The sequence below is a fragment of the Erwinia sp. PPS120 genome, assembly GCF_047918655.1.
In the GTDB taxonomy this organism is placed as follows: domain Bacteria; phylum Pseudomonadota; class Gammaproteobacteria; order Enterobacterales; family Enterobacteriaceae; genus Erwinia; species Erwinia tasmaniensis_A.
Genome location: NZ_JBLREF010000008.1, coordinates 115,343 through 170,908 on the forward strand (window position 1 = coordinate 115,343; position 55,566 = coordinate 170,908).

Annotated in this window: 56 protein-coding genes and 1 pseudogene (1 of these 57 running past the window's edge); 26 read left to right on the plus strand and 31 right to left on the minus strand. The window is 55.1% G+C overall.

The genetic code is table 11. The annotated features are described in order from the left end of the window. Positions 1-43: the start of a substrate-binding domain-containing protein gene (locus ACLRGG_RS05360; protein ID WP_416248759.1), read on the minus strand. It extends 923 nt beyond the left edge of the window; 43 of the gene's 966 nt are visible here — the first part of the coding sequence; its start codon is at positions 41-43; its stop codon lies beyond the left edge, outside the window. 131 nt (positions 44-174) lie between these two features. Here ACLRGG_RS05360 and ACLRGG_RS05365 point away from each other — a divergent pair, with 131 nt between their 5' ends. Beyond that, the gene (locus ACLRGG_RS05365) at positions 175-1,533 is read left to right on the plus strand and encodes an aminotransferase-like domain-containing protein (protein WP_416248760.1); all 1,359 of its coding nucleotides are present in this window, start codon (positions 175-177) and stop codon (positions 1,531-1,533) included. A gap of 11 nt (positions 1,534-1,544) precedes the next feature. On the opposite strand, the gene ACLRGG_RS05370 is transcribed toward ACLRGG_RS05365, so the two are convergent. Both ACLRGG_RS05370 and cspE read right to left on the minus strand, forming a co-directional pair. Then, positions 1,545-1,979, minus strand: a complete 435-nt coding sequence (locus ACLRGG_RS05370; protein WP_416248761.1) for a GNAT family N-acetyltransferase — start codon at positions 1,977-1,979, stop codon at positions 1,545-1,547. A gap of 309 nt (positions 1,980-2,288) precedes the next feature. Then, positions 2,289-2,498 (minus strand): transcription antiterminator/RNA stability regulator CspE, encoded by a 210-nt coding sequence (gene cspE, locus ACLRGG_RS05375; RefSeq protein WP_004156612.1) that lies wholly within the window; start codon positions 2,496-2,498, stop codon positions 2,289-2,291. A gap of 1,005 nt (positions 2,499-3,503) precedes the next feature. On the opposite strand from cspE, the gene ACLRGG_RS05380 reads away from it, so the two are divergent. Next, the gene (locus ACLRGG_RS05380) at positions 3,504-4,805 is read left to right on the plus strand and encodes a hypothetical protein (protein ID WP_416248762.1); all 1,302 of its coding nucleotides are present in this window, start codon (positions 3,504-3,506) and stop codon (positions 4,803-4,805) included. Between the two features lie 85 nt (positions 4,806-4,890). On the opposite strand, the gene ACLRGG_RS05385 is transcribed toward ACLRGG_RS05380, so the two are convergent. After that, entirely contained in the window at positions 4,891-5,550 is a 660-nt protein-coding gene (locus ACLRGG_RS05385) for a hypothetical protein (protein ID WP_416248763.1), read from the minus strand. 453 nt (positions 5,551-6,003) lie between these two features. Here ACLRGG_RS05385 and ACLRGG_RS05390 point away from each other — a divergent pair, with 453 nt between their 5' ends. The 11 genes from ACLRGG_RS05390 (at position 6,004) to ACLRGG_RS05440 (ending at position 13,306) form a co-directional block, all read left to right on the plus strand. Then, positions 6,004-7,008, plus strand: coding sequence for a sigma 54-interacting transcriptional regulator (locus tag ACLRGG_RS05390; protein ID WP_416248764.1), 1,005 nt, complete (start codon positions 6,004-6,006; stop codon positions 7,006-7,008). 146 nt (positions 7,009-7,154) lie between these two features. Then, positions 7,155-7,448 (plus strand): hypothetical protein, encoded by a 294-nt coding sequence (locus ACLRGG_RS05395; RefSeq protein WP_416248765.1) that lies wholly within the window; start codon positions 7,155-7,157, stop codon positions 7,446-7,448. 82 nt (positions 7,449-7,530) lie between these two features. Then, entirely contained in the window at positions 7,531-7,902 is a 372-nt protein-coding gene (locus ACLRGG_RS05400; RefSeq protein WP_416248766.1) for an EscF/YscF/HrpA family type III secretion system needle major subunit, read from the plus strand. 7 nt (positions 7,903-7,909) lie between these two features. Further along, a complete protein-coding gene (gene sctJ / locus ACLRGG_RS05405; RefSeq protein ID WP_416248767.1) occupies positions 7,910-8,692 on the plus strand; it encodes a type III secretion system inner membrane ring lipoprotein SctJ in 783 nt (260 codons plus the stop codon). A gap of 3 nt (positions 8,693-8,695) precedes the next feature. Then, positions 8,696-9,304, plus strand: a complete 609-nt coding sequence (locus tag ACLRGG_RS05410) for a serine kinase (RefSeq protein ID WP_416248768.1) — start codon at positions 8,696-8,698, stop codon at positions 9,302-9,304. Next, positions 9,270-9,887, plus strand: coding sequence for a type III secretion system stator protein SctL (sctL, locus tag ACLRGG_RS05415; RefSeq protein WP_416248769.1), 618 nt, complete (start codon positions 9,270-9,272; stop codon positions 9,885-9,887). The genes ACLRGG_RS05410 and sctL overlap by 35 nt, the downstream gene beginning before the upstream one ends. Before the next feature lie 162 nt (positions 9,888-10,049). Beyond that, complete coding sequence (locus ACLRGG_RS05420) at positions 10,050-10,277, plus strand: HrpF protein (RefSeq protein WP_416248770.1); 228 nt, start codon at positions 10,050-10,052, stop codon at positions 10,275-10,277. Next, positions 10,264-10,659, plus strand: a complete 396-nt coding sequence (locus ACLRGG_RS05425) for a type III secretion system chaperone family protein (protein ID WP_416248771.1) — start codon at positions 10,264-10,266, stop codon at positions 10,657-10,659. Before ACLRGG_RS05420 ends, ACLRGG_RS05425 begins: the two co-directional genes overlap by 14 nt. Positions 10,660-10,672: 13 nt before the next feature. Next, positions 10,673-12,781 carry a type III secretion system outer membrane ring subunit SctC gene (sctC, locus tag ACLRGG_RS05430; protein WP_416248772.1) on the plus strand — a complete coding sequence of 703 codons (2,109 nt, stop codon included), beginning with the start codon at positions 10,673-10,675 and terminating at the stop codon, positions 12,779-12,781. Positions 12,782-12,800: 19 nt separating this feature from the next. Beyond that, on the plus strand, positions 12,801-12,986 hold the full coding sequence (gene hrpT / locus ACLRGG_RS05435; protein ID WP_416248773.1) for an HrpT family type III secretion system protein: 186 nt from the start codon (positions 12,801-12,803) through the stop codon (positions 12,984-12,986). Next, a complete protein-coding gene (locus ACLRGG_RS05440; RefSeq protein WP_416248774.1) occupies positions 12,983-13,306 on the plus strand; it encodes a hypothetical protein in 324 nt (107 codons plus the stop codon). The genes hrpT and ACLRGG_RS05440 overlap by 4 nt, the downstream gene beginning before the upstream one ends. A gap of 78 nt (positions 13,307-13,384) precedes the next feature. Here the strand turns inward: ACLRGG_RS05440 and sctU are convergent, their stop codons facing one another. The 11 genes from sctU to sctW are packed head-to-tail and all read right to left on the minus strand — an operon-like array spanning position 13,385 to position 23,956. Further along, positions 13,385-14,476, minus strand: coding sequence for a type III secretion system export apparatus subunit SctU (sctU, locus tag ACLRGG_RS05445; protein WP_416248775.1), 1,092 nt, complete (start codon positions 14,474-14,476; stop codon positions 13,385-13,387). Continuing rightward, positions 14,476-15,279: a type III secretion system export apparatus subunit SctT gene (gene sctT / locus ACLRGG_RS05450; protein WP_416248776.1), complete on the minus strand. Its 804-nt coding sequence runs from the start codon at positions 15,277-15,279 to the stop codon at positions 14,476-14,478. The genes sctU and sctT overlap by 1 nt, the downstream gene beginning before the upstream one ends. Position 15,280: 1 nt before the next feature. After that, a complete protein-coding gene (gene sctS / locus ACLRGG_RS05455) occupies positions 15,281-15,541 on the minus strand; it encodes a type III secretion system export apparatus subunit SctS (protein ID WP_067705464.1) in 261 nt (86 codons plus the stop codon). Between the two features lie 7 nt (positions 15,542-15,548). Next, positions 15,549-16,202 carry a type III secretion system export apparatus subunit SctR gene (gene sctR, locus ACLRGG_RS05460; protein ID WP_416248777.1) on the minus strand — a complete coding sequence of 218 codons (654 nt, stop codon included), beginning with the start codon at positions 16,200-16,202 and terminating at the stop codon, positions 15,549-15,551. 6 nt (positions 16,203-16,208) lie between these two features. Then, entirely contained in the window at positions 16,209-17,255 is a 1,047-nt protein-coding gene (locus ACLRGG_RS05465; protein ID WP_416248778.1) for a FliM/FliN family flagellar motor switch protein, read from the minus strand. Continuing rightward, positions 17,252-17,959 (minus strand): type III secretion system HrpP C-terminal domain-containing protein, encoded by a 708-nt coding sequence (locus tag ACLRGG_RS05470; protein WP_416248779.1) that lies wholly within the window; start codon positions 17,957-17,959, stop codon positions 17,252-17,254. The genes ACLRGG_RS05465 and ACLRGG_RS05470 overlap by 4 nt, the downstream gene beginning before the upstream one ends. Next, positions 17,956-18,417 carry a type III secretion protein gene (locus ACLRGG_RS05475; RefSeq protein WP_416248780.1) on the minus strand — a complete coding sequence of 154 codons (462 nt, stop codon included), beginning with the start codon at positions 18,415-18,417 and terminating at the stop codon, positions 17,956-17,958. Before ACLRGG_RS05475 ends, ACLRGG_RS05470 begins: the two co-directional genes overlap by 4 nt. Beyond that, positions 18,401-19,747, minus strand: coding sequence for a type III secretion system ATPase SctN (sctN, locus tag ACLRGG_RS05480; RefSeq protein WP_416248811.1), 1,347 nt, complete (start codon positions 19,745-19,747; stop codon positions 18,401-18,403). Before sctN ends, ACLRGG_RS05475 begins: the two co-directional genes overlap by 17 nt. A 20-nt stretch (positions 19,748-19,767) precedes the next feature. Next, positions 19,768-20,664 (minus strand): FHA domain-containing protein, encoded by an 897-nt coding sequence (locus tag ACLRGG_RS05485; protein ID WP_416248781.1) that lies wholly within the window; start codon positions 20,662-20,664, stop codon positions 19,768-19,770. A 10-nt stretch (positions 20,665-20,674) separates the two neighbouring features. After that, positions 20,675-22,783 carry a type III secretion system export apparatus subunit SctV gene (sctV, locus tag ACLRGG_RS05490; protein WP_416248782.1) on the minus strand — a complete coding sequence of 703 codons (2,109 nt, stop codon included), beginning with the start codon at positions 22,781-22,783 and terminating at the stop codon, positions 20,675-20,677. 12 nt (positions 22,784-22,795) lie between these two features. After that, positions 22,796-23,956 carry a type III secretion system gatekeeper subunit SctW gene (gene sctW / locus ACLRGG_RS05495; protein WP_416248783.1) on the minus strand — a complete coding sequence of 387 codons (1,161 nt, stop codon included), beginning with the start codon at positions 23,954-23,956 and terminating at the stop codon, positions 22,796-22,798. Positions 23,957-24,253: 297 nt separating this feature from the next. On the opposite strand from sctW, the gene ACLRGG_RS05500 reads away from it, so the two are divergent. The 3 genes from ACLRGG_RS05500 to ACLRGG_RS05510 all read left to right on the plus strand — a co-directional run bounded on the left by ACLRGG_RS05500 (position 24,254) and on the right by ACLRGG_RS05510 (position 27,149). Beyond that, positions 24,254-24,796 carry an RNA polymerase sigma factor gene (locus ACLRGG_RS05500; protein WP_416248784.1) on the plus strand — a complete coding sequence of 181 codons (543 nt, stop codon included), beginning with the start codon at positions 24,254-24,256 and terminating at the stop codon, positions 24,794-24,796. 198 nt (positions 24,797-24,994) lie between these two features. Further along, the gene (locus ACLRGG_RS05505; protein ID WP_416248785.1) at positions 24,995-26,458 is read left to right on the plus strand and encodes a PAS domain-containing sensor histidine kinase; all 1,464 of its coding nucleotides are present in this window, start codon (positions 24,995-24,997) and stop codon (positions 26,456-26,458) included. A 49-nt stretch (positions 26,459-26,507) separates the two neighbouring features. Next, a complete protein-coding gene (locus ACLRGG_RS05510; RefSeq protein WP_416248786.1) occupies positions 26,508-27,149 on the plus strand; it encodes a response regulator in 642 nt (213 codons plus the stop codon). Between the two features lie 57 nt (positions 27,150-27,206). On the opposite strand, the gene ACLRGG_RS05515 is transcribed toward ACLRGG_RS05510, so the two are convergent. Next, positions 27,207-28,316, minus strand: a complete 1,110-nt coding sequence (locus tag ACLRGG_RS05515) for a hypothetical protein (RefSeq protein ID WP_416248787.1) — start codon at positions 28,314-28,316, stop codon at positions 27,207-27,209. Between the two features lie 1,099 nt (positions 28,317-29,415). Here ACLRGG_RS05515 and ACLRGG_RS05520 point away from each other — a divergent pair. The 6 genes and pseudogenes from ACLRGG_RS05520 (at position 29,416) to ACLRGG_RS05545 (ending at position 35,026) form a co-directional block, all read left to right on the plus strand. Next, positions 29,416-30,840, plus strand: a complete 1,425-nt coding sequence (locus tag ACLRGG_RS05520; protein WP_416248788.1) for a cytochrome ubiquinol oxidase subunit I — start codon at positions 29,416-29,418, stop codon at positions 30,838-30,840. A gap of 1 nt (position 30,841) precedes the next feature. After that, complete coding sequence (cydB, locus tag ACLRGG_RS05525) at positions 30,842-31,849, plus strand: cytochrome d ubiquinol oxidase subunit II (protein ID WP_416248789.1); 1,008 nt, start codon at positions 30,842-30,844, stop codon at positions 31,847-31,849. 21 nt (positions 31,850-31,870) lie between these two features. Further along, positions 31,871-32,020, plus strand: coding sequence for a DUF2474 domain-containing protein (locus ACLRGG_RS05530; RefSeq protein ID WP_416248790.1), 150 nt, complete (start codon positions 31,871-31,873; stop codon positions 32,018-32,020). A gap of 472 nt (positions 32,021-32,492) precedes the next feature. Continuing rightward, positions 32,493-32,615: pseudogene (locus tag ACLRGG_RS05535) on the plus strand (fimbria/pilus outer membrane usher protein); the annotation flags it as partial. Positions 32,616-32,911: 296 nt separating this feature from the next. Beyond that, entirely contained in the window at positions 32,912-33,166 is a 255-nt protein-coding gene (locus ACLRGG_RS05540; protein ID WP_416248791.1) for a CsbD family protein, read from the plus strand. Positions 33,167-33,685: 519 nt separating this feature from the next. Then, entirely contained in the window at positions 33,686-35,026 is a 1,341-nt protein-coding gene (locus ACLRGG_RS05545) for a carbohydrate porin (protein ID WP_416248792.1), read from the plus strand. A 35-nt stretch (positions 35,027-35,061) separates the two neighbouring features. Here the strand turns inward: ACLRGG_RS05545 and fetB are convergent, their stop codons facing one another. The 12 genes from fetB to ACLRGG_RS05605 all read right to left on the minus strand — a co-directional run bounded on the left by fetB (position 35,062) and on the right by ACLRGG_RS05605 (position 46,791). After that, a complete protein-coding gene (fetB, locus tag ACLRGG_RS05550) occupies positions 35,062-35,829 on the minus strand; it encodes an iron efflux ABC transporter permease subunit FetB (protein ID WP_416248793.1) in 768 nt (255 codons plus the stop codon). Continuing rightward, entirely contained in the window at positions 35,816-36,484 is a 669-nt protein-coding gene (gene fetA, locus ACLRGG_RS05555; protein ID WP_416248794.1) for an iron efflux ABC transporter ATP-binding subunit FetA, read from the minus strand. The genes fetB and fetA overlap by 14 nt, the downstream gene beginning before the upstream one ends. Positions 36,485-36,583: 99 nt before the next feature. Further along, entirely contained in the window at positions 36,584-37,663 is a 1,080-nt protein-coding gene (locus tag ACLRGG_RS05560; RefSeq protein WP_416248812.1) for an ABC transporter substrate-binding protein, read from the minus strand. A gap of 73 nt (positions 37,664-37,736) precedes the next feature. After that, entirely contained in the window at positions 37,737-38,396 is a 660-nt protein-coding gene (locus ACLRGG_RS05565) for a winged helix-turn-helix domain-containing protein (protein ID WP_416248795.1), read from the minus strand. Positions 38,397-38,597: 201 nt separating this feature from the next. After that, positions 38,598-38,981: a 4-amino-4-deoxy-L-arabinose-phosphoundecaprenol flippase subunit ArnF gene (arnF, locus tag ACLRGG_RS05570; protein ID WP_416248796.1), complete on the minus strand. Its 384-nt coding sequence runs from the start codon at positions 38,979-38,981 to the stop codon at positions 38,598-38,600. Between the two features lie 78 nt (positions 38,982-39,059). Then, positions 39,060-39,392 (minus strand): 4-amino-4-deoxy-L-arabinose-phosphoundecaprenol flippase subunit ArnE, encoded by a 333-nt coding sequence (arnE, locus tag ACLRGG_RS05575; RefSeq protein WP_416248797.1) that lies wholly within the window; start codon positions 39,390-39,392, stop codon positions 39,060-39,062. After that, complete coding sequence (gene arnT / locus ACLRGG_RS05580; RefSeq protein ID WP_416248798.1) at positions 39,389-41,050, minus strand: lipid IV(A) 4-amino-4-deoxy-L-arabinosyltransferase; 1,662 nt, start codon at positions 41,048-41,050, stop codon at positions 39,389-39,391. The genes arnE and arnT overlap by 4 nt, the downstream gene beginning before the upstream one ends. A 6-nt stretch (positions 41,051-41,056) precedes the next feature. Then, positions 41,057-41,950 (minus strand): 4-deoxy-4-formamido-L-arabinose-phosphoundecaprenol deformylase, encoded by an 894-nt coding sequence (gene arnD / locus ACLRGG_RS05585; protein ID WP_416248799.1) that lies wholly within the window; start codon positions 41,948-41,950, stop codon positions 41,057-41,059. Beyond that, the gene (gene arnA, locus ACLRGG_RS05590) at positions 41,947-43,929 is read right to left on the minus strand and encodes a bifunctional UDP-4-amino-4-deoxy-L-arabinose formyltransferase/UDP-glucuronic acid oxidase ArnA (RefSeq protein WP_416248800.1); all 1,983 of its coding nucleotides are present in this window, start codon (positions 43,927-43,929) and stop codon (positions 41,947-41,949) included. The genes arnD and arnA overlap by 4 nt, the downstream gene beginning before the upstream one ends. Then, positions 43,926-44,915: an undecaprenyl-phosphate 4-deoxy-4-formamido-L-arabinose transferase gene (gene arnC, locus ACLRGG_RS05595; RefSeq protein ID WP_416248801.1), complete on the minus strand. Its 990-nt coding sequence runs from the start codon at positions 44,913-44,915 to the stop codon at positions 43,926-43,928. Before arnC ends, arnA begins: the two co-directional genes overlap by 4 nt. A gap of 1 nt (position 44,916) precedes the next feature. Then, positions 44,917-46,056: a UDP-4-amino-4-deoxy-L-arabinose aminotransferase gene (arnB, locus tag ACLRGG_RS05600; RefSeq protein ID WP_416248802.1), complete on the minus strand. Its 1,140-nt coding sequence runs from the start codon at positions 46,054-46,056 to the stop codon at positions 44,917-44,919. A 513-nt stretch (positions 46,057-46,569) separates the two neighbouring features. Continuing rightward, positions 46,570-46,791, minus strand: coding sequence for a YdgH/BhsA/McbA-like domain containing protein (locus tag ACLRGG_RS05605; RefSeq protein ID WP_067705417.1), 222 nt, complete (start codon positions 46,789-46,791; stop codon positions 46,570-46,572). A gap of 207 nt (positions 46,792-46,998) precedes the next feature. On the opposite strand from ACLRGG_RS05605, the gene ACLRGG_RS05610 reads away from it, so the two are divergent. Next, positions 46,999-47,529, plus strand: coding sequence for a P-loop NTPase family protein (locus ACLRGG_RS05610; RefSeq protein WP_416248803.1), 531 nt, complete (start codon positions 46,999-47,001; stop codon positions 47,527-47,529). Positions 47,530-47,598: 69 nt separating this feature from the next. On the opposite strand, the gene ACLRGG_RS05615 is transcribed toward ACLRGG_RS05610, so the two are convergent. Continuing rightward, positions 47,599-49,992, minus strand: coding sequence for a glucose/quinate/shikimate family membrane-bound PQQ-dependent dehydrogenase (locus tag ACLRGG_RS05615; RefSeq protein WP_416248804.1), 2,394 nt, complete (start codon positions 49,990-49,992; stop codon positions 47,599-47,601). Between the two features lie 149 nt (positions 49,993-50,141). After that, positions 50,142-52,289 (minus strand): TonB-dependent receptor PqqU, encoded by a 2,148-nt coding sequence (pqqU, locus tag ACLRGG_RS05620; RefSeq protein WP_416248805.1) that lies wholly within the window; start codon positions 52,287-52,289, stop codon positions 50,142-50,144. A 524-nt stretch (positions 52,290-52,813) separates the two neighbouring features. Here pqqU and ACLRGG_RS05625 point away from each other — a divergent pair. The 3 genes from ACLRGG_RS05625 (at position 52,814) to ACLRGG_RS05635 (ending at position 55,075) form a co-directional block, all read left to right on the plus strand. Next, the gene (locus ACLRGG_RS05625; RefSeq protein ID WP_416248806.1) at positions 52,814-53,191 is read left to right on the plus strand and encodes a hypothetical protein; all 378 of its coding nucleotides are present in this window, start codon (positions 52,814-52,816) and stop codon (positions 53,189-53,191) included. Positions 53,192-53,229: 38 nt separating this feature from the next. Beyond that, complete coding sequence (locus ACLRGG_RS05630; protein ID WP_416248807.1) at positions 53,230-54,369, plus strand: iron-containing alcohol dehydrogenase; 1,140 nt, start codon at positions 53,230-53,232, stop codon at positions 54,367-54,369. Positions 54,370-54,541: 172 nt separating this feature from the next. Beyond that, a complete protein-coding gene (locus ACLRGG_RS05635; RefSeq protein ID WP_416248808.1) occupies positions 54,542-55,075 on the plus strand; it encodes an RcnB family protein in 534 nt (177 codons plus the stop codon). A gap of 84 nt (positions 55,076-55,159) precedes the next feature. Here ACLRGG_RS05635 and ACLRGG_RS05640 read toward each other — a convergent pair whose 3' ends face one another. Next, positions 55,160-55,369, minus strand: coding sequence for a hemolysin XhlA (locus ACLRGG_RS05640; RefSeq protein WP_416248809.1), 210 nt, complete (start codon positions 55,367-55,369; stop codon positions 55,160-55,162). Positions 55,370-55,566: the final 197 nt, after the last annotated feature.

Sequence of the window (55,566 nt, forward strand, 5' to 3'; positions counted from 1 at the left end):
TAAAGTAGTCCCAGTCGCGTACTGCCAGTCTGATGGTCGTCATGACATTCTCTCTTTATCGGGATTCGGCGGCGAAAGCGTGTAAAAAGCATTTACTTTTTGCTTAAATTCGATACTAGATCGGGAACAATAGCTGTACAATATCTACTTTGTTACTGAACAAATGGAATTCTTATGACCGGCTCGCCTGACATTAACTGGCTGGCAGAACGTATTACCGACGCCAGCGTAAAGGGTGTTGCAGGTATGACGTCAGCCCTGATCCGGGATGGTGTAATCCCGATTGGAACCCACCTGCCTTCGGTGCGCGGGCTGGCGGAAGCCCTGGGAGTCAGCCCGGCCACCGTTTCTGCCGCCTGGACTCTGCTCAGGAAGCAAAAGTTGATTGCAGGGAGGGGACGGCGCGGCGTCTGGGTATGTGGCGACAACATCTCGCCGCGCCCGGTGCGCTTCGAGAAGATCGGCAACTACGGCGATGCCATTCGCGCCGATCTCGCCATGGCCTCGCCCGATCCCGCCCTGCTGCCCAATCTGCAGGAAGCGATGATGCAGGGTATTGCATGTCCGCAGCTCAACAGCTATCAGCGCGAACCTATTGCGCCTGCGCTTCTGGCTGCTGTAAAACCCCGCTGGCCCTTCTCTGCGGAGGCATGGCTGGCGACGGACGGCGGTTTCGATGCCATGAACGGCATTCTGCAGACGCTTATCGCTCCCGGAGAGAAAGTGATCATAGAAGATCCCAGCGCGGCCCGGCTGCTGGATATGCTGGACAATATCGGTGCCGATATTTTACCGCTTGCCTGCGACGATCAGGGACCGCTGCCGGGAGCCCTGGCAAAGCTGCTCGCTAAGGGTGCGACGGCGATGATTTATCAGCCGGGAACGCATTCCGCTACCGGCATCAGGGTAAGCGAAGCCCGAAACGAGGCGCTGGCAAAAGTGCTGCTGGGCACGCGGACGCTGATTATTGAAGATGATGGGATCGGGGAACTCTCTGCCTATCCCGTCTGTAGTCTGGGGCGCTACTTTCCGGAGAGGACGCTGTATGTCCGCTCATTTTCAAAAGCCTATGGCCCGGATCTGAGGCTTGCGGTGCTATCCGGGCCTGAAACTATGATTAAACGCATCCACTCATGGCGTAATTTTGGCGCCAGCTGGACCAGCAGGATCCTCCAGCATGCCGTTGCATGGATGATGGAGGACAGCAATACTCAGCAGCTGATCCAGCAGGCAAAAACGGTCTATGCCACGCGGCGGCGTCTGTTGCTGAACGCGCTGGAGAAGCGCGGAGTGTCACTGCCGGACAGGGATGGCTTAAGCCTTTTTGTGCCGGTGCAGTCAGAGCAGTTTGCAATGATTACCCTCGCGGCACGGGGGATTGCCGTCCTGCCAGGCGAACGCTGTCGCAGCGGGGGGGTACAGTTTATTCGCGTCACCACGTCCCGGCTGGCCGATAATGATATTGCTCCCATTGCTGATGCCCTGATCCTGGCCAGGGGGACGGAGCCCGGCCCGGTGTCAGCAGAGGTGTAATCCCTGGGATCTCAGCCCGTTATCAGCAGAGGTTTAATCAGATAACGGGGTGATTCGGTATAACCCTCGCGGGCATAAAACGTATTGGCTTTGGTACGGTGTTCATGACAGTGCACTTCCATCCGATCGCAGCCGCGCACCCGGGCCAGATTTTCAGCATATTGCAGCAGCTGCTGACCGGCTCCTTTACTGCGCTCGCCCTCGGCGATGCAAAAGTAGCTGACCCGGGCAAAATCACCCTCCAGTGCCAGCTGAGGAATAAAGTGTAGCGAAAGGAAACCCAGCGCGCTGCCATCCTGTTCAGCCACCAGCAGGCGCTCGGTATCATCGTTAATTAACTGCGCCAGCCGCCGCTCAATAAAGCGATGGGCACCTTCATAACCTAATTCGGTTAACAGGGCGCTGAGGGCAAAACTGTCTGTTTCTGCGGCCAGTCGAATTATCATACTTTTACTCCACCTTAAGTCTGCAATACTGGATGGGATATCACTTGGGGCGTTTTAATGTTTCCTTCATAATCCTTCGTCACACTCTTCCTTAAGAATAAAGACAGAAGGAAGCAGAATGCGCGTATTACCTAAATCTGTAAGTGAAGCCGTGGCTGTGACGATAAGCATCCTGATTGCCGTAGTATGGCTTCAGCAGTTCTTTGCCCGATAAGCCCTGTCGGTAATACCTTGACGCTTCTTAATAAGTGTAAATAGCACAAAAAAAAACCCGCCGATCGGCGGGTTTTAAAAATTCTGTCTGATAACTTAAATAGCGGCAACGTTAGCAGCAGATGGGCCTTTGGCACCGTTGGTGATTTCGAACTCTACGCGCTGACCTTCAGCGAGAGTTTTGAAACCATTGCTCTGGATGGCAGAGAAGTGAACGAACACGTCTTTGCTACCATCTTCAGGAGTAATGAAACCGAATCCTTTGGACTCATTAAACCACTTAACGCTACCTTTGATCTTAGACATCTATATTACCTTTACATGAAAAATGGACACAAAACTGTGTCGACGGTTAGTACAGCAATTGCCGAGCCTTTTGTCCAGTAGCGAAATGCGAAAAAGTGATAAATATCGCCTTTTTTGCGGATACATTATTATTCACGCCGCTGTTTTCGATCCGGGCACCCCGCTGAAACTTACCCTCGTGACTCTCTCCGGGGGAGTCAGAAAAATGATAAGCGTTACACACGGATATTGACCTCCTTTTCCGCGCCTTAACTAAAATCTGATCTGGATCATTTTAAAATTATTTTACGTCTTCCAGACTCTATTGGCGCATTTTCAGTAACCTGGCTCTTAAGTTTCCTGAAAATTAATTTCATTAAAAAACAATGCTCAACAAGAATCAATTAATATACCTTATGGATATCCTGGCAATCTTTGATAATATCATCTCAGGTAAATAGGATGAGTCCTGAAATTCGAGAGAAGCAAGATGGTATTAAAATGCGCGAAATGTGGCTGCGGTAAGTTTATCTTTACCAGTGGGCAGAAGCGTTACGGCGGGCATTATGGTGCGGTTTGCGCTGGCTGCGTCCGGCCTCTTACGCTGTCTGATACCCCTTACTACAAGACTTTAGCAGGCGGAGACGAGTCGCGTGAGAAACGCTTAACCTCACTTCATCAGGTAAATAATGAGTGCTGGACGTTATCCGGGGAGGGATTTATTGAGTCGAAGCGAAAAGGATGACAGCCGCGTATACGCAGCCATCATCCCTTTACCATCAGAACAATATTTTAAACACGCCAGTAAGCGTTAGCAGACCCACGATAAAAATGATGGCAATAATCCAGAGAATAATCTTCATTCCATTTCCCTCAAACAATATTAAAAAGTGACTACGATGTAGTGGCTTGAGTATAGATGAAGATTTCAGGATGTGCTTTTGCCGTCTCGCTTCATTGCCTGAGGGAACCCTGGCCTGCTCTTTACCACTTACCCTTATTCGTCTGTATCGATAAGGTAAACCCATGGTCACACCTGCTCTCCCTTCATCCGGCAACAGCATGACACCTGACACTCATGATGCCCTTCCGGAAAATTCCCTCGCATCCTCATCATCAATACACAGTGATGCCAGCCAGACCCACGCCGCAACCCAGCGAGGCGTTTATCATATTCAGGGCACTGAGTATCACTCTGCTAACGAAGCGGCTATTCATCACAAGCTGGCTGCGCTGTTTGAGCATCATACAGATGGCGATAATCAGGTCGATTTTCATCAGCTCATTGAGGATCGCACCCGCCAGCTTCATGCAATGAATGAAACGCCCGAATCAATTGAAGCAGTACTCACAAAAGGTAGCCGCCTGGACCGCGTGGCACAGGTTACCCGAGGCGCCGTTCGCGCCATCCCCTTTGCAGTGGCATCGGTCGCCTTTGACCGCATCCCTCAGCTTAGCGCCTTTGCCCAGGGGGCAGCCCAGCTCGGAATGCATGCGGGATTACAGTCGGGGATTGCCGACACCTTCGGCTGCGCCTTACTTGATAAAGCCACGGCGGATACGCAGTGGCTGTCCGCTGATCACGACGAGCTTGAGCCGGTAATGCAGCAGGCGGCTGAGGCCAAAAAACCGACAACCGGGCGTCTGGCAGCGGAATATGCCGCCGCTATCCAGACCTACAGCGTGCGAAATGTGGTGCGCCTGGGGACCGCTGCCGCCGTCACGGCAACCGCTGGTGCTAAAACGGCAGCAGCGGTTGACAGCTGGCTGACTGCGGGCGGTGGCCTGGCGGCGGGCGGAGCGATGTCCGCCGTGACCCATGCGGTAAAGGGCAAATATAATCGTGAGGGCGCGGAATACCTTTTTGGTCGGGTGGACTGGAAGCAACGCTACGGCGCACTGAAAAATAGCCACGGCCTGGCTGCGCCATTACAGGGCGCGGGTAAACGTCTGGCTAAATTCCCTGTTGATGTGGCAACGGACTCGCTTCGCGCGGGTCGTGAAGTATTAACGGCCAGCGGGATGACCAAAAATGCCCTGCTGGCGGGTGGATTCGCGGCTACGCTTTCGGCGCGTACGGCCGTCAGTCAGGCAATGTCGAGCAAAGGATTCAATGCAGCTTCTACGGCCGCGATAAATCATCTGACCAATCTGGCGCTCTCGATGCCCGTTTTTGCCTCCGTACCGGCCGCTGAAATTCTTGCCCCTCTCGCGGCAGAACGCGCCAGTAATGCGCTGCAGAAAGCACTGCCCAAAGCCGTTGACTGGGGTGCCAGACAAATTGAGGCGCGGTTAACGTCGCGCCTGTCCGATACATCAGGTAGCTGACTCAGCTGGGGAATAAGCACTATGCGGTTTATTCCCCCATCTGAAATAAGGGCGCGGCCCCCTTTTTCTCAGTTAAAGCACAGATTCACTTGCTAACATCACCACTGCCCTGCGCGCTGGCTCCGCTGCCCTGAAGAGCCGAAAGGATAGCCCCCAGCCCCAACATCTGCAGAGCGGCACCCAGTTTTCCGGCAATACCGTTACTCTCCGAGCCGCTATCCTCAGTGCCATTGCTGCTCTGTGCCGACGCAGGTGCGGCAGCGCTGTCGCCATTCGCTGACTGGCCTGCGCTATCGCTGCCTTCAGAGGACTGGCCCAGCATCTTCTTAATCATGTCCATTAGCTGAGTCAGCATGTCGCTACTGCCCTGCTCATTCTGGGTAGCCGTTGGTCCGTTAGCGCTGGCGTTACTGCCATCGCTGGCCTCACTGGCGCTTTTACCGCTATCACCCGTTTTCCCCTGCCCCTGTAGCAGTTGAATAAGCGCATTTAGCAGCTGAGTAATCGCGTTGGTGCTATCCTGATCCCCACTCACTTGCGGACCGCTCTGGCTATTTTTTAGCGGTACGGCCAGCGCGCTGTTCGCCGTGCCGCTACTCCCCTGTGCGCCAAAATTAACGCCCTGCCCTGCGGGCTCAGATTTAGCCTGATTAATCATCTCCATCTGACTTAAAAAATCGCTGTTATTTGCTGTACTGCTACCGGCTAATTGACTACCAATATTTACGCTATTCATGGGATTCATGAGTACCTCCAGTGAATGAGATAAGTGCCACTGTCAAACAGCGCACCATAAAAGCCTGGATAATTTTCCAGCTTCTTTGCGTTTTTTTGGTGGGAAACTAACCAGAAAGGTTCCAGCGAAAGAAATTTAAGACACAAATCTCGCAATTATAATTACGAAATCCTAACGATTAATAACAATAATAATGTAATTACTTACATGAACTTATCATCAGACATGCCCCGTCAGGTAGGGATTTCCTTACTTTACGGCACGGAGATCCCCACAACAAGTTCAGAGGAAACTGATAGCCGCCCGCAACGGGGTGGTAAATAGTGAACGAAAGTTAAGGATCATTACGGAACAATCCGAAGCCAATATTCTGCTTCGGAGCGGACGCAGTTCCATCTCTTATTTCGTATCAGGGTGCTAACAGAATTTTTCAAATTCGTCTGAGGGAATCCAGGAGAAATTATGATTACAGATAGTGATAAGCAGCCAACTAAAAGGATTATCTGTCACGATGTTGCCGGAAGGCGTAAAGAGATATTTCCCTTAGCGGGTGATGTCACAACATCAACCGGTTTTATCGAGCCTGCGATGGCGGATATTCATGCCAATTTGTATCCCATGGTGAACACGCTCGCTCCGCTAAAGGTCGATCTGCTACTGGAGGGCGAGACCGGCACAGGCAAAGACACGCTAACCCGCCGCATCTATCAGCTTTCTGGCCTAACGGGGCCACTGGTGCCGGTTAACTGTGCGGCGATCCCTGAAAATCTGGCGGAAAGCGAGCTGTTCGGCGTGATGGCAGGTGCCTATACCGGAGCCAGCCATTCGCGCGCAGGTTATATTGAAGCGTCGGATAAGGGCATCCTGTTTCTGGATGAAATAGACAGTATGCCGCTAATCCTACAGGCTAAGCTGCTGAGGGTACTGGAAACCCGTTCAATTCAGCGGCTGGGGTCGACCCAGCCCGTGCCCCTCGATCTGCGGGTGATCGCCGCTTCGCAGACGCCGCTGGCGGAGCTGGTTGAGCAGGGGCGTTTTCGACGGGATCTTTACTTTCGCCTTTCGACCATCAAAATTGAGACGCCAGCGGTGCGTTCTCACGCCGAGCTGATTATTCCGCTGTTTCGCCGCTTTACGCTGGAGGCGGCCATGCGATTGAAGCAGTCCGTGCCTCCCTCATCGTTAACGCTGGACGAAGCGCTGCTTCTGCATAGCTGGCCCGGAAACATCCGTGAACTGAAAGCGGCCGCCGAGCGTCACGTATTGCGTCTGCCGCCGCTGTGCAATATTTCAGCGGGCGATGGCGAGGCGACCCTGTTAAAAGATCGCCTGCGCCGCATCGAACGCAGCCTGATTAAAGACTGTCTGAACCGGCACGGCCATAAAATTGATGATGTAGTACATGAACTGGGTATTCCCCGTCGTACGCTTTATCATCGCATCAAGTCCCTGAATATTGTTGCGTGAGAAAATTCTTCATTGATGTAATCTGAGGTTAACTCTTTGCAGAAAAAATTAAAATTAATTTGGAACCCATCACGTCGCACGCCCACTTAACAAGTGAAGACGCTGATGTTAATTATCCCTATCCATTTTAAATCAGGAGTTAAATTATGGCAGGTCTCAAAGTTGGTGGTGGCGCTACTAGCCTGATCTCAGACTTATTAGGCAAAGGTTCAAGTGATGGCAGCCAGTTGAATACTGAACTGGGCTCATCCGCAACCAAACTCCAAAGCTCAACGGATGGCAACGGTTTTATGTCCCAGATGCAGGCGATCCAGGGACAGATGCAGCAGGACTCCGTTGATAAAGCCAGGCTTGATGCACAGAATAGTAAGATCAAAGGTATTGCGGACAGCGCAGCCCAGGCCGGTTCTGCGGCTTCCCAGGTTAAAATCCAGTATTAGTCATACCCTCTGGCATGGGCATCTTTGATGCCTGTGCCACCTTCACCGGACTGTTTTACCCTTCAACGACGAGCCATTCGCCATGAAAATATCACAATTGCCATCAGGGCCAGGCCATACTGAACTTAATGACAAGTCCCTTCTGCCGCAGCCTGAACAAACTGACGTTGATTTTTTTTCCGCTCAGCTGAAAGAAGAACCTCAGGTTGAAAAAGTTTCCGCGCCCAGCGGCGTGACGCATTTTATGAATGGCCTTGCCAGCTCCTTTAGTAATAGCGAGCGACAAAGAAAAGAGACCTTTCAGGATTTACAGAAAGCATCACGCTCATCCAATTTAATGGAATTTAGCCAGGCAAATTCCGCTCTGTCGAATTATTATATTGAAAATTTAATGAACGCGAAAATTGTCGCCAAAGGCGTACAAAGCATCGATAAACTGACCAACCTACAGTAGCGACGTAATGAAAACACTTTTGCTGAAATGGCTGGCGTGCCTGGCGCTGGTGCTGCTGCTTGCGGGCTGCGGCGATAAAACCGTGCTGTTTAGCGGGCTGGCAGAAAATGACGCAAATGACATTATTGCCGAGCTGAATCAGCATCAGATTGCCGCGCAAAAGCTGATTGAAAAATCGGGCATCTCCGTCGCGGTAGATGCAGAGAATATTGAACGCAGCGTAAAGATCCTGGACTCTGCCGGGCTGCCGCGCAAGGCGCGAACCAACCTGGGTGAGGTGTTTCAGAAAAGCGGGGTGATTTCCAGCCCGATGGAAGAACGCGCCCGCTATATCTATGCGCTTTCTCAGGAAGTGGAATCCACCCTGGCACAGATTGATGGCGTTGTTGTTGCCCGCGTACACGTCGTTCTGCCTGAGCGCCTGGCACCCGGCGAGCCTGTCCAGCCGGCTTCCGCCTCGGTATTTATCAAGTATCACAACAATCTCGATCCCGACAGCATTGAGCCGCGAATTCGTCAGATGGTCGCCACCAGTATTCCGGGGCTGGCCGGAAAAAGCGATAAAGACCTCGCGATTGTCTTTGTCCCGGCACAAACCTATGAAGATCGCATTGAGGTGGTGCAGATGGGGCCTTTCCAGCTCTCACCGGCAAGCTATTCGACCGTCAAGTGGATCTTTTCACTGCTGGCCATTGTAGTGCTGGCAGCCGTCGGCCTGACGCTGTTCAGACCTGGCAGAAAGCTCAGGCTCGGTAAAGCGAAAAATGCTGCCGCCGCAGGGGAGAAATAGCAGATGGAGGCGAGCGAACAGCAGGCAGAGCGCTGGCTGCAGTGGTGGCATCAGGGATACTGGCAGCAGGCGGATGAGAGCTGGCATATTAACGGCTTCTTTGCGCTGCCTGCCGAGCAGCAGCAGGCACTGGCATGGCAGCATCCCCTGGCGGTCGCCGCCGGATTTGATATCCGCCCTGCCCTGCCTCCGGCCCCTCAGGCGCGGCTACTCACGCTGGTAAGCCTGCCCGATGCCTGCTGGGGGCGTCTCCTGACGCTGCTGGCGGGCGTTTGCGCACCGCACCGCGCCCCTGATGAACTCAGCGCCGCTAACCGTATCTGGTGCAGACGCCTGACTAAGGCACTCCGCTGTGAGAGCTGGCTGGATGAGGCGTGTTTTTATCCTTATACCACCGGTAGCCTGCTGTTACTGCATACGCTGTCGCCCGCCTGCTGGCCCCGGCTGCGACTGCGGTTTCCGCGGGAATGGGTCAAACAGGTCAGCGAGTATCCTGTGCCTGACCTGCCTGAGTCCCGGCTGGCCGCCCTGTGGGATGCCGTCATCTGGCAAAGCCAGCAACCGGAGAAGATGATACATGTGGATCCGCAAGAAAATCCCCTTACTGAGTGACCCACGGCTGTTATCGGGTGGCATCCTCACCCGGGAGGCTATTGCTGAGCATCAGCAGGCGCTGTCGATCCTTGCGGCCGCTGAGCAACAGGCGCAGCAGCGGCTTAACGACGCCAGTCATCAGGCGGATCGGCTCAAGAGACAGATGCGTGAGCAGCACGAACAAGTGCTGGCTGAACAACTCGCTCAGCAGCAGCAGGATTTTCTGCATCAGGCTGAACAATTTTTCGCTGAATGGCAGCAGCAGCAGGCGCAGTGGCAGGCAAACCTGTTGCCCAATGCGGAAGCCCTGCTCAGTCAGGCGCTGGCGCAGCTGATCGCCGAACTTCCCCCATCAGAGCACGTCCAGGCCCTGTTGCAACAGCTACTGAAAGCACAGGGACGTCCCGCTCCCGCCACCCTGCTGTGCGCCAGTGAACAACACCCGGCGGTTGAACGCTGGCTGGCGGCCCGTCCCCAGCTTGAATGGCAGGTTAGCAGCGACGGCTCGCTGGCAGCGGACAGCATGATCCTCACCACGCCGCAGGGCGAACTTCACCTGAGCTGGGCGCAAATCTGCTCGGCCCTGATATCTGATACCTGATACCTGATACCTGATACCTGTTACCTGTTACCTGTTACCTGTTACCTGTTACCCAGGCATCCTCTCCTGCCCCTGGTAGCCTGCCACTATTTTTTCGCCTCAGCGGAACCCTGAGCCGTAACGCGCCACATAATCCAGGCACCCTTACAGGAGACCTCGATCATGAGCAGTAATGACCCGATCCAGCGCCGCTTAACCAGTCAGGTGGTTCACGCGCAAAAGGATATGTACCAGTATGCCCAGGAGAGTCAGGACCAGCCCTTTAATGCCGCCGACATGTATGCCTTTCAGAATGAAATGCAGGATCTCTCCAATGCTAACTGGGCCAGTTCACAGTATACCCAGTACAAGCACGGCATCCGTAAGGCAATTATTGATGCCATCAACTGATGTTGCGGCACTGATTGAACACCGTTTTGAACAGACGAACGGTGAACTGGCGCTGTGGATTGATGATATGTCGGTCAGGCTACAGCGCCGTTCCGGTGGCTGGTTTTATCTTGCAGAGATCCCCCTGGCTCTTGAGGTTAATCAGCAGGTCCTTGACATGGCACTTCGGCTTACCCGCCCCGCGCTCGAACATTTTGGCGAACGCACGGCAGCCTTGTGCCTTAACCCACAGAATGCGTCACTGAATTTACTTGTCCGTCTTAAAAACGATCGTACCGAAGATGCCGTCATCCTGCTGGAAAGCCTTTGTAACCAGTGTGAAGTCTGGCAGGAAACCCTGCTGAGTCTGTTAACGCGGCAGCGCACTGCAATGCCCGTATAATAAGGAGAGAAGCGTGCCCCGACCGCTGACGACTTTTTTGCCGTTTCGCCCGTTACTGTTAACGCTGGCGCTCGGCTTATCCGTAACACACAGCTATGCCAGTACGCCCGACGAATGGAAAGAGGGGGCCTACGCCTACTCTGCCGACAATACGCCGCTCAGCGTGATACTCCAGGATTTCGCCAGCAGTCATGGCGTGGATGCCAACGTGACCGGCCTGCCGGATACCTTTGTTACCGCACGCCTGCGTTCCGATAACGCCGAGGCATTTCTGAACCGGCTGGCGCTCGAGTATCGCTTCCAGTGGTTTGTCTATAACAATACGCTCTACGTCAGCCCGCAGTCTGAGCAAACCTCACGTCGTCTTAAAATAAGCCCCGATGCCGCGCCGGACCTGAAACAGGCGCTGGAGGGCGTAGGCCTGCTTGAATCCCGCTTTGGCTGGGGCGAGCTGCCCGACGAGGGCGTGGTACTGGTCACCGGTCCGCCGAAATATGTCGAGATGATTGCCGAGTTCAGTAAAAAATCCGAGCCTGAAACCAGCGAAGATAAACAGATGATGGCATTCCCGCTGAAGTATGCCGACGTGGCTGACCGTACCATTAAATTTCGCGATCAGACGCTGGTGGTGCCCGGCGTGGCCACCATGCTAAATGAACTCCTTGGGCAAAACCGCGGTGGAACGGCCAGCGGTACCACCACCTCGCAGGATGGACGCGGCGGGAGCGATCCTTATCAGGCCATGCAGGAGCAAAGCCGCGGGATTATGGAGCAGATGATTGGACGCAATACCCGCCTGGGCCGCAGCAACGCGCAGGACCAAAGCCAGGGTAAAGAACTGCAGGGCAAAGTCTCCGCCGACGTGCGGAATAACACCCTGCTGGTGCGCGACAATAAAAAGCTGCACAGCGAGTATGCCGCCCTGGTGAAGATGATTGATGTGCCACAAAAGCTGGTTGAGATTGACGCGGTCATTGTCGATATCGATCGTAACGAACTGGCGCGTCTCTCCTCCAGCTGGGGAGGACAGGCCGGCAACGTGGCCGGTGGGTCAAACATGCTTAATGGTTCGAGCACCCTGTTCGTCACCGATTTTAACCGCTTCTACGCGGATATTCAGGCACTGGAAGGGGAAGGCACCGCATCGATTATTGCTAACCCTTCGGTTCTGACGCTGGAAAATCAGCCTGCGGTCATTGATTTTAGCAACACCGCATTTATCACCGCGATTGGTGAACGGGTAGCGGATATCCGCGAAGTGACCGCCGGGACCAGCCTGCGCGTTACGCCTCGCTCCATTGGCAACAATCCCGGTAAAGCGGCGGTACAGCTGGTGGTGGACGTTGAGGATGGCCGACTGGACAAAAATCAGGACGGCAGCGCCCAGGGGACGGAAAATGGCGTCATCAGCACGCAGGCGCTGGTACAGGAAAAGCGTTCGCTGGTGATGGGCGGCTTTCATACCCGGCAGAGCGGAGATGATGAGCAGCGGATACCGATTTTAGGACGGATCCCCTTTATCGGCAAACTGTTCACTTCGAATAACCACACCACCTCTCAGCGTGAGCGACTGTTTATTATTACGCCGCATCTGATTGGTGACCAGGTGGATCCTTCACGCTATGTGGACGCGGAAAACCGCGATCAGGTGAATGATACGCTACGGGATATCAATCGCCGTCATCAGTTTGGCGATATGAAACACACTATTGAGAGCGCGATGCAGGATCTGGCTGAAGACCGTCTGCCCGGCGGCTTACAGGCTAATCAAACCGGCCTGACGCTGGGTTCGCTGTGTAATATTCCGCTAACCTTCCGCAGCAGCGCACGTCATCAGTGGTACGGCAATAGCTCAATGCAGATTGCCGTCGGCGTATTAACCAACAGCAGCAGCGCGGAGGCGCGTTTCGATGAGTCGTCCTGCCGCAGCGATCGGACGCTTGCCGTGTCGGCCTGGCCACACAGTAAGCTGAAACCGGGTGAGTCGACCGAGGTGTATGTCGCCTATGATACACAGATACCCGCCCGACCGGCCCGGGTATCACTGCTCAAATCCAGCGACGGCTCTATGCCTGCCGTCTCCGTGCCGGTCCGTTCATCGGATCGCTTACTGTCGCGGTAAAAGAGAGGGAGAGAAAAATATGAAAAAGCCGCTGGGAATTCTGGCGCTGGTCACTTTATTATCGGCCTGCGCCCACCCGAAATTTGCTGGCTGTAACGATGTGTCCTGCAGGCCGGTCTCTGACGATCATGCCATGACCATCTGGTGGCAGCCGGATATGCGCAACGGGCCATTCGATTACTCTCAGGCATCGGTAAATGAATGATGCAGGTTGAGGGCATAGCGGCCTTTATGCGTGCCTGGCAGCAAGGTGAAGCCTGCTGCTGGGCATTACAGCCCGGGAACGCGTTAATCTTTGCCCCCCTGCCCGCGCCCGTGCTGACGCTACGTATCCTGCCGGGTTCACGCCGTGACGACCTCGTACGTCAGGTGTTAACCTGGCGCTTCCAGCATTCAGACCGCTATGAGGGATGCTATATCAGTATGGATGCCGATGGTGCCCTAAGCCTGATCTGTTTCCCCACTGACGATGATGATCCGCACGATCTCATTACCACACTTTGTGCGCTGGGGGATGTACGTTAACGGGCTGCGCGCCATACCGGTCAGGTTGTTGCGTATCCTGGCTGCACCCGCCATGGACAACAATACGCAGTGAGATAATTAAACGTCATTCATCTCCAGCACTTCATCAAGCTCCTGATCCTCCAGCTCCCTCAGCAGCCGGTAAACCTGCGCTACGGCCTTAAGCGTTTCGCGAGGAATGTATTCACCCTCTTTAACCGTGCGGAACAGCGTACGGGTCAGCCAGACAAAACGGATAACCGGCATATTTCGCTGCTGTGCGTAAGCGATAATATCCTGCGCCTCGTAGCCCTCTGCTTTATAGAGCAGCCGCGGCAAGGGAGTTTCACCGGGGCGATAATAGAGACCGACCGCGAAATGCGTCGGATTGATTAACACCATGTCCGCCTCTTCCACCGCCACCTCCCGGCGTGCTGGCTTCGGCGCTTCATTAAGGATCTGCTGCGACATGGATTTCCGGTGCCCCTTCATGTGCGGGTCGCCTTCGCTCTGCTTAAACTCGTTGCGGATATCCTCATGACTCATGCGCTGCTGCTTAAGAAAAAAGTACTTTTGCAGGCCGAAATCCAGCGAGCTCATCACCAGCAACAGGGCCAGGGTTTCCCGGACAATTTTCATAAACAGCGCCAGAACAGACTGCCAGAAGCCGTTGAGGTCATCACTGTAAGCCAGCTGCGCCAGTGGGCCGAGATCGGGTTCGATCGCCAGGTAGAACACCACGCCGATAGCCACTGATTTCAACACGCTGGTAAGCAGCGAGGTGAATTTTTTGGCAGAAAACATATTCTTTAGCTGACCCACCGGATTGATGGCGTCAAATTTAGGCTTAATGGCCTCGGTCGCGAACAGCGGGCCAAACTGGATCCAGCCGCCAATAATACGCAGCAGGAAAATCAGCGCGCAGACAATGCCGCAGAAATAGAGCAGCACCATCAACCCGTCGGTAGCCACCTCCTCCATCGCATGGCCGAAAGGATCGTTCAGCCGGGCAAGAGGCAGCATAATCATCGACTCCAGCCGCGCCATGCCACCCTGTACCAGCGCAAAAATCGTCTCCATAACGCCGATGCAGATCAGCAGTTTGGGGATATCCGGCGTCTGGCCGACCTGACCCTTTTTACGCGACTCCTTGAGCTTTTGCGGCGTTGCATTTTCGGTTTTTTCGGCCATTACCGCGTCACCCCGCGCAAAATCTGGCTCATCTGGGGAATGAGATCTTTGAGCTCGAACAGGCGCTCGCCTGCAACGTAGTTAAGGATCGGCAGATAAAGCACGAAAAACAGCATCCCCAGCAGGCATTTTGCCGGCATGGCCAGCACCGTCGCCTGGAGCTGAGGGCTGTAGATACTGAGGATACCAATGCTAAAATCAACCAGCAGCAGCAGGGCCACCAGCGGTCCCGCGTAGAGAACGATGTGGGTAAACACGCCCGCCAGCAGCGTCTGATACACCTTGAAACCCGCTTCACCGGGAAAGGGCAGCCACTGCATCGCAGGCCACAGCCGGTAGCTGTCCCAGATTATTTGCGTCAGCGTTGACAGTCCTAAACCCAGCACCAGCAGCAGGATAACCGACTGTTGCATCAGTACCCCCAGCGGTGTGGCATCCGGGCCAAGCTGCGGATTAAGCTGCCCGCCCATTAACGCGCCGCGCTGGTTATCAAACAGCGCGCCGACCGATTCAAACAGCCAGAACGGCATCGCCATCAGCAGGCCAATCACCACGCCGATCGCTATCTCTTTTAGCGCCAGCGCGGCCAGCACGAACAGGGAGGGATCCGCCAACGCCAGCTGCTGTTGGATCATCGGCGAAGGGAACAGCGCCAGTGCCAGCACGATAGCCGATCGCAGGCCCCCCTTGATGACATTAAACGAGAAAACCGGCGACAGCAGCAGGCAGGGGAATATGCGGGCCATGGCGAGCGTGACCGCAATAATAAAGTGGTAGCCATCATAGAGGACGCTATTCCACATATCAGTACTTCACGTAGGGCATCATGGCGAACGCGTTCTGCGTCAGCTCAATCAGCTGAATACCAATCCATCGCCCGCTCAGCGCCAGCGCCAGCCCCACCGCCACCAGTTTGATGGCGAAGGGCAGCGTCTGATCCTGAAGCTGCATCACGGCCTGGAGCAGCGAGACGATCACGCCAACAATGACTGCCACAATCAGCGGTGGCGCGGAGAGCACCACCACCAGCAGCATCGCCTGACGAAACAGCGTTAGAATATCCATCTGTTCCTCACATATAGCTATAGAACAGGCCGTCAAGCAGCCGTGTCCAGCCACTTACCAGCACGAACAGCAGGATCTTCAGCGGCAGGGAGATGGTCATGGGTGACACCATCTGCATCCCCAGCGCTAGCAGGACGTTGGAAACAATCAGATCGACGACGATAAAGGGGATATAGATCAGAAAGCCAATCTTGAAGCCGTTCTGTAGTTCCGACAGCACAAAGGAGGGGATCAGCAACAGCGGGCTGTCGTGCTGTACGCTTTGTGCCATCTCTTTTGGCCACATGCGCTGCGCATTTTCCTGCAGATGCGTCAGAATGTCGGCATCGGTGTTCTTTACCATAAATCGCTTTAACGGCTCCACGCCGTTGCTCACCGTATAATCCAGCCGTTCGCTCGACTGCGTATCAATCGGCAGCGCCTTAACCCGCTGACTCATCTCATTAAATACCGGCGCCATCACAAACAGCGAAGCCGCCAGCGCAATGCCATAGATAGCCATGTTTGGCGGCACCTGCTGGACCCCCATCGCGTTGCGGGTGAGCATCAGCACCATAGATATTTTTAAAAAACAGGTGCAGACAATCATCAGAATCGGGATCAGCGACAGTGCCCCAAGAAACAGGGCAAGCGTCATCGGGTTGAGCGAAAGTGAATCCATTGATTATCAAGCGCTCCCGGACAGAGGGTCTTTGCTGGCGGGCAGCAGGTGGGTGATTTGCAGGCCCAGCCTGCCCTCTACGTCGACCAGTTCCCCTCTGGCCAGCGGATAGTCGCCGTGGCAGAGCAGCGCCTCGCCGGGCTTCACGTTATCAATCATCACCATCGCGCCGGGACTGAGACGAGTCAGTTCACCCAGCGTCAGTTTCAGCTGGCCGCAGCGAACCGACAGAGCGAGGGGCAGAGGGGCAAAGTCAGTTGCCCCGCTGGTCGGTTCGGCGTCCCAACTGGGGTCCGGTGGGTTGAGATTCTCTTGCTCATACTCGTCATGGGTAAGGGTCACGTTACTTCTCTCCATCTCGGTAAGATAAAAATGGGCCATCGTGCCGGGCTGCTGCTGCAATTCGCCCTGCAACTGCCAGCCAGCGCTGCGAATCGTTCCCCGCCCCTCTGGGGTGAAGTGGAGCGTCTCAGGCAGCAATACATCCCCGCAGCGCAGGGAGTGTAGCCCGGCAGGCGACAGCACTAATTCGCCGACGGTAATCGGCAGGCTAAGCATCATGCAATCCGGTAAAGGTTGCGCGTCCTGCTGCCATCCGGTTTTATTAATAAGTTGTTCCAGGCTCGCGGTGCTGAGCGCCAGCAGGCTTTCAGCCTGCTGTTCACCTCGCACCAGCGTCAACATCAGCAGCATGTCAGCGGGTCCGGCAACAGACTGCGTAAGGGATAAGTGGCCGAACAGCGCAAGAAGTTCGGCAGAAAGTTGCTGCTGCCACCACGGCCAGTACCAGGCCTGCTCGGGCGCTTCCGGCTCAAGGGCAAACAGCGGACAGGTGGACATCAGCGAGCAGACCGCCTCCGCGTCGGAAAACTGTAGCGAACCTGCGTCACAGACCCAGTGGCTCATCCCTTCAGGGTAAGGCCCGTTCGCCAGCGTAAGCCGCAGTGTGCCAGGCTGGCCTGCCAGCGTAAAAGGCCATGAACAGCCCGCACCGATGCGCTGCCGCAGACGGGCATGTTGGGCAGAGACCTGCCGTAATGACAGGGCCGTCATGCCTCAAGCGTCCGATCGTTATCAGGCTGGCGACGCTCGATGCGCAGGCGAATACGGCAGGCCATGCGCTGGCGAAGTGACAGGCGACACCGTTCCTGATGAGGCAGCAGCGCCCGCCAGGCACCGGACTCCAGCCGCAGCGCAATATCCCAGCCGCCACCCGGCAGCGAGGCTATCTGCGCGTCAACGTTGCCAAGCTTCGGCAGCATCAGGGTCAGCATCATCTCACCCGGCGGGATCCCGGTCAGCGACGAAGCCAGTGCCGGTTCAATCTCCTGCCACAGGGCCATCGCAGGCGGAGCAGACGGCGTCGCCGTCTCCCCCGTCGGGGTAAACGTCTGCTGCGGGTCCGAACCGCCCCCGTTAAGCGTCAGTAAAGGCATCATCACATCGTCACCCTTTTCCAGCAGGGCGCTAAACAGATCGTCCTCTTCCTCTGATGGCCGCTTCACCTCGCTACGCGACGCAGGCCGACCGGATGCGGTACGCTCCTGGCTACGGCTGGATGGCGATGGGGCGCCACGCTGCTGCCCGGGGGCTGGCTCCGGCAATCGCGCGGATCGCGGATCGGGCCGCGCGGGTCTTCCCGGTAATATCGGATGAGCCTGCGCACGACGCTGATTTTCACGCTGCTGTTGCGCCTGGCGCTCAGCGGCCTGACGAAGCTGATGCGCAATGGCCGATTCTGAAAGAGTACGGATCATGCAAATCTCTCCTGCTGTAGCAAATATTCCAGCTTTTCTACTTCCCGCAGGCGACGTCGTGTCTCCTGCTGTGCCTGCTCCACTTTTACCTGCTGCTCGCCGTGCTGCTGCGCCAGCTGGTGAAGTTTCATCTGTTCTTTATCAACCCGGTCGGCGGCCTGCTGCTCCTGCTGTATGGCACGCTCCAGCCGGAATTTTTCCTGACGTACGCCGCAGTTCTGTCCGTCAAATGCCCGACGTACCTGCTGGTAATCCTGCCGCCGCCCGGCCAGCCGTTCGTCGGCCTCGGCCTTTTTTTCGACCAGGCTACGAAGCGCCCTCTCCTGCTCACGCTGCTGACGCTCGCTGCGGCTCAGCCGCTGTCGTCGGATGGGCAGCAGCAGGTTAAGGGTACGCTGTAGCTCGACCGCCGAGGGATCGGCGGTCAGTTCGGGTTCGGGATTAGCGCGGCGGTGCATGACGGCTTACCTCGGCAAGTTGAGAACAGGTGAGATCGAAGCTGGAGGGATCGCGCATCGACTGCTGGAGATAACCGTTTATCGCATCCTGAGCCTGCACTGCCGCATCGGTCAGGCTGTCGTTACCCGGCTGGTACTCGCCGAGACGGATCAGCATTTCTACCTGCTGCCAGGCGGCCATCAGACGACGGACGTCGGTCGCCTCGCTCACCTGCTGCCGCGCCACCACGCTGCTCATGGTTCGACTCAGGCTGGCCAGCACGTCAATGGCAGGATAGTGGCCACGCTCCGCCAGCTTACGGGTGAGCACGATATGCCCGTCAATCAGCGATCGCACCTCGTCAGCCACCGGATCGTTCATCGAGTCCTGTTCGATCAGCACCGAATAAAGGGCAGTAATTGCACCGGTGGCGGTTTGTCCGGCGCGCTCAAGCAGCGTTGGCAGCAGGGTATAGACCGAGGGCGGCAGGCCGCCGCGACCGGGCGGCTCGCCCAGCGCCAGACCGATCTCTCGCTGGGCGCGGGCAAATCGCGTCAGGGAATCGAGGATCAGCAACACACTTTTGCCCTCATCACGAAAGGCTTCCGCAATGGCGGTGGCGGTAAAGGCCGCCCTTGCACGCTCCATGCTGCTGCGGTCTGAGGTGGCGCACAGCAGCACGGTGCGGCTGCGCAGTTCGCTGTCCAGCTCGTGGTCAAGAAACTCGCGCAGTTCGCGACCGCGTTCGCCAATCAGGCCAAAAACAATCACATCGCAGGGCGTATTGCGCGCCAGCTCAGCCAGCAGCGTGGTTTTACCACAGCCTGCGCCGGCGAAAATTCCCACGCGCTGGCCGACGCCCAGCGTCAGCAGGCCATCAATGGCCCGCATACCGGTCGGCAGCGGCGTATCAATGCGGGGGCGTTCGGTGGGCGGAGGCGCATCCCCCAGTACGGGTTTGATGCCTTCACGGTAGCCCTCTTCCGGCTCGGCAAAGGCGCTGATGCCGCCCTGCTCAACGGCACGACCAAAACCATCCAGCACGCTGCCTAACAGCTGCGCTGAGACGCGAATACTGTGGGGCTGATAGAGCGGCGTCACTCTTGCGCCCTGAGCAATGCCATCCAGCTGGCCCAGCGCGGAAAGCAGAGTGTGCTGTGGATTAAAACCTACCACTTCGGCCAGTACGCGGCGGTTATTTTTGCCCTCGATGCGGCACAGGTCGCCAATCCGCGCGCCGGGCAGGCTGCTTTCAAGCAAAATGCCGCTAATGCCCGTAATGCGGCCAAAGACGCTGACGGGCGCAAAGTTTGCCAGCCGCTGCTGGTGTCGCTGCGTCCAGCCGCGAATTAGCTCATTGACCTCCAGCCTCACCAGTTCACCTTGATATGTTCACTGCCGGCAAATTCAACTTCACTGGAGGTAATGGCTACCAGACGCAGATCTTTCACCTGGTCACCAATAAACAGGCGTTGACCGGCGTCGGTCACCACGTTCGCCCGTTTGCCGGTGGTTATCTGCACAATGCGGAACGGCAGTTTGGCACTGCGCAGGCGGGTGGTATTGACCAGCTTTGGCACCACGTTGTACTGCGCCTCAAAGCGCACCAGCATTCTTTCAAGGATCTGCAGCTGCTCTTTGTTTAACTCGCCCTTCAGAATCATCGTGCCTTTGCCCATATCGATTTTAACGCCGGGCGTCAGTCCCCGATCGCGCAGCATCGCCACCAGCGGCGGGCGCACCTCCTGTAACGTCTCCAGTACCTTACGGTTAGAGCCGCTGGTAGAGGTTTGCGCCACGGTGGGTTGTAGGATCCAGCTAATAATGGTAAAGCTCAGCAGCAGGATCAGGCTGATGGAGAGTACCTGAACCCCGCGCGAGAAGGTGGGTGACGGTACAGGGGGCGCCTCTGAGGGGGCAGGTTGTGCTACCGGCGGCGCTACCGGCTGAGGCGCCGCGGCCATGGTTTCCCACGGGCTGTCTGCGGGTGACAGGCTGAGCCAGACCTCACCCAGCGCGAACGGGTGGTCGACAGGAAGTGGATCCAGCAGGTCGATATTCTCTCCGGCTGCGGTACGCACTTTGCCTTCCACTGCCTGCAGCAGCCAGCGTTCCTCCGCAAAAATCAGCGTCGCATGTTGTGCGGCCACCCCCGCATCCGTCAGTTGCAGCCCGGCGTCCTCACTCTGTCCCAGGATCCATTCTCCCCCGGTGACGGGAAGTGCCGCCCCCTGGTGACGGCCTGTTAACACGCGTAGCTCAAACATTTTTCAGCTCCTAAGCATCAAAGGACTCGGCTGAATCGTCCAGGTCCAGGCGACCCACCACATTAATCGACAGATTTGATTGCAGCTCGGCGAAAGAGAGTACCGGCACCTGATGAAATTCATCCTGAATCAGACCGCGTAGCGGACTGCGCAGATCCTGAGCGACCAGCAGCACGGCAAACGCAGCACCGCCAGGCGCGAAGGCGTTGTGCATCTGGGCAAGGATCGCCATATTTTGCTCCTGCGTCAGGGCGAAAAAGACCTCGCTCTGGGTCTGGCGCAGCGCGTCACGCAACTGCTCCTCCATTTCCGGCGTAAGCAGCCAGACGTGCAGGCCGTCCTCCTGGCTGTACTGGTAGCAGATGTGCTCTTTCAGTGAGATACGAACCAGGTCAGTAAGCAGGCTGATATCGCGTTCGTGCTGGCCGTGTTCAATCAGCGCCTCCGCAATTGCCCGCACCGAGCGCAGCGGAATGCGTTCAGAAACCAGGTTTTGCAGCACGTTAGAGAAACGGGCGATGGGCATAACGCGCTGTAGCTCCTGTGCCAGCTCTGGCTGCTCCGTCTCCAGCCAGCCCATCAGCGCCCGCGTCTCCTGAAGTCCAATAAAATGCGGTGCGCTGGCGTGGATGGCATTCTCCATCCGCTTCATCAGCAGATCGTGAAAGCCCCAACGGGCTGGTTCGTCGCTCTGCAGCAGTGGATGGTCGGGCGGGAGCCACAGCAGGTCGCCCTCACGTCGGGCATCGCTGCCGGGGATCACCCCCTCCTCCTCTGCCAGCCTCTCATGTTCTTTGCGGCTCACCGCCAGCAGAGGGACGCGAAATGTGCCGATCACCCGGGGGATTTCATACACCGAATAGCGGAATTCATCGGCAGGCAGCTGATCCTGAAACTCAATATCAAACGCCGGCAGGGTAAAGCCGTAGTTATAGACAATGCTGTTGCGCATCCGGCGAATAGCCTGCACCAGCTCCAGCGTCTCCGCCGAGCCGCGCGCACCGCTGGGGAATTGCAGAAGATAAGGCCGGGTAGGATTAAACTGGCGCAGATCTTCGGTACCGTTCAGTTCGGGCGGCACCACCTCGTTCTCCATCTGCGGCTGGTTTGATACCAGCTCGCGCCGCGCCCGCCAGACCTGAAAGCTACCGGTCGCCAGCGTCAGTACCGACAGCACCACGAATACGCCGGTGGGCATACCCGGCAACAGCGCAAAACCGAACATGCCGATAGAGGAGAGGATCCAGGCCTTTGGCTGGCTGGTCAGCTGTTCGGCTATCTCGCGGCCAATATTGTTATCCACGCTATTGTCGCTGTCCGATGAGACTCGCGTGATGATCATCCCGGCGGTCAGCGAAATCAGCAGCGCCGGGATCTGCGCGATCAGGCCGTCACCAACGGTCAGCACGGAGTAGGTTTGCATGGCATCGCCCGCGGGCATACCCAGCTGCATTACGCCAATGCTGAAGCCGCCGATCAGGTTGATAAACAGAATGACCAGCCCGGCTATCGCATCCCCTTTAACAAATTTCATGGCCCCATCCATGGCGCCAAACAGCTGGCTCTCCTTAGCCAGATCGATCCTGCGGCGTTTGGCCGCGCCAACGTCAATCAGACCGGCACGCAAATCGCTGTCGATGGACATCTGCTTGCCCGGCATGGCATCCAGGGTAAAGCGCGCAGCAACTTCGGCCACCCGCTCTGACCCCTTGGTAATAACCAGAAAATTCACCACGGTGAGGATTAAAAACATCACCATGCCCACGGCCAGGTTACCGCCGACCACAAAGGTCCCGAACGCCGCCACAATATGACCCGCATCCTGCTGGACCAGGATCTGCCGGGTGGTGGAAATCGACAGTGCCAGGCGGAACATGGTGGTCAGCAGCAGCACTGCCGGGAAACTTGAGAAGGCCAGAGGTCGGGGCAGGTACATGGCCAGCACCACCAGCAGGGAGGAAATACAGATATTAACGGCAATCAGGGTATCGATCAGCCCCAGCGGCAGCGGGATAATCAGCATGAAAACAATGGCCATCGCAAACATGGCGCCAATGATTTCAGAACGCTGCATCGCCGCCAGGGCAATGCGATTCAATATCAGAAAAATGCCGTTCATCGCCTTCCCCTGCTAGCTTTTAGCCGCTGCGTTATTCTCTTTATTCACCAAAGCCGCGATCACATCGCGCAGCATATTCAGCGCGGGCGAACGTTTTTTACGGTCCTGCCACAGCATCACTGGCATCTCGTGTACTAGCGGCAGCAGGCCGTTGAAGAACAGCATTTGGGCAGCCGGATGTGTCCCCGCATAGTCACTACCGAGTTTTTTAATATCCCTCCCCTCCAGCCCATTATGTGCAAAGCCAAGCAGGCTGCGGGTCAAATCAATAGCACCCAGCGCCGCAGAGGGAATTTTCCCTCCTGAGCGCAGCCGTTCGAGGAGCTTACCGCTGCCTGCGAGTACGTGGCTTATCTGCCCGGCCTCGCTGAGGCCAGTGTGGATTTTGTGTAGCGAACGGGAGGAGAGCGAGGGCGTCAGCGAAGCAATATCTTCAGACAGCGCCCGCTGTAGGGTACGCAGCCCCGGCATAAACGCCTCATGACCAAAGCGTTCCAGCAGGCTGTCGAGGATCACCGAGGCCGACTGATGTTTCACAATGCCACGGTAGTAAAGGTTGCGCATCGACTGCTTTTCGGTGGGATCGGTGGTAAAGCTGGCGATGGCGGGCGCAGTATTCAGACCGGCTCTGACCTCTTCTCCATAGCTGGCATGCAGCTTATCCAGCCCGCTGCTGGCGGCAGCGGCGGTCTGATGGTCACCAGCACGATCGGCCTCGCGCAGGGTCATACGTAGCAGGAGATCGCAGCGGGCCGGATCCCCTTCCGCTGCGTCGACCAGCGCACTGGCTTCCGGCTCCCCTTCGCCGCGTAACACGCTGCTCAGCGCGCTCAAACGCGTCTCCAGCCGATCCTGCTGCTGACCATCGAGCATTTGATAAAGCTCGCCCAGCCGCTCAATACGCTCTACGGCACCACGATTACTGCGCAGGTGGGCCGTATTAATCTGACGGCGCGCCAGTCCTTTGCTCTTTTTCTCCATCTTCTCGCTGAACAACATACCAATCTCTTCCAGCGAGTCTGACAGGGAATCCGCTGCCGAGCGGGTATTCACCGCTCGCGTCTGCGTATTCGCACCGTCCACGGCACTCTTAGCCGCGGACGGGGTATCCTGTTTCAGCAGCATTTTAGACAGTGCCTGCTGAGAATGAAAAGTGGACTGAATTTTGATCATGGCAAACTCAATGTGATGAACAGGATGTCATTACGTGGCCGAAACTGACCATAAGTTCCCAACCGCGTTAACCCTCCCCTGCAAAAAAAATAACTCTTTTCGGAGGAAACTTTACCCGCGCGTTATTAGTGAAAATTGTGGCACAGATATTTCCCCCGAAAGTAAGACTTTTGTCTCAGATAATTCTTAAGCAAATAGCCCGGCGCAGTAATAATAAGCTCTGAGCAAAATTTATCGGTCTGGCACACTCCTTGCAATATCTAATAAAACCCGTTTAACTATTTCAGGAGTCATGCAATGTTAACGACCTCAATAGCAGAAGTGGCATATACATCTGAAGCATCCGCGGCAGTTTTATGGCAGGACATTCTTTGCCAGCAGAATCGCAAGCTGATTAACTTTATTCGCAAGCGCGTATCAAACCGCGAAGACGTTGAGGATATTGCCCAGATGACCTGTGTGGAAGTGCTGCGCAACAGCCATAAGTTTCTCGGCGCATCGCGCCCTGAGACATGGTTGTTTGGTATTGCTGCCAACCTCATCCGCAACTACTATAAAACGCACCAGAATCGTTTTCTGTTCGACAGTCTGAATGAAGATAATGTGATTGAACTGATCCAGGAGTGCGACCCTGTTGATATTATTGCTAATGATCAACTGCTTACCCTGATGGCTACCTCCATTGATAAACTCCCTGCTGATACCCGTGAAATGCTCACGATCCTGGTCGAGCGCAATGGCAGCTACCAGGATGTCGCCACGTCGCTTGATATCCCGCTTGGCACGGTGAAGTCACGCTTGTCCCGCGTGCGTGAGACGCTTAAAAGCACAATAAGCTGACTAAAGCGAACTTTTTAGCGGAAATAGTGGAGGAAAATTTTATATTTAGCGCTGGGTCAATATTCAGATCATTTAAGGTAGTCACTGTAGTAAATATTTGTTGTAATTAGTCTCTCAGGTGTAGAATCTTAGTTAATGTAACTGAGTGGTAATAGTTATGCCTGAACTTTCTTTCCTGTCTGTCATACAGAGAGAGCCATGCTTTCATCTGAAATATTCAGTCTCAATGTGAGCAAAAGCTCGCTAAATGCGCGGGCAATCCTGCCCGACTTTGCGCTTGACAAAGTGAATGACGCGATTTATTTAGTCGGCCACGACTCCAGGCTGGTATATATCAATAATAAAGCCTGCGAGATGTTAGGTTATAAATATCAGGAGCTGATTCGTTTAAGCTATTCCGACGTTGAGGGCGAACTTCAGGATCCCGATGTCGCCGCGCTCTGGTGGAAACTGAGTTTGCGTCCTGAGGGTATTCGCTTTACATCTCAACATCGGATGAAAAACGGTGAAATTATTCCCGTCGAGGTCAGCTCCAGCGTATATGAGCATCAGGGGCAAAACCTGGTCCTCTGCGTGGTACGCGACGTTCGCGAACTCAGGCAGCGGACCGAGCGCTATCTGCAACAGGAACAGCAGTTTCGCTCGCTGGTGGAAAACTCACCGGATCTGATTGCGCGTTTTGATACCCAGATGCGCTGTCAGTATGCTAACCCGCTGGTGCTTGAGCTGACCGGCTGTAGTGAAGAGCGTGCGCGCGGGTGGCGTCTGACGGATTCCATTCCCTTTGATGAAGTGGGCATGCGCCTGTTCCGTCTGGTGTCGAACACGCTGGCCAGCGGAGAAAAGAGCGAGGCCGAGCTGGAAGCCCACTACGGTAAACGCTCAATGGTCCTGCACGTTCGCTGCGTGCCGGAATACGATCTTAAGGGCGATATTGTTTCAATTTTGGCCGTGGGTCGCGACATCAGCCGCCTGCGCGAGGTCGAAAACGAAGTACGGGCAGCTCACTATCAGCTGCGGCTGCTGGCCAGTAAGCAACAGCAGCAGTCCGAGGATGAGCGTAAACATCTGGCACGCGAAATTCATGATGAGCTGGGTCAGCACCTGACCAGCCTGCGGGCTGGCCTGTCGCTAATTGGCATGCAGGCCAGCAGCCCGTCTCAGGTGACGCAGCAGGTAGACTATCTGATGACGCTTATCGACAGCACAATTCAGGTGGTGCGCGATGTCTCCACACGCCTGCGGCCAAATATGCTGAACATGGGCCTGGTGCCCGCGCTGGAGTGGCTGCGCGACGAGTTTGTAAAAACCAGCGGCTGTAGCTGCATGCTGATCGTTCCGGAAACGAAACCGGTGACTCTGTGCGATCGCGCGGTAACGACAATATTTCGCGTCGTTCAGGAGTCGCTGACCAATATATCCCGACATGCCCAGGCCAGTAAGGTATCCATTATTGTGCAGGCCTCGCGCGACGCGCTGCTTATTCAAATCCGCGATAATGGTCGGGGTTTCCAGATGCAATCCGTGCGTAGCGATGCTTTTGGCCTGCTGGGCATTCAGGAACGGATGGATATGCTTGATGGTCAGGTCACCATCAATAGCCAGCCCGGTGAAGGCACCCAGCTGGAATTGACCCTCCCTCTGTCGGCAAAAAAGCCGTGATCGCCGGCTGCGCCGGGCTTAATAAGGCAGTATCAACGAGGGAACCAGAATGAATGACGTGATACGACTGGTCATTGCCGATGACCACGCGCTGATGCGTGAAGGATTAAAGCAAATTTTTGCGCTGGATAAGCGCCTTTCCGTGGTGGGTGAAGCGGGAGATGGCGGTCAGGTACTTGAACGGCTGCGCCTCGGCGGTCTGGATCTGCTGCTGCTGGATATTTCTATGCCTGGCATCAGCGGTGAGGAACTGATTAAACGGATCCATCTGCAATACGAAAACCTGCCGATTCTGGTGCTCAGCATGTTCAATGAGCCGCAGATCGCCCGCCGGGTATTAAACTGTGGCGCACTGGGTTATATCACTAAAGATAAAAATCCTGATGCGCTGCTGACGGCGATCCGCAGCGTGGCGGGCGGATCGCGTTATATCGATCACGACCTGGCACAGGAGATTGTTTTTGCAGAGTATCAGAACGGTAACCGGGCGCTGCACGAGACACTCACCACCCGCGAACGGCAAATATTGATGCTGCTGGCGCACGGTGAGACGATCAACGCCATCGCACAAACGCTTTCAATCAGCAATAAAACCGTCAGTACCTATAAGTCACGCATGATGGATAAAATGCAGTTCTGCAGTAACGCCGATATTGTAAAGTACGCAATAAGCCATCATCTTGTGCAGTAATTTCAGCTGACGGCTGGTTGCTGCAATGCATATCTCCCCTTTTCCCGTGCATGACCCTCAGGATGGCGGTGACGCGTCGTCCTGCTCACGCTCTTCTTCGGCAGGACGGGCTGTCACGACCGGCGCGATTGCATCGTAGCGGCGGCGCATTCGCTTACTGACCAGGAAGACCGGCGTTGCCATAAACAGTAAGAGGCTACCGGCCATCCCGCAGACCAGCAGACTGATACTGCCCGTCCAGCCTTTGCCAGCGGTGAGACCCGCCACAACCAGCGACAAAATAAAGCAGAAGGAGAGCGTCAGGCTGACCGGCCAGATATTGGTGATATCCATATCGCTCAGCGCCATTTTCACCGGTTTGATCGCCTGCCTTGCTGCTTCCTGTTCAGCGCGCATCCGCGCTTTAACCGCCAGCAAATCGACACAGGGCGCAATAAAATCCTCGGCCGTCACTGGCGTGTACAGCTCGTCAAAGACTCTGCTGACCGGCGGGAATAACAGTGACCAGCTGCCAGTATGCACACCGTAGGCGGCAAGTGCAGGTAGCGTTATCCGCGGCCATGTCACGGGCTGTAAATAGCGATCGTTCAGCACGATCCAGCTTTGGCGCGTCTCCCCCCGCGTGACGTGGTACAGGCGAAACCGGTCGGCCGGGGGGTAGTTCAGGTTAGTGACACGGGCAGTAATAAAGGGAATATTATGCTGGCGGCAGTAGTTTACCCTCCCCTGTCCCTGCGCCGCCAGCAGTACGCCAAGCGCAGGTAAAAAGTAGAATGAGGTACTGCTTGCGGCGTAAGGCCCCTCCAGATGCTCTTTTAGCCGTGCTTCACTGCTGGCGTTAAGATGCTCGGGCCACCAGCGCCAGCTGCGGCCTACCACGCGTTCGGTAGGCACCTGAAATATTCCAAGGGATTCTGTTTCCGCAGGCAGGCGCGCAAAGGGGAATATTTTGCTGAAAAAGGTCAGCGCATCATCCGGCCCGTTCCATTCGCCGCTGGCCTCAAGACCGTGCAGATTCGCGGTCAAATCCCCCCAGCCGTTTTTACCCAACATATCTATCTGATATTTAGTATCAGCCAGGCGTTTACCTAACCGAAGGATGGCCTGCGGAATACCCTCCAGCGACAGTTCCGGTGCCGGCGCTGCGTTATTTTCTTCATGTTCCATACTGCGTATCCCCAAAGGCAACGGCCCAAACAAGATTTAAACGACACAGGGTTACACCGTTAAGGTAAGACGGCGATAAATAAGTAACAGGGTGTTGGATGGCGTACGCCTAAATGTGGCAAGTATTCAATATAAGACAGTAATTTCAACAGGCAGTGAATTTGACTTTAGTCAAAAAACTAAATATTTTCAAGATGATAGTATACTTACGAAGCATTATTGAGTGCAATAGCGACGGCGTTTTTCCTGCCTGAAAGGATTACCCTCCCGCTAAAATTCAGATTTTAGCCGCTAAAACATTTCCCTAAATCGCGTGGGCCAGAGAATAACCCCAGGCGGCGCGTCCATTGCCCGTCACTCATTGCATCAGGTCGTTTCGTTCCGGTTAAAGCCACACTATGGACCCTACATTCACAGTTAAGCGGCGATGGTTTTGACCTTCGACATAAAACTGCGACTAATTACCAATAAGAATGTAACAATACAATTCTAACAGAATCAAAATATGTCATTATGGTTTAACATTTACATGCGTTTACTGCGGTTGGGTTATCCGCTGGGGTGACGAGATCATTAATAACATTCAATCTAATTTTGATTAAACGCTTGCAACCCTTTATACAACAATTTAGCAACAATACACCTGCCCGTGACAACATTACACTTAATAATTTCCAATTTGTGCGTTAATCGCCAGCTAAAACAACCAAATAGTTATAGCTATCCACCGCGATATAAATATTTCTTACATGGGATAACAGGGGTCGGTATGACAAACAGAAACGTCCCCGGCGCGAAAAAAACCTTCCGGACTATATGGATACATTATTTTCACATAAAAGCATCATTCCCAGATCTCATTTTAACAGTATGGACAACCGATTTAACGCAGCGGTGAAACAATTCATCGCAAAGAACCCCGTTATTATTGTCGCGATCGCTATTACTGTTGTCGCACCTTCTAATGAATTGGTCTCTGGATCAATCCTTCGATGAAATACTCGCCTGACGATCGCCGCATCACGTCAAAATGTGGTCTTGTTGTCAGGTGCGAGTTAATTAATAAGAAAAGGCAGTCTATGTTAGATCGAGGTAAGCAATGTTCGGATTAGATGCATTCCACCTGGCCAGGATACAGTTCGGCTTTACCGTCTCCTTCCATATCATTTTTCCGGCTATCACCATCGGACTTGCCAGCTTTCTGGCTGTGCTTGAGGGGATGTGGCTGAAAACCAGAAATGAGGACTATCGCGACCTCTATCATTTCTGGTCGAAAATATTTGCCGTTAACTTCGGCATGGGCGTGGTATCGGGCCTGGTCATGGCCTACCAGTTCGGCACCAACTGGAGCGGCTTTTCCCAGTTCGCCGGCAGCATTACGGGCCCGCTGTTAACTTACGAAGTGCTTACCGCCTTCTTTCTTGAGGCTGGCTTCCTTGGCGTTATGCTGTTTGGCTGGCATCGTGTGGGGCGTGGCCTGCACTTCTTTGCGACCTGCATGGTTGCGCTGGGTACCATCATTTCAACCTTCTGGATCCTCGCGTCAAACAGCTGGATGCAGACCCCACAGGGCTACGCGATTCAGAATGGCCTGGTTGTGCCGGTTGACTGGTTTAAAATTGTTTTCAACCCCTCATTCCCCTTCCGGCTGCTGCACATGTCCACCGCCGCTTTCCTGGCGAGCGCCTTCTTTGTTGGCGCTTCTGCGGCCTGGCACCTGCTGCGCGGCAATGACACGCCAGCGATACGTAAAATGCTGTCAATGGCACTGTGGATGGCGCTGATCGTATCGCCGATTCAGGCTGGACTGGGCGATGCTCACGGTCTGAATACGCTGGAACACCAGCCGGCCAAAATTGCAGCGATTGAAGGGCACTGGGAGAATAAACCGGGCGAAGCTACCCCGCTTATCCTCTTTGGTCTGCCGGATATGGAACAGGAAAAAACCCGCTACGCGCTGGAGATCCCGTATTTGGGCAGCCTGATCCTGACCCACAGTTTGCATAAGCAGGTTCCGGCGCTGAAAACCTTTCCAAAAGAAGATCGTCCTGATTCCACTATCGTGTTCTGGTCATTCCGCGTGATGGCGGGCCTGGGCATGCTGATGGTGCTGCTGGGCGTGGTCAGCCTGTGGCTGCGCGTGCGCAATCGCCTTTATACCTGTCGTCCTTTCCTGTGGTTCGCCCTGCTGATGGGTCCGTCGGGTCTGATTGCTATTCTGGCCGGTTGGTTTACCACTGAAATAGGTCGTCAGCCCTGGGTGGTGTATGGCCTGCTGCGAACGAAGGATGCGGTATCCGCTCATGGCGATTTGCACATGAGCCTGAGTCTGATTGCCTTTATTCTGGTCTACACGTCAGTCTTCGGTATCGGTTATATCTATCTGTTTAACCTGATTAAAAAGGGTCCGAAACAGGGTGAAGGTAATGCCGATCCGGATGGTGGCCCTGGTACCAAACATACGCCTTCACGTCCGCTGTCTGCCGTGCAGGAAAAGTTAAACGCGCAGAAGGGGGAGAAATAACGTGGTCATTGATACTTCTGTGATCTGGTTTGGCATCATTGTTTTTTCAACGCTGATGTATATCGTGATGGACGGTTTCGACCTGGGTATTGGTCTGCTGTTCCCATTTAATAAAGATGCTGCCGAGCGCGATATGATGGTGAATACCGTTGCGCCGGTATGGGACGGCAATGAAACCTGGCTGGTGCTGGGCGGTGCGGCGCTGTATGGCGCTTTCCCGCTGGCCTACGCGGTGATCCTCGACGCGCTATCTGTGCCGCTAACGCTGATGCTCATTGGTCTGATTTTCCGTGGCGTGGCCTTTGAGTTTCGCTTTAAGGCAACCGAGGAGCATCGTCCATTCTGGGATAAATCTTTTATCGTCGGCTCCATTCTGGCGACGTTTAGTCAGGGTGTGGTGCTGGGCGCCTTTATCAACGGTTTCCAGGTGACAAACCGTGCCTATAGTGGCCCGGAACTGCTGTGGCTGACGCCGTTTTCAATGTTTTGTGGCCTGGGTCTGGTGGTGGCGTATGCCCTGCTGGGTAGCACCTGGCTGATTATGAAAACCGAGAACGAGCTGCACCGCAAAATGACCGCGCTGGCGAAGCCTCTGCTGCTGGTACTGATGGTGTTTATGATCATCGTAAGCGTCTGGACGCCGCTGGCCCACGCGGACATTATGCATCGCTGGTTTACCCTGCCAAATCTGTTCTGGTTCCTGCCAGTACCGGTGCTGGTTCTGCTGGCTGCAGGGAGTTTGCTGCGCGCCCTTAAGCGTCACGCGAATTACTCCCCGTTCCTGCTGACGCTGGCGCTGGTTTTTCTGGGCTTTACCGGCCTTGGGATCAGCATTTGGCCGAATATCATTCCACCGTCCATTACCATCTGGCAGGCTGCTTCACCGCCGCAAAGTCAGGGCTTTATGCTGGTCGGCGGGCTGTTGATTATTCCGGTGATTCTGGTTTATACCTTCTGGAGCTACTATGTGTTCCGTGGGAAAATCAATCCGGATGAAGGCTACCACTGATTGAATGAACGGGAGATAAGTATGATTGAAACACAGCAGGCGACCCATTCTCCGGTGTGGAAACGCATTTTGTGGATGGCGGTCATTTATGCAGGCAGCGTTATGGCGCTGGGCGTGGTGGCAACGCTGTTCCGTATGATGATGACTGCAGCCGGTATGAAATCACACTAATCGCACGTTGTCCGGGGGCTGCACTATCGCTTGCGCCGCCCGAGGGACAGGTTCTTTCGCTGATAAATTTACATAGAAGTCCGGTAGACATCATGGTGTCTGCCGGGCTTTTTTCGTTTTGGGCTGGTGGACAATCCCTGCGGGTACCGGATGTCCTCGCCTGGCCTTCCGTCTGCGCCGCAGCGCTGCGGATTGCCCGTCAATCGCCGGGATTATCCACCTTTCGGGCTGATCAGTTGCTTTGAGTAAAGCCCTTTACCTCTCCACAGGTATTATCAGCACGACGTCGAGTTAAGCCCTGCTAACACTCAGGCTTTGTAGCCTGCCCGGCCATTAGCAGATAATTCGGTCATGTGCACTTGATAGGGCTCTGTCGCATTAACGACAACAGGTCAGAAGAAATTATGTTGCCTGTTTTTCAGGCAGCCAGCAGGTAGAATTGTTCCGCCGGCGACAACCCTTCACCTTCCGGATGGCACCCGGCCCGTTTGCCCTGAGTGACTTTGCCGCAGGCGGCTCGGGTGGTGACTTGCAGGTTACCGTATGGGAAGCCGATGGCAGTGCCCAGGAGTTCAGCGTCCCTTATCTGACACCTACATAGTCCAGGCACAGCTTACGCATACGCAGACTAAGGTCGCGAATTTCACTGTTGAATAATATTCTGGCATTAACCGGTAAGGAATCTTTCGAATCGCCAATGTTCAGAATATTTCAACGGAGGTAATCATCGCGATTCTGTCGCATTAAGGCAACAGAACCAAAACAACACCTCAACGCCCAAATTCTTTACCTTCGTCATATTTTTTCACACAACCGCAGCGGCAACTCGCAGAGGATGGTCTATTCTTAATGTTCCCTGTGAGGAAATCATGCCACTAAGAAGGAGATATTATGAGTCTGTTAGATAAAGCGAATGACAAAGCTGACGAAGCACTGGGTAAAGGCCAGGAGCAGCTCGGTAAAGCGACTGATTCTCCCGAGCATGAGTTAAAAGGTAAAGTGCGTCAGGGCGCAGCCAAAGCATCTTATGCAGTAGATGATGCACTGGACTGTGTAAAAACCAAAACGCAGGATGCCCCATTTGTTTCGCTGGCGATTGCCGCTGGCGTTGGCTTCCTGGCGGCTAAGATTTTTGGCCGTCGCTAAGCCCGAGGTGCTAAGTTAATTCTGGCGCCCTGCCCGGAAAGGCCGACACTGTCGGCCTTTTTTATTGCCGTTTCGCTGCACATACGCACGCAGGGCGAACTCCTCAACCTAACTGCACCTCACCCTCATGAATACCAGACGCGCCCGCTCCCACCTGACCTCGCGTGACCTGCTGGTTTTTCTGAATACGACCCCCTCTCTTTCTGACCCGTTTTAGCGATAAACCGCTGCGACTGACGCCTGCGGACGGGGCGGCACACTTAAATATGTGACCGACATTTCAAATCCGGCAATTTCGATTAGCTGCCAAATCATTTCAGCACTATTTATAACAACTGTCTCCGCTAATGATGGTTTCATGCCGTCCGTTCGGACCGCTAAAGCCGCTCATGTCAGGCATTCCCCCTTTCCCGCGCCTGCTAAGCCGGAGAAAAAACTGACCTCAGGCGCAACGGCCCAGACCCTCCTGCCTGACAGGCAATAGAAAAAATTATTCCAATAACAAGAAGGTGTTCCAAAATGAAAAGCAAGCTCCCTAAAACCACATTAAAAAGATCGGTGGCGTTCTGTGGTTTAGGATTGATGCTGGCATCAGGATCTGCACTGGCAGATTATGCTCCGCTCAGCATTGATTCTCCCTATGCTTTCGGCGACTGGGGCGGCTCCCGCACCCAGTTAAAAAATGACGGTGTGGATTTCCAGGTTAACTACACCATGGAATCCGCCAGCAACTTCTCCGGTGGATATAACCATTCTACTACCGCCCGCTATACGGATCAGTGGGCATTCGGCACCACGCTGGATTTAGAAAAATTACTCAACTGGAATGACACCCAGTTCCAGACAACTATCACCAGCCGTAATGGGCAAAACCTGTCGGATTATATCAATGACCCGCGATCCGGTGGGTTGTCATCCGTGCAGGAAGTATGGGGACGCGGACAAACCTGGCGCCTGACGCAGTTCTGGCTGAATAAAGGCTTTTTTGATCATGCGGTTGAAGTGAAGGCGGGACGGGTTACCGTTGGCGAAGACTTCGACGCGTTTCAGAGTAACTTCCAGAACCTTGCATTCGGCAGCGGTCAGGCGGGTAACTGGCGCGGCGATCGCTGGTATAACTGGCCGGTATCCCAGTGGGGCGGCAGGGTAAAATTCAGCTTCACGCCTGAAGTTTTCCTCCAGGTGGGTTTCTATAATCAAACCGCATCGAACTACGATACCGGTAACGGCTTCCGCCTGGATACCAGCCATACCGAAGGGAATATGGTGCCGGTTGAATTAGGCTGGCAGCCAGCCTTTGGCGCCGACAAACTGCCAGGTAACTACCGCGTAGGGATGTACTACTCATCGATGAAAGGCGATAACTACAGCTCTTACCGTGACGGGCAGTACGGCGAACAGAATCACGCCTACGGCGGTTACCTGCTTCTGCAGCAACAGCTGACCTCAATGGACGGCGACAATCAGCGGGGTCTGGGCGTTATCGTCCAGGCGGTCATGAACGATCATAAAACCTCCAAAACGGATAACTACCAGTCGGTCTCTTTTGTCTGGAAAGGGCCGTTTGCTTCCCGGGCTAAAGACGAAATTGGCATCGGCGCGGCGCGTATTCACGTCAACGATGATTACGGCAATATGCTGCGTCAGACTAACCGGGATAACGGGGTAAATGATTATAATAACCCGACCTATCTGCCGATCCAGAGCGGATCTGAGTATGACTACGAAATTTACTACAACGCCCATCTTACCAGCTGGCTGAATCTGCGTCCGAACCTGCAATATATCGCTTCCCCGGGTGCGGTAGGCGAAGTGAAAGATGCGTTTATCGGCGGCATTAGCGCCAACATTAACTTCTGATCCACAGGCCGGGCCGCCATGCGGCCCGGCCCTGTTTATCTCTCCGCTTTTAACTGCGCCCGCGCGTTATAAAAACGTCGATAAGCGAGGTATCCGGCAATAATGGTCGACAGGCTGGCGGTGCCGAGCAGCATAAACGTCACCATAATCTGGTATTTTATCGCCTTCACCGGATCGATCCCGGCAAAAATCAGACCGGACATCATGCCCGGCAGACTCACCAGCCCCACGGTTTTTGCTGCATCGACGGTAGGGATCATCGCTGCACGAATGCTGTCACGAATTAGCGTGCCGGAAGCCACTTTAACCGACGCGCCGAGGCTAAGCCTTTCGAGTATTTTTTGGCGGTTGTCGGCAAAGCGCTGATTCAGGTTGCTGTAGCACAGACCCACGGCCACCATTGCATTACCCGCGATCATCCCTGAAATCGGGATCACCTGCATCGGCAGGAACGCAATGGAACCGGAGAGCACCAGAATAGCCAGCGTCAGGGTGGTACTCAGGGTAATAGCGACAAAAGAGATAGCCAGCGCCCGGTCGATATTGCGGCTGCGCTTACGGGCGTTCAGCGCCGCATTGGTACAGATAAACAACACCATCAGCACGGTCAGCCAGTCGTTGTTGAGCATAAACACAGACTTCAGCACGTAGCCGACAATAATCAGCTGAACGATGGCCCGCGATACGCTCCAGATAATGTCTTTTTCCAGCCCCAGCTTCTCCTTCCTGCTGACCAGCAGGGCAATAAACACCAGGATAAGCGCCAGGCCCAGAGATTCGTTTGTAATGTTATGCTGGTTCATCTCTCCTCCCTGCTAAGGGCGGGCTGAGCGTCAGGACTCGCTGCGCCCGATGTATTTCGGTGCTGTCGTGACTGATCCACACGGTGGCCATGCCCTTTTCAGCCATGAGTTCGTTGATTAGCCCATTAACGGCCTGCTTGTTTTCCTCATCCAGCGCGCTGGTGACTTCGTCCAGCAGCAGCACGTCAGGTAAGAATTGCAGATTACGCAGTAGCCCCACGCGCTGCTTTTCCCCACCGGAAAGGGTCTCGATCTCTTTGTCCAGCATATCAGCCGGGAGATTAACCCGTTGCAGCCAGCGTTGCAGTTTCTCTCTTTCAGCCTTTTTGTGGCGAATTTCCCACGGCAGCGCCAGGTTATCCCATACCGTTCTGCCAAACAGCGCGGGCGTCTGGCAGCACCAGGAGACCTGCTGACGGTAGGTTTCGGGCCTCAGTTCACTGACCGGCTGACCTTTAAACACGACGCTGCCGTGCGAGGGATCGAGTAGCGAAGCGATAATTTTTAATAGCGTGCTTTTCCCACAGCCGGACGGTCCGGTCAGAAGGAGAAAATCACCTGCGTTAAGCGTAAGCGATACGGGAGCCAGCAGCGTTTTTCCGGCCAGTGCATAGCTCACACCCTGTACGTCCAGCAGGGGAGGATGGGTCGACATAGTGGCGTCCTGCAAATTATTTATGCCGCCGATCATAACGCGAAAAGGCAACAAAATGTCGCCTTTTCAACGGTGAAATGAAATTGGTATGGCTTTTGTTTACGGCTTGTCTGCCGGGTAGCTCAGGGTGACAGGTTCATCCGGAATTTTTGTGAAGCGGGTGAGGATCTGATGAAAGTCTGCCGTCGGATTCAGATCGCTAAACTGCGCCGGGTAGAGGTCTTTAGCCAGGATTTCCATGCCGATTATATTATACGGATGGTTATAGAAATGGTGATAAACCCCATAGACACGCCCCGCTTCGACCGGTGCCAGCTGCTGAAGACCATTGCGTTCGATCAGTTTCTTAAAGGGGGCAGTCACCTGCTGCGGTGCCACGCCGAAGCCAAACGGCAGCACGTTTTTATCCGGTCGCTTTGAGCCGGTCATAATATAGACGTCAGGCTTCATCGCGATAATCTTCTCAAGTGCAACAAACCCTGACGCGCCGGGCAGCAGACTGGATCCAATATTCTTCCCGCCCACCGCCTCGACCAGTCCGCCCCAGCCGTTATGACCGTGTGTAAAGCAACAGCCTTCTGAGTTCCCGGCAATGGGTTCAATAAACACCGTGGGCTTAGGCTTAACCGGTTCAATTTTCTGCTGTAAATTGTTCCAGCGTGCCTGATAGAAGTCGGTGTACGCTTTTGCCCTGGATTCCTGATTCAGGACGGTTCCCAGCAGGGTGATGCTCTTTGCCGTGTTCTGCGCCGGGTGCAGTTCATAATCGACGAACACCACCGGAATATGCAGCTTTTGCAGCTGGTCCAGTACGCCCGTCTGCTTAAGAGCAGGCTTTGCGCGCAGCTGGGCAATCATCAGGTCGGGCTTTTCAGCAATGACGCTTTCAAGATTCACTTCTCCCCGGTCGCTGAACCCCATATCGATAATTTTCGTCGCTTCAGGCCAGGTTTTTTTTAACAAATCCCAGGTCTGGGTATCCTGTTTTTTCGGCAGGTTATTCCATGCTACTACCCGCCGAAAGGGATCCTCCCTGTCCAGCAGGGCCAGAGACAGTACATCACGCCCATCCTGCAGGATCACATGCTGTGGCTCCTTAGTCAGCGTGATGTTTTGATTGTCCATATCGGTGATTTGCACCGGATAGGTGGTAGCGGCACAACCTGCGCTGGCCAGCATAGTTCCCAATAACAGCCACGAACGAGTTTTCACTAATTGTCTCCATGAGAATAAGAATCAGAGCAAGAATCATTTATGATGATATCATCCATCCCACGCCACGAATGTTCTTAATAGCTCCGCTGCCCATTTTTTTTCGCAGCGAATGAATAAAAAATTCGACCGCATTACTCTCAATCCCCTCCCCCCAGCCGTAGAGTTTCGACTCAAGCTCACGCCGTGAAAGCGGTCTGCCCGGCTGGGACATCAGTGCCTGCATTAACGTAAACTCGCGGATAGAGAGGCGGTGTATCTTGCCGTTAAGCAGATCAACGGCCTGATAGCTGGCAGGATCCAGCACGATTTCACCATTGCTAATCAGCGGCGCGCCCTGCCCCTCCCGCCGCCGCCGGGCGTTACGCAGACAGGCAAGCAGTGATTCTGCGTCAAAGGGCGTGGCAATGTAGCCGTCGATGTCGGCATCTGCCCAGCCTGAACGTTGGTCTGCCAGCTGCGAACACGTCATCATAATCAGCAGCGGTAACTCACGACCCGTCGCGCGCAGCAGATCCTTCAGGCTGTCTCTTTCGCCTGTCGATAGCCCGGCACTGAGAACGACAATATCAAAAAGGCTATCCGCCAGCCGGACCGCCGTCGGGTTTTTGATGCATTCGATAACGTAGCCTGCTTCAGCGAGAGGGAGGAGGATGGCTTCACTTTGCAGGCAATTCTCTTCAGTCAGCAGAATTCTCATCCCCCCTCCGGACAACAGGTATTAACTGCGTGAACCTGACATTTTTTGCGGCTTGCTGCCGCTAGCACACTGGCGTATTGCATCGTTCCCCTCCAGGAAAACAGAGATGAACTCAGTTTGCCGGGGGAAACTTAGCATTACATTAGGCCAGCCCGATAACGGCTCAGAAAGGAACAGAAGAGATGAAGAGGGAGGAGGCGTTCAGCCTTTTACCCGCGAGGGCCAGCAGATCAGCAACAGGCCGCTAAAAATCAGTATTACCCCTGCCAGCTTGCTCCAGACGAAGATTTCATCAAGCGCGGGCAGACAGAGCGCCGTCCCCCACACCAGCACATAGCTCAGGCTTAACAGCGGATACGCCCTGCTCAGCGGTATCTTTCGCAGTGCCAGAAACCAGCACAGCATTGATAGCGCATAGGCAAACAGGCCGCCGGCCAGCGCCAGAGCAGCAGGCGGCAGGCTGAGCAGCGCGTTAAACAGCCGGGCTGGATCGCTGGCCGACGGGAGGTTCATCATAGCCCAGCGCATCAGCAGCTGTGCGCCGCTGACCAGCAGGACGCTACAGAGTGCCAGTACAATACCCATCAGAGGCTACCTCTGATCATTCTGCTGCCTGCAAACATCGGCATTTAGCCATTATTCCCGTACGCCCATGCATACCCATTATACCCGCACGCCCATGACCATTACGCCAGCCACAATCAGCATAATGCCCAGCCAGTGACGCAGGGTAACCGGTTCTTTCCACAGCCAGCGGGCCGCCAGCACGATAAAAATAAAGTTCAGGCTGAGCATGGGATACGCCACGCCCACCGGCACCTTTTGCAGCACCATCAGCCACACCAGCATGGCGCAGCCAAGCAGTATGGCGCTAAGCCCCAGCCAGAACAGAAGGTGCCATCGCCCTTTCAGCAGGCCATGCTGTGCGGCCTGCTTCTGGCAGAGCTGGCCAGCGCAGCTTAGCAGGCTGGCAAAGGCGATAAACAGGATATTCATGGCCGCTGTCTGTACTGTAACATCACCAGTCGTCCACGACGGAGCACCCTGTCCGCTTCGGGCAGACCGTCTGGAGTAAGCTTATCATCGTGCGACAGCAGCATTATCAGTGACACCTCCCCCTCACGGCGATGCGCAGCCAGCCAGCCCGCAAAATCAGCCCCGGAAATGAATATCCCTTTTGCATCGGGATAGCTTAAGCCGTACTGCACCTCACCCGGCTGGTCGTAAAGCTTGATATCGCTGCGCTTAAGCTCCCATGCCAGACCGGAGGCGATACCTGGATTGTTTGCCAGTACAAACCGGCTCGGTGCGATATCGCTTTTGATGACACGGATAAACTGCTGCGGCTGCTTGGAGTCAATGACCCGATTAGGGATCACCATACCGGCCACCAGCGCCAGTGCCAGCGGGCAACAGGCTGCCCAGCTCCAGCGCTTCGCGGGTGACGTCAGCGTCAGCCAGCCCGTGATGCCCCACAGCAAAAAGGCGGTCCCGCCCAGTATCACCTTAATCAGCTCACCATGGCCGTATACAGGATGCCGTGCCAGCCCCCAGGGTGCCAGAAATCCAATAATTGCCAGGGTACACAGCAGCCCAAAAACGAAGTTGATCCCGCCATTAACCTTAAGGGCTTTGCCGCTGACCAACATCAGATCGGTGGCCCGTTTTGCCATCAAAATAGCCAGAGGAGCAAAGCAGGGAAGAATATAGGTCGGCAATTTGCCTTTAGCAATGCTGAAAAACAGCAGAGGGATAACCGTCCAGCTCAGCAGATAGAGGCTCCCGCTATTCTCTTTACGCCTTTGCCAGCCGGTACTCAATGCGCCGGGCAATAGCCCAAGCCAGGGCAGGCAGCCGATAACCATCACCGGCAGGTAGTACCAGAACGGGGCTTTGTGCTGTGCGCTGTCCTCGGCAAATCGCTGAATATGTTCAATCCAAAAAAAATAGTGCCAGAAGTCGGGCTCACGTTGGGCAATCGCTATCGCCCAGGGTGCGCTAATCGCCGCTGCACCGACCACCGCCAGCGGGCCGAAGATCAGCAGCTCTTTGAAACGCCGCTGATAAATCGCCCAGGGCATAATAGCGATCACCGGTACGGCAAGCGCGAGGAAGCCTTTGGTCATAAAGCCCATGCCGCAGGCCAGCCCCATCACCAGCCAGCTCAGCACCTTACCCTTGACGCCGGACGCGTTGAGGGTCAGCCAGTAGCTGCACATGGCGGCCACCAGCCACAGGGTGATCATCGGGTCAAGCACCGCGTAGCTGCCAATGCTAAACACCAACAGGCTGGTCAGGAAAATAACGCTGGCCATTATCGCCGTGTAGCGTTCACGCCAGATGCGTAGCGCCAGCCAGTAGACCATCAGCGCGGTCAGCGTGACGGAAAAAACGGAGCCAAAGCGCACGGCAAAGTTGTTATGACCCAACAGCAGCTGGCTAAGGTTATTTATCCAGTAACCGGCGATGGGTTTTTCAAAATAGCGCAGGTTAAAAAAGTGTGGCACCACCCAGTCACCATTGGCGAGCATTTCCCGGCTGATTTCTGCATAGCGGGTTTCATCCGGTTGCCACAGGTCGCGGAACTCAAGAGGAACGAGGTAGTACAGGGCAAACAGTGCCAGCAGGAGGGCACCGTTTCTCATTATTTTCATACTGGCTTACTCAGATAGTTGCTGGTATCCCAGCCATCCCTCACGCCCGGGAAGGGTTCCCCGGACAACTTTTCCCGTCGGCAGGCGAGACAGGTCCTCAGGCAACAGGTCGCCAAGTGGGCAGAACTGAATGCCCTGCTCTGCGGCCAGCCGCAGCAGCTCGTCAAACTGCCTGCTCATGGCAATACCTTCAACTTCAGCGTGGATGGTGTAAACGGGCGTGCCCTTATCCTGTTGAATTTTTTTGAGGATAAAGGCATTGTACGCCTCTTTAGTGACCACCGATCCCACCACCTCATCCCAGGTGGGTAACGTCACCGGGATCTGCACCGTACCCAGTGCGCCATTCGGTAATATGGGCAGGAAAGGCGTTTTCCCGCGGCAGTCGCTGTTATAGTGAAAGCCGAAAGACTCCTTTGCATTAACCACCCGACCATCTGCCCGCCAGCCCGCCACCGCTGAGCAGGTCACCGGCTGCCTGGTGACGTTTTGCAGCGCATCGCACCCCCTGCGGATCTGCTCTTTTAGCTTCTCCTCAGGCCATACGCCTGCCCAGGTCTGCCAGGCGAAGTGATCCCATGCATGCAGACCGACTTCATGATGTTCGGTTGCGGCGGCGATCGTTTCTGACAGGCCCTTAGCAATGTTACGCCCGGGCCAGGCCGTACCGGCCAGCAAAATATCCCAGCCATACAGCGATGCTGCGCCCGAGCGCAGCATCTTCCACAGGAATTTCGGCTTCATCAGACGCCACAGATGGCGTCCCATGTTATCCGGCCCGACGCTGAAAAAAAAGGTGGCCTGAGTGCGATGTAAACTGAGCGTTTCCAGCAGCCGGGGGACGCCGTCGCGCGTCCCCCGCCAGGTATCAACATCTATACGGAGGCCGACTTTTTTCATTTCTCCGTTTCCACACCGTCAACCGTGCGCAGGAAGAAATCCAGGGTTGCATCAATGGTTTTTTCCATCTTTACTTCCGGCGTCCAGTTAATCAGACGGCGGGCATTGCCAATGGCAGGCTTACGATGCACTACGTCCTGATAGCCCTTGCCGTAATAGCTGCTGCTTTCAACGTCGCGGAAGCCCGCGAAGGGAGGGAAATGGCTGCGGAGCGGATGGCGATCAAAGCTCTCCAGCAGCTGCTGCGCCAGCTCTTTGATGCTCGCTTCATTCTCCGGGTTGCCGATGTTAATAATCTGACCGTCGCAGTTATTGTTTTTGTTTTCAATAATGCGGAACAGCGCCTCAACGCCATCGCTGATATCCGTAAAGCAGCGCTTCTGGCGTCCGCCATCCATCAGCTTAATGGGCGACCCTTCAACCAGGTTCAGGATCAGCTGGGTAATGGCCCGGGAGCTGCCAATACGCGCGGCGTTAAGGTTATCAAGACGCGGCCCCATCCAGTTGAACGGGCGGAACAGGGTAAAGCGCAGTCCTTCTTTATCGCCGTAGGCCCAGATGACCCGATCAAGCAGCTGTTTGGAAACCGAGTAAATCCAGCGCTGTTTGTTGATTGGGCCCACCACGAGGTTTGAGCTGTCTTCATCGAAATTCGGATCGGTACACATGCCGTATACTTCGGAAGTCGACGGGAAAATGATGCGCTTTTTGTATTTCACACAGTCGCGGATGATTTTCAGGTTTTCTTCAAAGTCCAGCTCAAACACCCGCAGTGGATTACGCGTGTACTCAATTGGCGTGGCAATGGCCACCAGCGGCAGGATAACGTCACATTTTTTGATGTGATACTCAATCCACTCCGAGTGGATGCTGATATCGCCTTCAACAAACTGAAAGCGCGGGTGCCCCACAAAGCGGCTGATAGCATCTGAACCGATATCCAGACCGAAGATATCAAAGTTATCGTCCTGTAGCAGTCGCTCGGTCAGATGGTTACCGATAAATCCGTTTACGCCGAGGATCAGCACACGGGTACGGCGTTTGATTGCCGATACCGGCTGGTTGTGCAGTAGCGCTCCGTTGACCAGGCCCAGCGTTTGCGCGAGCTGTGAACCCTGCATATACACGCCGTTTTCGCTCTGCCCCGTCATCACTTCAAGCGCACCCTCACCGCAGGCAATGATTAATGGCGCGACCGACAGTACCATACCGGCTCTGGCGGCAGGCAGGTCATGACGTACCTTACCTTTCCAGACGATGAATTTTGTCGAGCCAACGTAGCCGTACGCGCCAGGCCAGGGGTCGGTAACCGCACGCACCAGGTTGTTAACCTTTTCCGCTGGCAGCGACCAGTCGATACAGCCATCCTCCGGTGACCGACGCCCAACCGTGGTCGCCTGACTCTCATCCTGCGCCCACCCCTTAAGTTTGCCCAGTTTGAGCGTGGGCAGGGCGGCGTTAAGAAGCTCAGTGGCTGCACTGATAAGCTTACGGTGCAGGGTTAACGCGTTATCTTCTGGTACGATCGCGACTTTCTGCTGCGCCATAATTTCACCGGCATCCGCACGGCTTACCATACGATGCAGGGTAACGCCGGTCTCGGTTTCGCCATTGACCAGCGCCCAGTTCAGCGGCGCGCGGCCACGATATTTCGGTAGCAGAGAACCATGCAGGTTAAATGCGCCATGCGGCGCGCAGTCCAGAATCTTGTCGCTCAGCAGATTACGGTAATAGAACGAGAAGATCGCATCCGGCGCCATCAGCTGAATGCGATCGACCCATAATGGATGATTGACGTCTTCCGGGGCGAAGACCGGGATACCCAGGTCCGCTGCCGCGCGCGCGACCGATCCGAAAAAGTGGTTTTCATTGGCAGAATCAGGATGGGTAAAGATGGCTTCAATCTGATAGCCGGCCTCAACCAGCGCATTGATGCCGATGCATCCCATATCGTGGTAGGCAAAAACAACAGCTTTCATTCTTTGTTATCCTCTGAGGATTCGGAGACAGAAACGGATGAGTTGACAACGCGCTGGATGAAATAGCGCGGGCGGGCACGGACGTCGTTGTAAATGCGGCCAATATACTCCCCGAGCAGACCCATGCCGACGAACTGGGCGCCGATGAAAATAAACAGCACGGCGAACAGGACAAACATGCCGTCGCCAGCCCAGTGCGAACCGAAAAACAGGCGCGCGACGATCAAAAACAGCGAGAAGGCGAACCCGGCCAGGGCAATCAGGCTGCCGACCACGCTGAGCATACGCAGCGGCGTGGTGGTCAGGCAGGTCACCAGGTCATACATCAGGTTGATCAGCCGCATAAGGCTGTATTTGGAATCCCCAAATTCGCGCTCGGCGTGATGAACCGGGATCTCAATTGCCCGGCGGGCAAAGGTATTAGCCAGAATGGGAATAAAGGTACTGCGCTCGTGACAGTGCAGCATGGCGTCAATAATATGGCGGCGATAGGCGCGTAGCATACAGCCATAATCCCCCATCGCTTTACCGGTGGTGCGCTGGATCAAATGATTGATCAGGCGCGAGGCGCGCTTGCGGAACCAGCTATCCTGGCGATTTTGCCGCACGGTTCCTACCACGTCATAGCCTTCAGCAGCCACCGCAACCAGCCGTGGGATCTCTTCAGGCGGGTTCTGTAAATCAGCATCAAGGGTGATGATAAGGTCACCGCTGACGTGGCTGAACCCGGCCATAATGGCCGAATGCTGACCATAATTACGGTTAAGCAATACCGCAACAATATGACTGCCCTCTTCCGCCGCCGCACTCGCCAGCATGTCGGCCGAGTTGTCGCTGCTGCCATCATCGACCAGCAGGATCTCATAGGCCATCGGCAGCTGGTCGCAGGCCGCAGTCGTACGGCGCATCAGTTCTGGCAGGCTTTCCTGCTCGTTATAAACGGGAATGACAATAGAAACTTTATTTATAGGTTGTTCGGGCGTCATGTTATCTCTCGGCAATATCGCGCAGGGCGGAAATGACGCGGCTGACATCGTCATTGGTCATACCTGGAAATAGCGGTATCGAACAGATGCGATCGGAGTTCCATTCGGTTTCAGGCAGGGTCAGGTCGGGAAAGCGTTCACGGTAATATTTCTGCGTGTGTGCCGCACGGAAGTGCAGGCCGCTGCCAATATTACGATCCTTAAGCGCCTGCATCAGCTCGTCACGAGTCAGGCCGCAGCGCTCAGGATCAACGCGGATAATAAACAGGTGCCAGGCATGCTGATGCGCCCATCCAGGCACGGACAGCGGTAAAAAAGGCGTATCCGCCAGCTCTTTCAGGTAGCGGGCGGCAATCTCCGCACGTCGGGCATTAAGTGCGGGAAGTTTATCCAGCTGTACCAGCGCGATAGCGGCGCTGATGTCGGGCAGATTATATTTATAGCCTGGCGCAATGACTTCAGCCTGGGGCGCGCGGCCATGGGTCTGTCGATCAAAGGCATCCACGCCCAGACCGTGGAACTTCAGGCTGCGGATACGGCTTGCCAGGGTTTCATCATCGGTTACCACCAGGCCGCCTTCAGCACAGCTCATATTTTTGATGGCGTGGAAGGAGAAAATAGCCGTACCGAAAGCCCCCACGTGGCGGCCTTTATATCCGGTGCCGGCCGCATGTGCAGCATCCTCAATCACCGGAATGCCATAACGCTTACCCAGCGCGTGGATGGCATCCATATCCGCTGGAGCGCCCGCATAGTGGACAGGCACGATGGCTTTGGTACGCGGCGTAATCGCGGCTTCGATAAGCTCAGGGGTCACCATCAGCGTGTCACGATCGACATCAATCATGACCGGCTCTGCGCCTAAAAGCGCAATCATATTCAGGGTGGACACCCAGGTCAGTGAGGGGGTGATGACCTCGTCCCCGGGACCAATGCCCAGCGCCATCAACGTGACATGCATGCCTGCTGTGGCCGAACTGACGGCAATCGCATGCTGGTTGCCCGTTAACTGGCAAAAAGCCTGTTCGAGCAGCTGATTTTTAGGGCCGGTGGTGATCCAGCCGGAATTCATTACGTCCCTGACTGCTGCCAGCTCAGCCTCCCCCATAGCGGGGCGCGAAAAAGGAAGAAAATCCGACATTATTAAAGTTCCCTTAATTGTAACCAAAATAAACTTTAGCAGAGTGTGCTATTTTCAGTCCACTGGCAACTGATATACGTTGAAATTTAGCCCTGGCAAATAATTTGCCGGGAATTTCCCCGGACGCATAAACAGGGAGCCGTATCGGTCATAAACGGCTAAGTTTTTTAGCGACCGCATTATCGCATGAGAAAATCGGGCAAATTTCAATGCTTAATGAACGATAAAGCAGAATTCTTAGCTGAAAATTAAGAGCTCAGTTTAAATGCGCCGAAGCGGCAAAATATCTGTGGGTGATTTAGAATCGGTTTACTCTTAATGCAGTCTGTAAAGAGGGAGTTGACGGCGCGGGGGAGGAAAATAAAAAACTTAAATAAAATTTCAGTTTTGTGACTGGCCGCGAAGCGACTGACAGCAGAACGTGCATTCCCGATTTATCCGGGAGCCACTGCAGGAAAAAAAAGGCTGCCTTCAGGCAGCCTCTTCTACTTTGCGACGGAACGATCGGCGTTTTTATTTGTAGATTTCTGCGGTCATATAGACGCCATCTTCAGCGCGGGCACTGGTGATTTTATAGCTGGAGGCACCGGCCGCTTTAGCCTGGGCGGCGATATGCGCCTGAGCGCTGTCCAGCGTACTGCCGTGAGCAGAGATGCTCTGAGCGGCAAAACTACCGAAAGAGATCATAGAGAGCGCGGCAACGGCGGCAATACTCAGTGTTTTGATGGTTTTCATGGTCAAATTCCTTCTTTGAGATATTTGGGACAAGGCAGCTCGCCTTGGATGTGCCAATAATAAGCCTGCTAACTATTAGCATCTTAACCATTTGTGCGATCCAGATCACATTTTATCCGCTAACAGTCGATGGCAGTCACGCCCGATTCCGGGGCGGTTAATCATCAGGCTATAATGGCCCGCTGCACTCGCTTTTCCGGAAAGAATATGAATCCAGACGCCTTAGGCCCGCGGATTTGCATCCTCGGCCCCTCAAATAGCGGCAAATCCACGCTTGCAACGGCCATCGCCCGCAAGTGCGAACGACCGATTATTCATCTCGACCGGCTGTATCACCACTACCCACACTCCAGCTGGTGTCCCCGCCCTGCTGACGAATTCCTGGCCCTTCATGAGAAAGCCATTGCACAAGAAAGCTGGATAATGGAAGGAAATTATTCACGCTCTCTTCCACAGCGCCTTGACCGGGCAACCGGCGTAATTCTGCTGGATATTTCAACGGCATCCAGCCTGCTGCGCTATATCCAGAGAACGTTATGGCAGCGCGGGCGCTATGGCGGAATGGATGGGCAGGATCGGTTGAGCTGGGAAATGCTCCACCACATTCTCTTTGTCACCCCCGGGGGACGGAAACGTAATGCCGCCCTGTTTGAACAACTGAGATTACCCAGGGTGCGGGCGGGGTCAGTTAAAGAGATCGCGCGGCTGTATGTGGAATGGGGTCTTGATACAAGGTAAAAAAAAGGACAGCCCGTGGGCCGTCCTTATCATTATTGCATAACGCCGGCCAGTGACCGACGTTAAGCATTACTTCTTAGCGTCGTCCGGCAGCGCATAGGCCACGATATAGTCGCCCAGCTTAGTGCCGAACGAACCGTGTCCACCGGCCGCGATCAGCACGTACTGTTTGCCATTTACTTCATAAGTCATTGGCGTGGCCTGACCGCCCGCTGGCAGGCGAGCTTCCCACAGCGGCTTACCGTTGGTGACGTTAAACGCACGCAGGTAGTTATCTGCCGTTGCCCCGATAAACATCACGTTACCGGCAGTCGAGATTGGCGCACCCAGCATTGGCATACCCATCTTGAATGGCAGAGGAACCGGCGAGCTGTCACGCACGGTACCGATGCGTTTTTTCCACACGATATCATTTGTTTTCAGATCGACAGCGGAGATGTAGCCCCATGCCGGCTGCTTGCAGGGGAAGCCAAGCGGTGACAGGAACGGGTTGAGCGTCACGCCAAACGGTACGCCATACTGAGGCTGTACGCCCGTTTCAGTGCCGCTACCGCCTTTATCTTTCTCACCCGGCCACAGTGGGTTATTCGGGCCACGCGGGATCAGACGGGAAACAAACGGCAGCGCCATTGGGTTGGTCACGGCGATCTGACGGTCGGTATCAACAGAAATCCCGCCCCATTCAAACATACCCAGGTTGCCCGGGAATACCAGGGTACCCTGCTCGGATGGCGGAGTGAACGGGCCTTCATAACGCAGCTGGTGGAACATCACACGACAGATCAGCTGGTCATAGATTGTCGCTCCCCACATATCCGCGCCGGTCAGGTTTTTCTTCGGACGGTAGGTCAGCTCGGAATAAGGCTGAGTTGGAGAAACATGGTCACCTTTAGCAGCGCCCTGTGGAACCGGCGTTTCTGGCGCTGGCACAACCAGCTTACCGTTACGGCGATCCAGCACGAAGATATTACCGGTTTTAGCCGGAACATAGACGACCGGGACTTTGTTGCCGTCTTTGTCATTAATATCGGCCAGGGTTGGCTGTGCCGGTACATCCATATCCCACAGATCGTGGTGAACGGTCTGATAGAACCAGGCCAGTTTACCGGTGGTGGCATTTAGCGCCAGCAGGCCGCTGGCGAAGCGTTCCATTTCTGGCGTGCGGTTGCCGCCCCAGATATCCGGCGTAGCGACACCGATAGGCAGGTACACCAGATCCAGCTTAGCGTCATAGGCAGCGGGTGCCCAGGAGTTAGGCGAGTTGGCAACGTAGTTCTGCTCGCCCTGCGGCAGAATGTTAGGGTCTTTCGCGCCGGTATCAAATGCCCACAGCAGCTTACCGCTGTTAACATCAAAACCGCGGATGACCCCGGATGGCTCTTTGGTCGAGTAGTTATCGGTTACCGCACCGGCAATAACGATAGTTTTATCGGTAATGACCGGAGGTGAAGTCGGCTCATAGGCACCTGCGCGTGCAAAAGGCATATTCTGTTGCAGGTTCAGTTTACCGTTGTCGCCGAATCCCGGGCAAAGCGCACCGGTTTCAGCATCCAGCGCATACAGATGACCATCGTTTACCGGCAGGATAATGCGGCGTGAACACAGAGCAGGCTTACCGCCCGCAGGGGTTGCAGCGGCGTCAGGCGTTTCGTGGTAAGAGACTCCACGGCAGGTCACGTGCTGGAACGAGGGGTCGGTTTTCAGCTGTGGATCAAATTTCCATTTCTCTTTACCGGTAGCCGCATCCAGTGCAAACAGGATCTGGTGCGGGGTACAGAGATAGAGCGAATCACCAATTTTGATTGGCGTCACTTCATCCGTCAGCTCACCTGGATCGGTTGGGCGTTTCATGTCACCGGTGCGGAACGTCCAGGCTTCCTTAAGCTGCCCCACGTTCTTATCGTTAATCTGCGTTAACGGTGAGTAGCGCGTTCCCGCCTGAGTACGGCCATAGGCGGGCCAGTCACCGGCTGCAACGCCGTCAGCGGATTTCTCCACGTTGGCCGCCTGTGCCGGGGTAAGTGACCCGTTGATTTCCTGCGGGTCGTTAAAGACCGACCAGCCCAGGGCAATCACCGTGACCAGCAGCACCACGCCCAGCGCGCCGCGTGCAAACCGCCCCGTGCTCAGACCGCGGTAAATGAATGGCAGAACCATCCACAGGCCGAGGAAGAAGGTGACGTCCAGACGTGGCGTCAGTGCCCAGAAGTCAGTCCCGACTTCCCAGAGCGACCAGACAAGGGTCGCGAGCAGGAACACCGCATACAGCAGAAGTGCTGATGAGCGGCGACGGAACAGCAGCCAGGCGACAGCCAGCTCTACCACACCAGCGATGATGTAATAGACTGAACCCCCCAGCTTAGCCAGCCAGATACCGCCAATCAGCAGGTATAACCCGCTGAGGGCGGCAAACACAGCCGTGAGGATCACGAGGTTCCGTGATAACGGTGCTTTAGTTTGCATAGTATGAACCTTACCAATATTTAACGTCTTCGATTTAGATCGGGATCTTAACCGCTTAAAACACCCGGTTTCTTACTGCTTATCCATGCCGGTGTTTTTACCCTGCCCGCTGGCCTACGCCAGAGTGGCAGACTGTTGTGGATATCTGATTAAAAAGCATAGGTGAGGGTTGCCCCTCCACCGTAATTTCGGCCCGGTGCGGGTTCGTAAAAGCGGCCATTGCCCTCATTAACAATCACCGAGCCGACATACGCCCTGTCGAAGAGATTATCGACGCGGCTAAAAAGATCGAGCGACCATTTATCCCAGTTGAAGCGATAGCCGGTATTCAGGCTGACCACCGTCCAGGAAGGCGCCTTAGCATCATTTTCATCATCGGCCTGGATGCTGCTGAGATAGCGGATATCCGCGCCCGCATGCCAGCCCTGTTCCGGTGCCCATGCCAGCGAGGCATAGCCCATATTACGCGCAATACCCGGCAGGCGATTACCAGAGGGTGTGCAATCGCCATTGTCGTCGCAGGACTCGTTGCGATAGGTGGCATCAAGATACGTCCAGGCCGCTTTCATCTGCCAGTTTTCAGCAAACTGCTGATCGAACGAGGTTTCAATCCCCCGTCGGCGCGTTTTACCGGCATTTTTATAGACCGATCGCCCGTTGCTGCTGTCAGCCACCACCAGCTCATTATCGGTGTTGGTCTGGAAAATCGCGGCGGTCAGCAGGCCATAGCCAAGGCGGGCTTTGCTGCCCAGCTCGAACGTATCGCTGGTCGCAGGTTTCAGACCCAGATTAAGCCCGGTTTGACTGCCATCAACAGAGCGGTAGGAAAGCTCATTGATCGTCGGCGTTTCAAAACCGCGACCCGCAGAGAAATAGAGGTTCCATGCATCGGTCAGCGCATAGTTCAGCGATCCCATCGGCAATAATTTATGGTAGCGTTTGCTGCCGCTGTCATCGCCGTTCCCGGTGGTCACGTAGTAATCCTGTGAGTCAAAGCTCACCGTACTGTAGCGCACACCCGCGTCCAGCGCCCACTTCTGCGTTAGCGCCCAGTGCGTTTGCAGATAGGGATCCAGATTCCACATCTGGTTCCTTTCATTGCGCCGCTGGCGGCCCTTCTCGCCAAACGCGGGCACGCCGTTAACCAGCTGATAGTTTTCAAAACCCTGGCGGCGTTCGGTCATGGTTTCATAGTCCAGACCGCCAGTAAGCGAGAACGGCACGGAACCGATCTGGTCGTCATGCCTGATGCGGGTATCAATGCCGGAATATTTCCGCTCCAGCACAATCACGCCGCCGGGATAGGCGGGCTTTAGCTGAGGGGCCAGTGGGATAGACTGATACTGCGTGGTGTGCCGCTCGCCGTGCCAGGTGGTCAGGGTTAACTGGTCATTATCCGTCAGTTCGCGCTGGTAGCGCAGGCCCACCTGGGTCTGATCGAGACTTTTGCGCGTATTAAAACTATCGCCGCGCGGAGACTGACGGGGATTATTTTGCCATTCCGCTTTCGTCAGCCCACCGGGGTCATTGGCATCCACGGAGACGGTGTTAAACATCAGCGTCAGCGTGCTGGCTTCATCCAGGCGCACGCCGAATTTGCCGTTACCGAGGTTTTTTTGCGTTCCGCTATGATCGCGATAGCCATGAGTCGTAAAGCGCGAAGCGGAAAGGGTGTAGTTCACGTCACCAACGTGCGTGCCATCCCCCGTTGCGCCGCTGGCTTTGACGCTGTTTCGCCAGCTGCCGTAGCTGCCAAAATAAGTGCCGGCGGTAAGGGTGGCTGGCTGATTACCGGTTTCAGTATCGATGTTGACCACGCCGCCGGACGCGTTGCCATAAAGCGCTGACCAGGGGCCTCGCAGCACTTCTACACGCTCAATTGAATTGATATCAATATTCGAGGTTTGCCCCTGCCCGTCCGGCATCGTGGCTGGAATGCCGTCCACATAAACCCGCACGCCCCGTACGCCATACATGGAGCGGCTGCCGAATCCACGCACCGATAGCTGTAGATCCTGCGCATAGTTCTGCCGGTTTTGAATTTGTAAACCCGGCACGCTGCCCAGCCCTTCAGAAAGGTTAACCTGAGCGTTATCGCTGCGCAGATCCTGGCCGCTCAACACGCTGACCGCGGCAGGCGTATCCAGTTCGGATATCCCGCTGCGCTGCCGAATGACGATAAGCGAGCCATCGCCCGCCGTCGCTGCCTGAGCGGAGGAGTTTTGCGCAGAACTGGCTGCAAAAGCTGGCAGGCAGAGTAGCGGCGTGAGCAGAAAAGCAGAGGTTTTGTTTTTCACTGGGTCGATTCAATATCTAAAAAGTAATCCGTCATTTAGGCATACCAGCCTGAAGCCCGACAGCAGGGATCCTCTCCCTGCCCGGTCGCCAGCGCGAAAAGCCCGTGCGCATCATTGCAGCAAAAGTATACAAGCAGTTTGTAATCTTGCCCGCCTGCCCCTCTCTGATGATAAAAAAATAAGAGCCAAAAGTACTTATTCCGGTGGGAAACGCGCTATGCCTGTCAGGCTACCAAAGTGTGAGGCTGCGGCATGCATATCAGGCCACCGACTGAGAGACGGGGGTATTAAAGGAGGCAAAAGTGTAGCACTCAATAATGACTTTGCGAATCGTTGTTATGATTTTCACCCATTTGATTTACTAAAAGCCACAAAATGGTAAAAAGAGTGTGAAAGAAAATATATAAGGTGTGTTTAACCATGATTTATAAGCGGTTTTTTCAGACTCATCCGTACAGGACTAGCGACTATAATCAACTTACACATACAAAAAAGGATCGGCTATGCGCAGGTATGCCACTGATATGCTCATGCAGTTATGCTCATCCGCCCGCATCGGTAGCGGAGGAATTCTCCTTGCGCTGATGCTGCTGAGCGGCTGCTCTTCAGATAACCACAGCATGGCCTGCCACGGAAAAATGGAGACGCTGGCCGGTGCGCCGTTAGGCAACGTTGAAGGAACCGTCACCGATCGTTTCACCTCGTTCAGGCTCACCCTGTCGCAGCCGAAACTCGCGCTGGAAAGCGGCCCGCTTAAAAGCAGCGATCCACGCCAGTATATTCCCTCAGCGGTAACCAAAGAGGGCTGGCTGGCGCAGCGGCTTTCCGACACCCGCTTTAGCGTGATCGGTGCGCCTCAGGACAGGATGATAATTTTGTCCTGCCCTGCCCGCGCGCTCTGACCTTTACCCTTTTAACTCTTCCTCTGAGGATAATGCCCATGTTCGCCAGCCAGATGATCAACAACCGACAAACCTTTTTTGGTCGTGGCAGCCTGCAGCAGCTGCTGCCGATACTGCGCGCGGCACCGATGCCCACGCTACTCTTCTGCGGACGCTCTTTTCTGAATGGCACAGCGTGGCAGACACTGAAATCTGAGCTGGAACCGCTCCTTATCGGACATGAAATTGTCAGCCATGAGGCGTCTCCGGATGAGATTGACGCCTGGGTAAGCCGCTGGCGCGGCGATGCCCGGCGCGTGGTGGCGATAGGCGGAGGAAGCGTACTGGATGCGGCAAAAGCCTTTGCTGCGCTGAGCCAGCATCCGCTTAACACGCTGCGCTATCTGGAGAAGGTGGGCGATACGCCGGTGAGCGGTGACACGCTGCCGCTGATCGCCATTCCTACCACGGCGGGGACCGGCAGCGAAGTGACGCAGAATGCCGTCGTCACGGATAAGGCGGAGATTAAGGTAAAGGCTTCGCTGCGCCACGCTAATTTTGTGCCGCAAATAGCCATCCTAGATGCTGACCTGCTGCGCGGTGCACCCGACCACGTGCTTGCCTGCTGCGCCATTGATGCCTTTACCCATCTGTTTGAGGCTTACTTCTCCAGTAAAGGGAACATGCTTACCCGCCTGACGGCGCTGAACGGCATGCGTGCGTTTATTAGCGCCTGGCCCCATCTCAACCGCACTGATGAGCTGGGCGACAGCGCGCGTGAGCAAATCCTGCTTGCCTCATGGCAGGGAGGATTAAGTCTCAGCATGTCGGGCCTGGGCGTTATCCACGGCATTGCCGGCGAGCTGGGCGCGATCAGAGACTACCACCACGGTGAAGTCTGCGGCCGTCTGCTGCTGCCCTTCCTGACCATACTGGAACGCAGTGAAAATACTCAGCAGCAGGCACTGATGAGCGCGCTGGGCGACGCGCTGTTCCCCGGATTTACGCTGCCGCCTGCACGGCAGCTGGCCCAGTGGTTGAAAGACAATGCCATTATGCCCTTCTGGCAGGAGCCACCGACGCTGACAGAAGAGGAGATGCAGTGGATCCTGGCCCGTTCGGGCAGTAAAAACTCGCTGGTGAATTACAGTACGGAGCAGCGGCAGCAGATGCTTGAGGCGGCATTTACCCAGGTGTGAATACTGATGGCGTAACCCTTTGCCTGCACAGGGATAGTGGGCGGTTTTTGCAAGCGAAGCGTAAATTTTTCGTTAAGGTCGCCCGGCTTAGGATTATTGACATTGTTATACGCCGGCTTCGCCCGCAGATTGTGCCTGTCCGTCAGCAAATGAATCACACCAGAAGGGAACCATGATGAAAAAATCAGGCATTATTGCCCTCAGCGCACTGCTGTTTGCGACAGCCAGCACCGGCGCTTTTGCCGATGGCCCCCAGCCGGGACAGGGTAACACGCAGCAGTCACCGCTAAAGCGTCCGCCTCAGGGCGAACAGAATGGCAACGCACGCCAGCAGGGTGGCGGTGAACACAATGCGCAAGCGCAGCATGGCGGGCAGGCGCAGCAAAATTCACAACCCGGGCGCGGTGGGCAGGCTCAGCATTCTCAGCCTCAGGGTGGCGAACGCCAGCAGCCGCAGCATATGGCTCAGGCAGATCGCGCACCGGGGCAGCGTCACCACCAGCAACCCCGTCATGCACAGCCCGACTTCCGTCAGGGTCGACCGCTACCGGAGAAATACCGGGGTGAAGGCTACCAGGTCAATGACTGGCATCAGCGCGGCCTGAAGGCACCTCCTGCCGGTCATCGCTGGCAGAATATCGACGGTAACTACGTGCTGATAGCCGTCGCAACGGGCGTTATCACCTCCGTAATCACCCACCACTAAAGTCACTCACCTGGTGAAAGCCTCTTTTCGCCAGGTGCTTCATACGACGATGTACCCACTGACGTTATTCAGCCACGGGTACCCTCAGTTGAGCCACCGGGCCAGACCCAGCCAGACACCCGGCACAATCAGGAGTACCCCTACCAGCCATTTAGTCAGCGTAGAAAGCGAGGAGTGGAGCGCTATTCTGACGCTTTCGACATCTTCCCGTGTGGCGTAGTTGGCCTTGATAACGGCAACGTCAATCAACAGCTTTTCCACCTTACTTTCCAGCAGCGTAACGCGTTCAATCATCGTTTTCTCCTTTTAACGACATGTTCAAATTTTCAACTAAACGATACCCGATCAACAAACACGAGTCAGCTAAAAGGCGACGTATTCCTGCGAGGCCACCTCCAGAAATTGCATGAAAAATATGCAACCTGGTCTGATAATGAATTATGCATGGCGCATCCGGGGGGAGTAACACGCCATCGCGTCGAAAGCAGATG

Bases quoted from the DNA above. Each gene is read 5' to 3' on its own strand.
- ACLRGG_RS05365 (WP_416248760.1), top strand. From the start codon at position 175: ATGACCGGCTCGCCTGACATTAACTGGCTGGCAGAACGTATTACCGAC.
- ACLRGG_RS05370 (WP_416248761.1), bottom strand. From the start codon at position 1,979: ATGATAATTCGACTGGCCGCAGAAACAGACAGTTTTGCCCTCAGCGCC.
- cspE (WP_004156612.1), bottom strand. From the start codon at position 2,498: ATGTCTAAGATCAAAGGTAGCGTTAAGTGGTTTAATGAGTCCAAAGGA.
- ACLRGG_RS05380 (WP_416248762.1), top strand. From the start codon at position 3,504: ATGGTCACACCTGCTCTCCCTTCATCCGGCAACAGCATGACACCTGAC.
- ACLRGG_RS05385 (WP_416248763.1), bottom strand. From the start codon at position 5,550: ATGAATCCCATGAATAGCGTAAATATTGGTAGTCAATTAGCCGGTAGC.
- ACLRGG_RS05390 (WP_416248764.1), top strand. From the start codon at position 6,004: ATGATTACAGATAGTGATAAGCAGCCAACTAAAAGGATTATCTGTCAC.
- ACLRGG_RS05395 (WP_416248765.1), top strand. From the start codon at position 7,155: ATGGCAGGTCTCAAAGTTGGTGGTGGCGCTACTAGCCTGATCTCAGAC.
- ACLRGG_RS05400 (WP_416248766.1), top strand. From the start codon at position 7,531: ATGAAAATATCACAATTGCCATCAGGGCCAGGCCATACTGAACTTAAT.
- sctJ (WP_416248767.1), top strand. From the start codon at position 7,910: ATGAAAACACTTTTGCTGAAATGGCTGGCGTGCCTGGCGCTGGTGCTG.
- ACLRGG_RS05410 (WP_416248768.1), top strand. From the start codon at position 8,696: ATGGAGGCGAGCGAACAGCAGGCAGAGCGCTGGCTGCAGTGGTGGCAT.
- sctL (WP_416248769.1), top strand. From the start codon at position 9,270: ATGTGGATCCGCAAGAAAATCCCCTTACTGAGTGACCCACGGCTGTTA.
- ACLRGG_RS05420 (WP_416248770.1), top strand. From the start codon at position 10,050: ATGAGCAGTAATGACCCGATCCAGCGCCGCTTAACCAGTCAGGTGGTT.
- ACLRGG_RS05425 (WP_416248771.1), top strand. From the start codon at position 10,264: ATGCCATCAACTGATGTTGCGGCACTGATTGAACACCGTTTTGAACAG.
- hrpT (WP_416248773.1), top strand. From the start codon at position 12,801: ATGAAAAAGCCGCTGGGAATTCTGGCGCTGGTCACTTTATTATCGGCC.
- ACLRGG_RS05440 (WP_416248774.1), top strand. From the start codon at position 12,983: ATGATGCAGGTTGAGGGCATAGCGGCCTTTATGCGTGCCTGGCAGCAA.
- sctU (WP_416248775.1), bottom strand. From the start codon at position 14,476: ATGGCCGAAAAAACCGAAAATGCAACGCCGCAAAAGCTCAAGGAGTCG.
- sctT (WP_416248776.1), bottom strand. From the start codon at position 15,279: ATGTGGAATAGCGTCCTCTATGATGGCTACCACTTTATTATTGCGGTC.
- sctS (WP_067705464.1), bottom strand. From the start codon at position 15,541: ATGGATATTCTAACGCTGTTTCGTCAGGCGATGCTGCTGGTGGTGGTG.
- sctR (WP_416248777.1), bottom strand. From the start codon at position 16,202: ATGGATTCACTTTCGCTCAACCCGATGACGCTTGCCCTGTTTCTTGGG.
- ACLRGG_RS05465 (WP_416248778.1), bottom strand. From the start codon at position 17,255: ATGACGGCCCTGTCATTACGGCAGGTCTCTGCCCAACATGCCCGTCTG.
- ACLRGG_RS05470 (WP_416248779.1), bottom strand. From the start codon at position 17,959: ATGATCCGTACTCTTTCAGAATCGGCCATTGCGCATCAGCTTCGTCAG.
- ACLRGG_RS05475 (WP_416248780.1), bottom strand. From the start codon at position 18,417: ATGCACCGCCGCGCTAATCCCGAACCCGAACTGACCGCCGATCCCTCG.
- ACLRGG_RS05485 (WP_416248781.1), bottom strand. From the start codon at position 20,664: ATGTTTGAGCTACGCGTGTTAACAGGCCGTCACCAGGGGGCGGCACTT.
- sctV (WP_416248782.1), bottom strand. From the start codon at position 22,783: ATGAACGGCATTTTTCTGATATTGAATCGCATTGCCCTGGCGGCGATG.
- sctW (WP_416248783.1), bottom strand. From the start codon at position 23,956: ATGATCAAAATTCAGTCCACTTTTCATTCTCAGCAGGCACTGTCTAAA.
- ACLRGG_RS05500 (WP_416248784.1), top strand. From the start codon at position 24,254: ATGTTAACGACCTCAATAGCAGAAGTGGCATATACATCTGAAGCATCC.
- ACLRGG_RS05505 (WP_416248785.1), top strand. From the start codon at position 24,995: ATGCTTTCATCTGAAATATTCAGTCTCAATGTGAGCAAAAGCTCGCTA.
- ACLRGG_RS05510 (WP_416248786.1), top strand. From the start codon at position 26,508: ATGAATGACGTGATACGACTGGTCATTGCCGATGACCACGCGCTGATG.
- ACLRGG_RS05515 (WP_416248787.1), bottom strand. From the start codon at position 28,316: ATGGAACATGAAGAAAATAACGCAGCGCCGGCACCGGAACTGTCGCTG.
- ACLRGG_RS05520 (WP_416248788.1), top strand. From the start codon at position 29,416: ATGTTCGGATTAGATGCATTCCACCTGGCCAGGATACAGTTCGGCTTT.
- ACLRGG_RS05530 (WP_416248790.1), top strand. From the start codon at position 31,871: ATGATTGAAACACAGCAGGCGACCCATTCTCCGGTGTGGAAACGCATT.
- ACLRGG_RS05540 (WP_416248791.1), top strand. From the start codon at position 32,912: ATGAGTCTGTTAGATAAAGCGAATGACAAAGCTGACGAAGCACTGGGT.
- ACLRGG_RS05545 (WP_416248792.1), top strand. From the start codon at position 33,686: ATGAAAAGCAAGCTCCCTAAAACCACATTAAAAAGATCGGTGGCGTTC.
- fetB (WP_416248793.1), bottom strand. From the start codon at position 35,829: ATGAACCAGCATAACATTACAAACGAATCTCTGGGCCTGGCGCTTATC.
- fetA (WP_416248794.1), bottom strand. From the start codon at position 36,484: ATGTCGACCCATCCTCCCCTGCTGGACGTACAGGGTGTGAGCTATGCA.
- ACLRGG_RS05560 (WP_416248812.1), bottom strand. From the start codon at position 37,663: ATGCTGGCCAGCGCAGGTTGTGCCGCTACCACCTATCCGGTGCAAATC.
- ACLRGG_RS05565 (WP_416248795.1), bottom strand. From the start codon at position 38,396: ATGAGAATTCTGCTGACTGAAGAGAATTGCCTGCAAAGTGAAGCCATC.
- arnF (WP_416248796.1), bottom strand. From the start codon at position 38,981: ATGGGTATTGTACTGGCACTCTGTAGCGTCCTGCTGGTCAGCGGCGCA.
- arnE (WP_416248797.1), bottom strand. From the start codon at position 39,392: ATGAATATCCTGTTTATCGCCTTTGCCAGCCTGCTAAGCTGCGCTGGC.
- arnT (WP_416248798.1), bottom strand. From the start codon at position 41,050: ATGAAAATAATGAGAAACGGTGCCCTCCTGCTGGCACTGTTTGCCCTG.
- arnD (WP_416248799.1), bottom strand. From the start codon at position 41,950: ATGAAAAAAGTCGGCCTCCGTATAGATGTTGATACCTGGCGGGGGACG.
- arnA (WP_416248800.1), bottom strand. From the start codon at position 43,929: ATGAAAGCTGTTGTTTTTGCCTACCACGATATGGGATGCATCGGCATC.
- arnC (WP_416248801.1), bottom strand. From the start codon at position 44,915: ATGACGCCCGAACAACCTATAAATAAAGTTTCTATTGTCATTCCCGTT.
- arnB (WP_416248802.1), bottom strand. From the start codon at position 46,056: ATGTCGGATTTTCTTCCTTTTTCGCGCCCCGCTATGGGGGAGGCTGAG.
- ACLRGG_RS05605 (WP_067705417.1), bottom strand. From the start codon at position 46,791: ATGAAAACCATCAAAACACTGAGTATTGCCGCCGTTGCCGCGCTCTCT.
- ACLRGG_RS05610 (WP_416248803.1), top strand. From the start codon at position 46,999: ATGAATCCAGACGCCTTAGGCCCGCGGATTTGCATCCTCGGCCCCTCA.
- ACLRGG_RS05615 (WP_416248804.1), bottom strand. From the start codon at position 49,992: ATGCAAACTAAAGCACCGTTATCACGGAACCTCGTGATCCTCACGGCT.
- ACLRGG_RS05625 (WP_416248806.1), top strand. From the start codon at position 52,814: ATGCTCATGCAGTTATGCTCATCCGCCCGCATCGGTAGCGGAGGAATT.
- ACLRGG_RS05630 (WP_416248807.1), top strand. From the start codon at position 53,230: ATGTTCGCCAGCCAGATGATCAACAACCGACAAACCTTTTTTGGTCGT.
- ACLRGG_RS05635 (WP_416248808.1), top strand. From the start codon at position 54,542: ATGATGAAAAAATCAGGCATTATTGCCCTCAGCGCACTGCTGTTTGCG.
- ACLRGG_RS05640 (WP_416248809.1), bottom strand. From the start codon at position 55,369: ATGATTGAACGCGTTACGCTGCTGGAAAGTAAGGTGGAAAAGCTGTTG.